Raw genomic sequence first — 57671 nt, forward strand, 5'->3', positions numbered from 1 at the left:
CACGAGATCGCCTGTGACTTCACCCCCGGCATGATCCACGCCCGCCATCGCCGGGGCGGCGAAGGCGAGGACGCCGCCCATATCGCGTTCATGGCCAGCCGCTACGGCTACGACCAGTTGGCGCTGATCGACGAGGACGCCCTGGCCGACGAACTGGGGACAAGCGTCTATCACGGCGGCACGGTCGATCACGGCGGCGGCCACCTGCATCCGCTGAACCTGGCCCTGGGCCTGGCGCGGGCGGCGATGGCCGCCGGGGCGGCGGTCCACGAGCGCAGCCGGGCCACGGCCTGGCGGCGCGAGGGCGGCTCGATCGTCGTGGAAACCGCGCCCAATGGAGGAAAAGGCGGCCGGGTGATCTGCGACCAGCTGATCCTGACCGGCGACGGCTATCTTGATGACCTGACCGGATCGGTGGCCCGCGCCCGGGTGATGCCGATCAACAACTTCATCCTCGCCACGGAGCCGCTTGCCGAGTCGTTGGGGGGCGAACGGGCCGACAGCATCATCCGCTCCAACGCCGCCGTCGCCGACACCCGCTTCGTGATCAACTATTTCCGCAAGAGCCCGGACGGCCGGCTGATCTTCGGCGGTGGGGAGAACTACAGCCCCGGCTTCCCGCGCGACCTGAAAGGCTTCGTGCGGCGGCACATGCTGAAGGTCTATCCGGACCTGGCGGATGTGAAGGTGAGCCACGCCTGGGGCGGGACCCTGGGCATCACCGTCCACCGCGCGCCGTTCGTTCGCGAGCTGGCCCCGGGGGTGCGGATCGCCGCCGGCTATTCGGGCCAGGGGGTGATGCTGGCGCCCTATTTCGGCAAGCTGCTGGCCGACGCGGCGCTGGGGGACGGCGAGGGCGTGGCGCTGCTGTCGCGCCTGCCGACCCCGCCATTCCCGGGCGGGCGTTTGCTGCGCTGGCCGCTGACGGTGGCGGGGCTGAGCTGGTACGCGCTGAGGGACCGGATCTAGGGCGGCTTGTTTATAGGTCCTCCCCCAGAGGGGGAGGATCTGCCAATTGACATCCCTTCCGGACCGCCATCCGATACCGCCCATGCAGTCCCAGACCACCGAGCCCTCCGGCAGCCTCGCCACCGCGCTCGCCCACGCCCAGCGCCTGTTGGCCGCCGATCCGCGACTGGCCGCCGAGCAGGCGCGGGCGATCCTGGAGGCCGTGCCGCGCCATGCCGGGGCGACCCTGATGCTGGCCACGGCGTTGCGGCTGTCGGACGAGCTGGAGCCGGCGCTGGCGGTGGTCGATCCGCTGGCCCGCGCCCTGGTCAACGCGCCGGAGGTCCAGCTGGAGCACGGCCTGATCCTGGCGCGCGTCGGCCGGACCCAGGCCGCCATCGCCGCCTTCAAGCGCGCCGTGGCCCTGGCGCCCGCCCTGGCCGAGGCCTGGCGCGGCCTGGCCGAGGGTCTGGACCTGGTCGGCGACGAGGCCGGCGCCCAGGCGGCCCAGGCCCGGCGCATCCAGGCCGGGGTGCACGACCCGGCCCTGATGACCGCGGCCTCGGCCCTGGTCGACGACAGGCTGGGCGTGGCCGAGCAGGTCCTGCGCGACTATCTGGCGGCCCGGCCCACCGAGCCGGCGGCGATCCGCATGCTGGCCGAGGTCGCCGCCCGGCTGGGCCGCCACGACGACGCCGAGGCCCTGCTGGTCCGCTGCCTGGAACTGGCCCCCGGCTTCACCGCCGCGCGCCACAACCTGGCCACCGTGCTCTACCGCCAGGGGCGTTCGGAGGACGCCCTGGTCCATCTGGACCAGCTGCTGGCCGGCGAGCCGCGCAACCCCGCCTACGCCAACCTCAAGGCCGCCGCCCTGGCGCGGATCGGCGAGTACGCCCAGGCCATCGGCCTCTATGAGGACGTGCTGGCCCGCTACCCGCAGCAGCCCAAGGGCTGGATGAGCTATGGCCACGCCCTGAAGACCGTCGGCCGCTCGGCCGACTGCGTGACCGCCTACCGCAAGGCCGTCGACCAGGCCCCGGCCCTGGGCGAGGCCTGGTGGAGCCTGGCCAACATGAAGACCTACCGCTTCGCCGACGCCGACCTGGCGGCGATGGAGGGGCAGCTGGCGCGGGAGGACCTGGCGGCGGACGACCGGTTCCACCTGCACTACGCCCTGGGCAAGGCCCACGAGGACGCCGCGCGCTACGCCGAGTCCTTCGCCCACTACGACCGCGGCGCGGCCCTGCGGCGGGCCCAGATCGCCTACGACCCCGAGACCATCAGCCGGCACCTGGCGCGCAGCAGGGCCGCGCTGACGGCCGAGCTGTTCGCGGCGCGGGCCGGCCAGGGCTGCCCGGCGCCCGACCCGATCTTCATCCTGGGCCTGCCGCGTTCGGGCTCCACCCTGATCGAGCAGATCCTGGCCAGCCATTCGGCGGTCGAGGGCACGATGGAACTGCCCGACATCACCTCGATGGCCCGGCGGCTGAGCGGCGCGCGGACGACCAAGGACCCTTCGGCCTATCCCGAGATCCTGGCGACCCTGAGTTCGGAGGATCTCAAGGCGCTAGGCGAAGAGTTCCTGGAGCGCACCCGGGTGCAGCGCAAGACCGGCCGGCCGTTCTTCATCGACAAGATGCCCAACAACTTCGCCCATATCGGGCTGATCGCCCTGGCCCTGCCCAACGCCAAGATCATCGACGCCCGCCGCCATCCGCTGGGCTGCTGCTTCTCGGGCTTCAAGCAGCACTTCGCCCGCGGCCAGAACTTCAGCTACGGCCTGGCCGACATCGGCCGCTACTACGCCGACTACGTGGCGCTGATGGCCCATTTCGACGCCGTGCTGCCGGGAAGGGTGCACCGGGTGATCTACGAATCGATGGTCGAGGACCCGGAGCGCGAAATCCGCGCCCTGCTGGACTATTGCGGCCTGCCGTTCGAGGAGTCCTGCCTGAACTTCCACCAGAACGACCGCGCCGTCCGCACCGCGAGTTCAGAGCAGGTCCGCCAGCCGATCTTCAAGGACGCCGTCGAGCATTGGCAGCACTACGAGCCGTGGCTGGGCCCGCTGAAGACCGCCCTCGGGCCGGTCCTGTCAGCCTATCCCGCCGCGCCCGAATTTTGATCACTTGATCCGGGCTCTGCTATTTCTGCAACACTCGACGCAATTGACACGACTTTGAGTTTTGCGCCTTGCCGGGCGCCGGGACGCAGAAGAGCATCGTTCTCCTAAACGCGACGCGGGGAGCGAATATGGCGTTGAACAAGCCCAACAATCGGCGTGGTCTGTGGACCACGGCCCTACTGGCGTCATCCATGCTCACGGGAGTGGCGGCGCAGGCCCAGCAGGCCGCGCCCAGCGGCGCGGTCGCGCTGGAAGAGGTGGTCGTCACCGCCCAGAAGCGGTCGGAAAACCTGCAGGACGTGCCCGTCAGCATCCAGGCCCTGGGCGAGGCCAAGCTGGAGCAGCTGCAGGTCAGCAACTTCACCGACTATGTGAAGTACCTGCCCAGCGTGTCGTTCCAGACCACCTCGCCGGGCTTCTCGAACGTCTATTTCCGCGGCGTGGCCAGCGGCGGCGACGGCAACCACTCTGGCTCGCTGCCCAGCGTCGGCGTCTATCTGGACGAACAGCCGGTCACCACCATCCAGGGCGCGCTGGACATCCATATCTACGACATCGCCCGGGTCGAGGCGCTGTCGGGACCGCAGGGCACGCTGTACGGCGCCAGCTCCCAGGCCGGCACCCTGCGCATCATCACCAACAAGCCCAGCACGGCGGGCTTCGCGGCCGGCTACGACCTGGAGGCCAACACCATCGCCCACGGCGACGCGGGCTATGTGGTCGAGGGCTTCGTCAACCAGCCGGTCAACGACAAGGTCGCGGTGCGCCTGGTCGGTTGGGCCGAGCACCAGGGCGGCTATATCGACAACGTCGCCGCCTCGCGCACCTACCCGACCTCGGGCGTGACCATCACCAACGCCGACCGGGTCAAGAAGGACTATAACGACGTCGACCTCTATGGCGGCCGCGCCGCCGTGCGGGTCGAGCTGGGCGACAACTGGGTCGCCACCCCCACCATCATGGGCCAGATCGAGAAGGTCGGCGGCCTCTTCGCCGAGGACCGCACCCTGGGGGCCCTGAAGGTCGGCCACTACTATCCGGAAACCTCCGACGACCGCTGGTGGCAGGCGGCGCTGACCCTGGAAGGCAAGATCAGCAACCTCGACGTCACCTATGCCGGCTCGTATCTCGACCGCGACGTCGACACCCGCCAGGACTACACCGACTACTCGTTCTTCTACGACACCCTGACCACCTACGGCGCCTATTGGACCGACGACGCCGGCAATCCGGTCAATCCGTCGCAATACATCATCGGCAACGACGCCTATACGAAGGTCAGCCACGAAGTCCGTGTCTCGACCCCGCAGGAGAACCGCTTCCGGGTGGTCGGCGGCCTGTTCTACCAGCGCCAGACCCACGGCATCACCCAGAACTACCGCATCGACGCCATCGGCGATTCGATCTCGGTGCCGGGCTATCCGGGCACGATCTGGCTGACCAAGCAGAAGCGCATCGACCGCGACAGCGCCGTGTTCGGCGAGGCGGCCTTCGACATCACCGACAAGCTGACGGTGACCGGCGGCATCCGCTTCTTCAAGTCGGACAACAGCCTGAAGGGCTTCTACGGCTACGGGCTCGGCTACAGCTCGGGCACCGGCGAGGGCGCGTGCTTCAAGCCCTCCGAGATCGAAGGCTCGCCATGCACGAACCTCGACAAGCGGGTCAAGGAGAACGGCAACACCAAGAAGATCAACCTCACCTACAAGATCGATCCCGACAAGCTGGTCTATGTCACCTATTCGGAAGGCTTCCGGCCGGGCGGCATCAACCGCCGGGGCACGCTGCCGCCCTACCAGTCCGACGTCCTGAAGAACTACGAGTTCGGCTGGAAGACCACCTGGGCCGACAACCGCTTGCGGTGGAACGGCGCGGTGTTCCTGGAGAAGTGGAACGACTTCCAGTTCTCGATCGTCGGGGCCAACGGCCTGACCGAGATCAAGAACGCCGTCTCCGCCGAGATCAAGGGGGCCGAGACCGACTTCAGCTTCGCGGTGACGCACGGCCTGACCCTGAACGGCGCGGCCACCTATGTCGACGCCAAGCTCAAGGGCGGCTACTGCGGCAAGGTCGACCCCGCCACCGGCAATCCGATCACCAACTGCCCGGTCGACCTGGACCTCTATCCCGAGCGGGCGCCGGACGGCCAGCGCCTGCCGGTGACGCCGAAGTTCAAGGCCACGCTGAACGCGCGCTACGAGTTCGACCTGGCCGGCTACGACGCCTTCGTGCAGGGCGGCATCGTCGGCCAGACCGACTCCTGGGCCGACCTGCGCACCTTCGCCCGCGAGGTCCTGGGCAAGCAGGCCGGCTACATCACCACCGACCTGTCGGCGGGTCTGAGCAAGGACAGCTGGACGGTCTCGGCCTATGTCGTGAACCTCAACGACAGCCGCGCCGCCCTGACGCGGACCACCGAATGCGTGGAGTCCGTCTGCGGAGGCGAGGTCTATTCGGTGCCGCTGCAACCCCGGACGGTGGGGGTGAAGTTCGGGCAGAAGTTCTAGGGGGACGAGCCTCTGTCGGGGACAGGCGCCTGCGCCTGTCCCCGTTTCCATGATCCGCTCATCCCGGCATTCGCCGGGATGAGTGGTGTTTAGAGGCATGGACGAACCTCTGTTCCCGTGAAAGCGTAGCCGCATGACAGAGACCCCCCAGAAGGTCCCGCTTCCCAAGATCACGGTCCCCAAAGCTTTAGGCTTCTGGATGTGCACGGCCCTGGTGGTCGGCAACATGATCGGCTCGGGGGTGTTCATGCTGCCCGCGTCCCTGGCCCCCTACGGCTGGAACGCGGTGTTCGGCTGGCTGGTGACCATCGCCGGCGGTGTGTGCCTGGCCTTCGTGTTCGCGGGCCTGGCCCGGGCCTTTCCCAAGGCCGGCGGGCCCTATGCCTATACGCAGGAGGCCTTCGGGCCGCTGGTCGGGTTCATGGTGGCGTGGAGCTACTGGATCTCGCTGTGGGTCGGCAACGCCGCCATCGCCACCGGGGCGGTCAGCTACCTGTCGGTGCTGGTCCCGGCCATCGCCAAGGTCCCGGGCCTGCACCTGGCCGTCACCCTGGGGGCGGTGTGGATCATGGTCGCCATCAACATCGCCGGCGCGCGCCTGGCCGGCGGGGTGCAGGTGGTGACCACGGTGCTCAAGCTGCTGCCGCTGATCGCGGTGGCCGGCCTGGCCTTCTGGGTGATCGGCCATGACCACGGCGCCAGCCTGACCCCGTTCCACGCCGCCGACATCCATCCGGGCGGGATCACGGCGGCCGCCACCCTGACCCTGTGGGCGCTGCTGGGCCTGGAATCGGCCACCGTGCCGGCCGGCAAGGTCGTCGACCCGGTCCGCACCATCCCCCGCGCCACCCTGGTGGGGACGATCTTCACCGGCCTGATCTACCTGCTGGTCTGCTCGGCGGTGGTGCTGCTGATGCCGACCGACAGCCTGAAGGCGTCCAACGCCCCGCTGGCCGATTTTGTCGGTCTCCACTGGGGCGGCAACGCCGGCAAGGTGCTGGCCCTGTTCGCGGCGATCAGCGCCTTCGGGGCCCTGAACGGCTGGGTGCTGCTGCAGGGCGAGATGCCCTACGCCATGGCCAAGGGCGGGGTGTTCCCGGCCTTCCTGGGCAAGGAGACCTCGCGTGGCACGCCGGCGCGGGCCCACCTGGTCTCGGCCGGCTTCCTGACCGCGATCGTGCTGATGAACTACGCCAAGTCGATGGCCGACCTCTTCACCTTCATCGCCCTGGTGGCCACCACCGCCTCGCTGTTCGCCTACCTGGCCTGCGCCCTGGCGGCGCTGAAGCTGCAGGCCACCCGGCGCATCGCCCCGACCCTGGCCCTGACCGTCATCGCCATCGCGGCGGGGCTCTACGCGGTCTGGACCCTGGTCGGGGCCGGCGGCCAGGCGGTGCTGCTGGGCGTGGGGCTGCTGGCGATCGGGGTCCCGTTCTACTGGCTGACGCGGCGGCGGGTTCCAGCGGCCAGCGAATGACTTTTAAATCCACTCATCCCGGCATTCGCCGGGATGAGTGGTTTGGAGAGAGATCGCGCATGACCCTCCGCACCGCCCTGATCGCCGCCGCCCTGATCGCCGCCGCCCTCCTGGCCACGGCCCTGACGCTCGCGCCGCTCGCCGCGCATGCCGCCCCCCTCTACGTCCGCGCCGGCAAGCTGGTCGACACCCTGGCCGGCAAGGTGCTCACCGACCAGCTCATCACCATAGACGGCGACCGCGTCGTCTCGGTCGTCCCGTGGAAGACCGCCCCCACCGACGGCAAGCTGATCGATTGGTCGCGCCGCATGGTGCTGCCCGGCCTGATCGACATGCATACCCACCTGGCCGACCAGGAGCAGACCGAGAACATCGCCGAGCCGCTGCTGACCACCGCCGCCGAGCAGGCCTATATCGGCGCCGCCCACGCCCGGATCACCCTGATGGCCGGCTTCACCAGCGTGCGCGACGTCGGAACCTGGCGGGCCTTCAGCGACGTGGCCCTGCGCGACGCCATCGACGCCGGCCTGGTGCCCGGACCGCGGATGTCGGTGGCCGGCGCCTACATCACCATCCCCGGCGGCGGCGGCGAGATCACCGGCATCGCCGGCGATGTGAAGATTCCCGATGAGATGCGGGTCGGCGTGGTCGAGGACGAGGCCGACGCCCACAGAAAGGCTCGAAGCATCCTGGCCCACCACGCCGACTTCCTCAAACTGATCGCCACCGGGGCGGTGCTGACGGTCGGCACCAAGCCGGGCCAGCAGGAGCTGACCGAGGGCGAGATGCGCGCCGCCGTCGAGGAGGCCGCCCGGCGCGGGACCTACGCCACCGCCCACGCCCACGGGGCCGAGGGCATGAAGTCGGCGATGCGGGCCGGGGTCCGCTCGATCGAGCACGGCTCGCTGATGGATGACGAGGCCATCGCCATGATGAAGGCCAAGGGCGTGTTCCTGGTCGCCGACATCTATGACGGCGACTGGATCGACGCCTACGGCAAGGCCCACGCCTGGCCCGCCGAGACCCTGCGCAAGAACTACGAGACCACGGAGGCCCAGCGCGACGGCTTCCGCAAGGCGGTCAAGGCCGGGGTCAAGATCGCCTACGGCACCGACGCCGGGGTCTATCCCCACGGGCTGAACGGCCGCCAGCTGCCCTACATGGTCCGGTACGGCATGACCCCGATGCAGGCCATCCAGTCGGCGACCACCGTGGCGGCCGAGCTGATGCGCAAGACAGACGTCGGGGCGGTGGCCCCGGGGCGCTACGCCGACATGATCGCCGTGGACGGCGACGCGATCGCCGACATCTCGCTGCTGGAGCACGTGGGATCGGTGATGAAGGGCGGGGTGGTGGTGAAGGAGTAGGGACGCGCTTCTTGAACCTTCTCCCGGAGGGGAGAAGGAGGGGCCCGCGCCGATAGGCGTGGGAGGATGAGGGGTTACGCCCTATCGGCCCATTCCCTGCCGGCGCGCCGTCAGGCGGCTAAACCCCTCACCCTCCCATTGCTACGCAATGGGTCCCTCCCTTTCCCTCTGGGAGAGGGGTTTCCAGGGTCGGGGTCGAGTCGCCCCGCCTCCACCCCTTAAAGCTGAGCTTAACCTTTGAAGCGCAGCCTCACGCCATGATCACCAGCCTCCTCACCGCAACCGGTCGCATGGTCGTGTGGTTCGGCGGGATCCTTCCCCTCGGCGATCGCCTGCTCGACTCGCGTTTCCGCGACGACGAGGGCGAGCACCTGATGTGGGGCCTGGGCTTCTATGTCAGCCTGATCCTCGGCGCGGTGTCGTTGTTCGCCTGGCGGCATTAACGGGTAAAACGACGCGGCGAAGCTTTCGCGCGCCATAAAGTTGCCCGCTGATTCACCATTGGTCCTCTTGGCCCGGCCCCTGCAGTGTGCAATGCAACATGATGTTGCCGTGCAGCATTGAAACAGCTGTCATGTCGGCCCTGTAAGAACGACGCTTAGCCAGTCCGAGGAGTTTACCCATGGCCTACGAACACAACTATTTCGTACGACCCGTCTCCGGCGTTTGGCACGTCACCTGGAACGACGCCCCCGAGCTGATCGGCTCCTACCCCTGCCAGCCGGAAGCCGCCGCCGTGGCCGAGCTGCTGGCCAGGCACATGCACACCCAGGGCAAGACCGCCAAGGTCCACATCTCCGAGCCCGAAGCCCGCCGCGCCACCTGGGGCCGCAGCATCGTCAACGCCGCCCAGGCCGCCGCCTGATCACGTCGGGCGCGGCCGGTCGCGGTCGAGCCTGAGGTAGACACTGTCGCACCACTGGTCGCCGACCGTCCAGGTCCGCGTCGCCCGTCCCGTCTCCCGGAAGCCCACGCGCTTCAGGAGCGCCAGGCAGGCGGCGTTGCCTGGATCGACGTCGGCGGTCAGGTGGTCCGCCCGTTCCCGGAAGGCGTGGGCGACGAAGGCCGATAGCGCTTCACGTCCGAGTCCCTGGCCCCAGGTGTCGCGCGACAGCAGGAAGCCGATTTCCGACGCCTGCCAGAGCCCCAGCTTGCCGATGACCCGGCCGTCCAGTTCGACGATGTAGTCGTCGCCGGTCGATGCGGGCAGGTCGATCATCGCGGCCAGCCAGCACCGGGTGGTTTCGAGGTCCGCATGCGGCGGGGTCGACCAGTATCGCATGGTCTCGGGATCGGAGAAGATCGCGTGGAGGGGCGCAAGGTCGCTTTCGCGGGCCTTGCGCAGCAGCAGCCTGTCGGTCCGGATCTGGGTCACTGTCGGCGCGCTCCTAGAGCATTTTCGAGCGAAGTGGATACCGGTTCGCGTGAAGAAAATGCGTTAAAACAAATACCTAGAGCCCCGGCCTGATGAAATCAGGTCGGGGCTCTAGGTTGGTGACGCCAGATACCCCGCCAGCAGCCGTTCGGCCACGGCCCCCGCCTCGGCGGGCGTGAACACCGTGTCGTCCAGGCACAGCTCCAGCCACAATCCATCCACCACCGCCGTCAGGCCGATGGCGGCCAATCTCGCGTCGACGCGCGGGTCGCAGGCGGTCAGCAGCTCCTCGAGCCGGGCGCGATAGCCGGCATAGGTCGCGCGGTGGATGGCGGCGATGGCCGGGTCGACCTTCACCAGGCTCCAGAAGGCCAACCAGGTGGCCAGCAATCGCGGATCCAGCACCGGCGGGGCGAAGCTGGCGACCAGATAGGCCGACAGGCGCCGGCGCGGATCGTCGCCCGCCGCCGCGACCGCCGCTTCCAGGGCCGCGTCGATCAGCGCGCCGGTCGCCGCGTAAGCCTCGGCGACCAGGGCGTCCACCCCGTCGAAATAGTGCCGCAGCAGTCCGGCGCTGACCCCCGCCTCGGCGCAGATCGTCCGCACCGAGGCCCCGGCCACGCCCTTGGCGGCCAGCACCCGGCCGGCGGCGTCGATCAGGGCGGTGCGGCGGACGTCGGCGGTCTCGCGGGTGAAGGGGGCGCGGGTCACAGTTCCCGCCCATGAGCGCCAACAGGACCTGTCATCCCGGACAAGCGAAGCGCAGATCCGGGACCGCCGGAAGCGCCGGCGCTCATGCGTCGGTCCCGGATCTTCGCGCTGCGCGCTCGTCCGGGATGACAGCACAATAAGGTCGTCATCCCCCGCTTTATGCGGGGGACCCAAGCGGCGCCTGACGCCAAAGCCGATCCCGCTTGGGTCCCCCGAACAAGTCGGGGGATGACGGATGTTTGTGAAGTGATCCTCACCACCCCTCCGGCGGCCGGTGCAACCGCGCCTGCGGGATCAGGGCCCGCAGCTTGCGGCCGAAGCTGCGCAGGGACACCTCCGTCTCCGCCAGAGGCCCCGCCGTGAAGCTGCGCGACGCCATGCCCTGCTGCACCCGGGCCACCAGCTGCGTGTCCTCGGCGTTGACCTGGCGGTTGATGCGCCAGTTCAGGTAGCGCGCCGCCCTCATCTCGCGCCGCGCGTCGGGCAGGGCGTAGGCGATCTCGCGGATCATCGTCTGGGTGGGCGAGACCGGGATGAACTGCATGAAGTCGACCTGGTCAGGATAGATGTCGAAGGCCTGGTTGGGCCAGAGCTTGAAATAGGTCCACAGCCGCTTGCGCTCGGCCGGCAGGTGTTCCACGTCGGGCAGGACGTGCTGGTACATCCGCTCGGACGGGTTGCGCGACGGCTCCTCGATCAGCTCGCCCCACATCTTGTCGACCCAGGGCGCGGCCTCGACGCCGTAGCCGCGCCCGAACAGCCGGGTCAGGCCGGGATGGGCGACGGGAATGTGCAGGCCGTCGGAATAGTTGTCGCTGATGTTCTTCCAGTTGACGTCGCGCGGCCGCAGGGTGACGCGGCCGAACGGGACCATGTCCTCGAAGCGGTAGGGCGCCAGCTCGTGGTCGTAGGGGGCCATCATCTGCGCCACCGACGGGCCCTCACCCTCGAGGCGCACGAAGACGAAGCCGCGATAGACCTCGGTCTGGACGGGGGGCAGGCCCTGCTTGTCCATCTCCAGGGCGGGATAGGTCTCGCGGTGCGGCACGCCGATCAGCCGGCCGTCCAGGTCGTAGGTCCAGGCGTGGTAGGGGCAGACCACGCGGCCACAGTGACCGCTGGGGCCGTCCAGCAGCCGCGCGGCGCGGTGCCGGCAGACATTGGCGAAGGCTTTGACCTCGCCGCTCTTGCCGCGCACGACGAAGGTGCTCTCGCCCAGGAAGTCGAAGGTGTGGAAGTCGCCGGATTTCGGGATGTCGTTGAGGTGGCAGACGATCTGCCAGGACGGGCGCAGGACCTTGTCCTGCTCCTCGCGGAAGAAGCGTTCGTTGGCGTAGAGCCAGCCGGGCAGGCCCCAGTCGGCGTCGGGATCGTGGTTGGCGGCGTCGGGGTTGTGGTTGGGGAGGATGTTCATATCCATCTTCAGCCCTCGTTGAATCCGCTCATCCCGGCGAATGCCGGGACCCAGATCCCATAGCGGTGTGGCTGATGGGAAAGGCTCAGCGTTATTGGCGTCAGCCTCAAAGCCATTCCATCTGGGTCCCGGCATTCGCCGGGATGAGCGGAGAATTTTTGCATCACCGCCCCGCCAAGCTCAGCTTCACCGCCGTCGCGAAATCCCGGTCGCGCAAGATCTCCCGCGCCGCGTTCCGTCCAGGATTCCCAGACACCCCGCCGCTCGGATGGCACCCGGCTCCGCACATGTAGAGCCCCTTGATCGGCGCCCGGTGGCTGGCGTGGCCCAGCACCGGCCGCGCCGCCCACAGCTGATCCAGCGACATGTGGCCGTGCATGATGTCGCCATTGGTCAGGCCGAACTTCCGCTCCAGGTCGAGCGGCGACAGGATCATCCGGCCCAGGACGGAAGCCTTGAAGTTCGGCGCCCAGGCATTGACCGTGTCGATGATCAGGTCGGCGGCGGCCTCGCGCTCCTCGTCCCAGGTGCGGCCTTCGCCCAGGTCCCAGGCGAACTGCTGGCAGAACAGGCTGGCCACGTGCTGGCCGGGCGGGGCCAGGGTGGAGTCCAGGGTCGAGGGGATCAGGATCTCGACGATCGGCTTGCGGCTGATCCCGAACGCCTTGGCGTCGCGATAGGCCTCGTCCATGTAGTCCAGGGTCGGCGACAGCACGATGCCGCACTGGTGGTGCTCGGCGCTCTCCTTGCCCGGCAGGCAGGTGAAGTCGGGCAGTTCCGACAGGGCCACGTTCATCCGGAAGGTGCCCGAGCCGTTCTTGTAGCCCTTGATGGCTTTCTTGAACGGGGCGGGCAGGGCCGAGGGCGCGACCAGCTTGCCGTACAGCAGCGACGGGTTGAGGTTGGACGAGACGATCGGGGCCCGGAACTGGCGGCCGTCGACCAGTTGCACGCCCACCGCCGTCTTGCCTTTCGGGCCGTCCTCGACATGCACCGCCTCGACGGGCGCCTTGAGCAGGATCTCGACGCCCTTGGCCTGGCAGGCCCGGGCCATGGCCTGGGTGATCGCCCCCATGCCGCCGATCGCGTGGCCCCAGGCGCCCTTCTTGCCGTTCACCTCGCCGAAGGTGTGGTGCAGCAGCACATAGGCCGAGCCGGGCGTATCGGGGCTGGCGAAGTTGCCGACCACGGCGTCGAAGCCGAAGCTGGCCTTGACCGCGTCGCTCTCGAACCAGCCGTCGAGGAAGTCGCGGGCGCTCTTGGTGAACAGGTCCAGCAGGTCGCGCTTGCGTTCCAGGCTCAGGCCCGCCAGCCGCGAGCCTTGGCGCAGGCCCCGCAGCAGGCCGGGCAGGCCGTCGGTCAGGTTGGGCGGGGTCTCGCCGGCCAGGTCGCGCAGCACGTCGCCGATCTCGTCGAGCATGTCGTAATAGACGGGGAGGGCGGCGGCGTCCTTTTCGGAGAACTTGCGAAACTCGGCTTGCGTGCGCTCCAGCCCGCCGCCGAGTTTCATGTAGGTCGTATCGTCGATCGGCAGGAAGTTGGAGATCGGCCGCTCGACGATCTTCAGCCCGTGGCCGTGCAGGTCCATGTCGGCGATGACCTTGGGCGACAGCAGGCTGACCGTGTAGCTGGCCACCGAGTTGCGGAAGCCGGGGTGGAACTCCTCGGTCACCGCCGCCCCGCCGACCACCTCGCGGGCCTCGCAGACCGTGACCTTGAGGCCCGCGCTGGCCAGGTAGAAGGCGCAGACCAGGCCGTTATGGCCCCCGCCGATGATGATGGCGTCGCGGTGCTGGACGGTGGGCATGGCGGTGGTCTCCCCGGGTATCCGGAGAGGTTGCTATACGAGTGTAAAATAGACAAGGGATAAGCCGCGCCAGGTCCTCCCCCTGTGGGGGAGGTGTCGGCGAAGCCGACGGTGGGGGGAGTGATCCGGTCTCGACCGCATCCCGGATCGACGACCCTAAAACGCCCCCCACCGATCACTTCGCGATCGCCTCCCCCACAGGGGGAGGACTTGCCATCAGGCCGGGTTCTTCACGCTCGGCCGGTCCTGCAACCGCGCGTTCCAGGCGATCAGCGCCGTACAGTCCTCGGGCACGGCCAACTGGGCGTAGCCGGCGAACACCAGGCCCTCCAGCACCGTGATGTCGGCCATCGAGAACGCCTCGCCGGCCACATAGGGTTGGCCCCGCAGCACCCTGTCGAAATAGCGCATGCCGGCGATCGCCTTGTCGCCCTGTTGGCGGCCCCATTCCTCGCGGCCGGCCCAGTCGGGGTTCTTATAGGCCTGCAGCACGGGACCCAGGCCCGGAGTGGCGTGGTGGAAATAGCCGCCGATCGCATCGATCAGCTCGGACTCGGCGCGCTTCTGCATCATGTGGATGACGCCCTTCTCGCGCGGTGTCCTGCCGGTCAGGATCGGATCGCCGTCGAGGTTGTCGAGATATTCGGTGATGGCCGTGCATTCGGAAATATGGAGGCCGTCGTCGAGCTCCAGCACCGGCACCGTCCCGGTCGGATTGATCGCCAGGAAGGTGTCCTGCTTGTGCTCGGCGCCGGGCAAATCAACCTTCACGAAGGTGACTTGGCCGGCCAGGCCCTTCTCGGCCAGGGCGATGCGGATGCGCAGCGGATTGGGGAAGCCGGGGATGTCATGGATTTTCATGGGTAAGGCTTTCTGAGTTGTCTACCTATCGATAGGTAGATGGCGCAATAGGGTCCTTTCACTTGGCGGAGTCAACGCCTATCTACCGATAGATAACTGGAGCGACGACGTGAGCACGACCGACACGCGGGAAACCATCATGGGCGTGGCCAAGGCCATGGTGCAGGCCCGGGGCTACAACGCCCTGAGCTTTCGCGAGATCGCCAAGGACGTCGGCATCAAGAGCGCCAGCATCCACTATTACTTCCCGACCAAGGGCGACCTGGGGGCGGCGCTGGCCAAGCGCTATACCGATGACGCGGTCGGCTATCTCGAGAGTCTGCTGGCGGTCGACCTGGATCTGGAGACCCGCTTTCAGCGCTATGTCGCCATCTTCCGCGCCGCCCTGCTGAACGATAATCGCATGTGCCTGTACGGGATCATGGCCGCCGAATACGGCGACCTGCCACCGGAGGTCCGCGCCGCGGTCGATGGTTTCAGCGAGGCCAATGTCCGCTGGCTGGTGCAGGTGCTGGCGTTGCGTAGTCCTGGCGCCGACGAGGCCCGGCGCCGTCGGGACGCCCTGGCGGTCTTCGCGGCCATAGAGGGCGCGCAACTGGTGGCGCGCGGGCGAGGCGACATCGCGGTGTTCGACCAGACCGTGGACGCCTACCGGGCGGCGGGGTTGCTGCCTTAGGGACCGCCTACCCGTTCAGTCCATGCGCCCCTCGATCACCTCGGTGCGGGAGAACACCTCTTCCTGGCCGTCCTGCAGCAACTCCTCGAAGTCGTCGCGGTCGCGCTCGGCCTGGGCCAGCACCAGGCGCAGGGCGTCGACCTCGGTGTCGGCCTCGACCACGGCGCTGCGCAGCGGCGCCTCGGGCGGGGCGTCGCCCAGTCGGACATCGATGCGCCAGCGGGTGGTCATGCGACTTCTCCGGGTTCGGGGCGTTTGGTTCGCTCCTGGGGTAACGCACCATTGCACCCCGCGGCGTTTCTGGCGAGTTTGGCGAAAGCTTGAGTTGGGGAGATTCCATGGCGGACGGTGAGCGGCAGGGTCCCCCCGGGCAGGGCGTGGGTCGGCGAGCGGTCCTGGCCGGCGCCGGGGGCCTGGCGGGTCTGGCGCTGTCGGGGAGGGCCACGGCCAGGGCGGCCTCGTCGCGGGTCGAATCCCTGATCGCCCAGATGACCATGGACGAAAAGGCCGGCCAGCTGTCGTGCTATTCCGACATGATCCGCCCGCCGATCGGCGACATCAACCCGCTGGTCAACGCCCGCAACACCCAGCAGATCCTGGCCGACACCCGGGCCGGCCGGATCGGCACGCTGATGAACGGCGTCGGCGTCGAGGGCGCGCTGCTGGCCCAGACCGCCGCCGTCGAGCATTCGCGGCTGGGTATTCCCCTGCTGTTCGCCGCCGATGTGATTCACGGCTTCAAGACCATCTTCCCGATCCCCCTGGCCGAGTCCGCCAGCTTCGATCCCGTCCTGGCCGAACGCACCGCGCGGGCCGCCGCGGTCGAGGCCTCGGCCCACGGCCTGCACTGGACCTTCGCGCCGATGGTCGACGTGGCCCGCGACCAGCGCTGGGGCCGGGGCGCCGAAGGCTCGGGCGAGGACGTGTTCCTGGGCGAGGTGATGGCTCAGGCCCGGGTGCGCGGCTTCCAGGGGCGCGACCTGACCGCCAACGACAGCCTGCTGTCGACCGCCAAGCACTTCGCCGCCTATGGCGCGGTGATGGCGGGGCTGGACTACAACACCGTCGAGCTGTCGGAAGAGACCCTGCGCGAGGTGCACCTGCCGCCGTTCAAGGCCGCTTTCGACGCCGGCTGCCTGTCGGTGATGTCGGCCTTCAACGACATCAATGGCATACCGTCCACCGGCAACCGGCGCCTGCTGACCGACATCCTGCGCGGCGAGTGGAACTTCAAGGGCGTGGTGATCTCCGACTACACCGCCGACCAGGAGCTGGTGGCGCACGGCTTCGCCGTCGACGACCGCGACGCCGCGCGCCTGGCGATCCTGGCCGGCGTCGACATCAGCATGCAGAGCGGGCTCTACAGCCGCTATCTGCCGGGCCTGGTGGCGTCGGGCCTGGTGCCGATGGCGGCGGTCGACAACGCCGTGCGCCGGGTGCTGAGCCTGAAGGAGACCCTGGGCCTGTTCGACCGGCCGTTCCGCTCGATCGACCCCAAGGCCCAGGCCGCCCAGACGGCGACCCCGGCGGCCCGGGCCCTGTCCCGCGAGGCGGGCGGCAGGTCGATCGTGCTGCTGCGCAACGACGGCGCCCTGCTGCCCCTGCCGGCCAAGGGCAAGCGCATCGCCCTGATCGGCCCCTTCGCCGAGGACCGCGACAACATCCTGGGGCCGTGGGCGTTCTTCGGCGACAAGGCCCTGGGCGTCGACCTGGCGACCGGAATCCGCGAGGCGATGGCCGACCCGTCGCAACTGATCGTCGCCAGGGGCTGCGACGTCGAGACCCTCATCCCTGGCGGCTACGACAAGGCCGTGGCCGCCGCCAGGGCCGCCGACGTCGTGCTGCTGGCGGTGGGCGAAGGCCAGAACATGTCCGGCGAGGCCCAGTCGCGCACCGAGATCGGCCTGCCGCGCGTGCAGCAGCAATTGGCCGAACTGGTCGCCGCCGCCGGCAAGCCGACGGTGGTGCTGCTGCGCCACGGCCGGGCCCTGGTGCTGGAGGGCGCGGTCAAGGCCGCTCCCGCCATCCTGGCCACCTGGTTCCTGGGCACCGAGACCGGCCACGCGGTGGCCGACGTGGTGTTCGGCAAGGTCAATCCTTCCGCCCGCCTGCCGGTCAGCTTCCCACACGAGAGCGGCCAGGAGCCCTTCGCCTACAACCATCGCACCACCGGCCGTCCCGCGCCCCAGGCCGACGACAGCCAGGAGTACAAGGCCCGCTGGCGCACGACCCGCAACGAGGCGCTCTATCCGTTCGGCCACGGCCTGGGCTACGCGCCGTTCGCGCTCAGCGACATCAAGCTGTCGACCACGCGCCTGGCCTGGACGGGCAAGCTGGTCGTCACCGCCCAGGTGGCCAACACCGGCCAGCTCGCGGGTGAACATGTGGTCCAGCTCTATGTCCGCGACCGCGTGGCCAGCCGCACCCGGCCGGTCCGCGAGCTCAAGCGCTTCGTCCGCGTGGCGCTGCGGCCCGGCGAGAAGCGCGAGGTGCGCTTCAGCCTCGAGCGCAGCGCGCTGATGTTCGTCGGCGACAACGACCGGTGGATCGCCGAGCCGGGAATGTTCGATCTGTGGGTGGCCAACAACGCGGTGGACGGGCTGGCGGCGAGCTTCGAACTGCTGGGGGCTTAGGGGAGAATCCCTCTCTCTWWGAGAGAGGGAGGGGCCCGCCGCCGAAAGGCGGTGGGAGGGTGAGAGGTTTCACCCTTGCCAGAAAATCCCCATTCGTTTTCGCCGATTGGCCCGATGAGTTGATCGACGGGCTAGACGTCTCCGCAGTGGCGACCTGTCGGTCCCCAACGCCCGTCTTGTTCTGAAAGACTGTAACCTCTCACCCTCCCACCGCTTCGCGGCGGGCCCCTCCCTCTCTCTWAGAGAGAGGGAATCCAATGGCGTTTGACATCCAGGCCGTGGCCAAGCATTTATCCTACAAATAGCATTTCCCAGAGTCGCGAGGCCCCATGACCGCCGCCACACCCATCCGCGTGGCCCTGATCGGCCTGGGCAAGATCGCTCGCGACCAGCACCTGCCGGCCATGGCCGCCGATCCGCGCTTCGACCTGGTCGCCGTGGTCAGCCGCCACGCCGAGCAGCCGGGGCTGCCGAACTTCCATAGCCTGGACGACCTGCTGGCCAGCGGCCTGGCCTTCGACGCCGTCGCCCTGTGCACCCCGCCCCAGGTGCGCCACGGCCTGGCGCGCCGGGCCCTGGAGGCCGGCAAGCACGTGATGCTGGAAAAGCCGCCCGGCGCGACCCTGAGCGAGGTCGAGGACCTGCGCCAGGTCGCCCAGGCCCACGGCGTCACCCTGCAGACCACCTGGCACTCGCGCCACGCCCCCGCCGTGGCGCCAGCCCGCGACTGGCTGGCCGGCAAGACCATCACGGCCGCCCGCATCCTCTGGAAGGAGGACGTCCGCGTCTGGCATCCGGGGCAGGACTGGATCTGGGAGCCGGGCGGCCTGGGGGTGTTCGACCCCGGAATCAACGCCCTGTCGATCGCCACGGCCGTGCTGCCGCGTCCGTTCTTCCTGACCAGCGCCACCCTGCACGTGCCGGAGAACCGGCAGTCGCCGATCGCCGCCGACCTGGCCTTCGTCGACACGGCGGGGGTGGCGATCTCCGCGACGTTCGACTTCCTGCAGACCGGTCCGCAGAGCTGGGACATCGAGGTCGACACCGACGGCGGGCTCTTGCGCCTGTCGCACGGCGGCTCCCGGTTGTGGATCGACGGCGCCTTGGTCCACGAGCAGCCCGAGGCCGAGTATCCGGGGCTTTACGCCCGGTTCGCCGAACTGATCGCGCGGGGCGAGTCGGATGTCGACGTCACGCCGCTGCGCCACGTGGCCGACGCCTTCCTGCTGGGGCGGAGGGTCGTGGCTCCGGCCTTCGTGGAATAGAGTCCCGAGGCGGACGCCTGGACGTGACGTGGTTCTTGCATAGTTGGCGGCCTCAACGTTAGGTACCGTCCGAGGGCGTGATGCGGACGTTCGGCCAATATGCCGAGGGGAGATTGCGGGCGCTCTGGGGGAGAGACGCGTGAAGTTCCTGGACGCTCCGTTGCCGCCGCCGCTGGCCGCCGCCTTGCGCGCCTGCAAGCCGCACTTCATGGCCGTCGCGGCGTTCAGCGCGATGATCAACGTGCTGCTGCTGGCCCCGACCATCTACATGATGCAGGTCTATGACCGGGTGGTGCCGACCGAAGGCCGCCTGACCCTGCTGTACCTGACCCTGATCGTGGCCTTCGCCCTGGGCACCCAGACGGCGCTGGAGTCGGTGCGCTCGCGGCTGCTGACCCTGGCGGGCCTGCGCCTCGACCGGCTGCTGGCCGGCGGCATCCTCCAGAAGCTGATGAGCGCCATGGCGCCGGGGTCGTCGTCGCAGGGCATGCGCGAGTTCGACATCATCCGCCAGGCGCTGTCCGGGCCGGTGGCCACGGCCGCTTTCGACATTCCCTGGACGCCGATCTACGTGCTGGTGGCGTTCATGATCCACCCGGCCCTGGGCGTGCTGACCGTCGCCGGCGGCGTGGTGCTGGTGACCCTGGCGATCCTCAACGAACGCGCCACGCGGTCGCGCAACCGGGAAGCCTTCATCGCCCAGGCCCAGGCCTACGCCTCGCAGGAGGCGGCCGCGGCCAACGCCGAGGTCGTGCGCGCCCTGGGCATGCGCGGCGCCCTGCGCGAGCGGCAGCTGGCCGATCGCCGCACGGGTCTGGACCTGTCGGCCAAGGCCCAGTTCACCGGCGGCGGCTATGCGGCGGCCACCCGGTTCACGCGGATGTTCCTGCAGTCGGCGGCCCTGGGCCTGGGCGCCTGGCTGGCGGTCGAGAAGCAGATCTCGGCCGGGGCGATCATCGCCGCCTCGGTGCTGCTCAGCCGCGCCCTGCAGCCGATCGAACAGGTGGTCGGCGCCTGGACGGTGGTCGGCCAGGCGCGCGGCGCGCTCAACAACCTGATCAAGCTGTTCCCGAACAAGGGCCTGGAAGTCTCCGGCACCCAGCTGCCGGTTCCCACCGGGGCCCTGGCCCTGGAGCAGGTGTCGGTGCGCGCGCCGGGCGAGGGGCCGGTATTGCTGCGCGGGGTGTCCCTGCGCCTGTCCCCGGGCGAGGTGCTCGGGGTCATCGGCCCCAGCGGCGCGGGCAAGACCACCCTGGCGCGGCTGGCGGCCGGCGCGATCACGCCCGACGCCGGCACGGTGCGCCTGGACGGCGCCAACCTGACCGACTGGGACGGCGACCGCCTGGGCCGCCACATCGGCTATGTGCCGCAGGACTCGGCGCTGATCGCCGGCTCGATCAAGGACAACATCTCGCGCTTCGCGGTCTGGGCGGGCGAGGGAGCGGGGAACGGCGTCGCGGCGATCGACGCCGCCGTCGTGGTCGCCGCCCAGGCGGCCGGCGTCCACGAACTGATCCTGCGCCTGCCCAGCGGCTACGACACCGTGCTGGGGGCGGGCGGGCGAGGCCTTTCGGCGGGGCAGGCCCAGCGCGTGGCCCTGGCCCGGGCGCTGTACGGCGCCCCGTCGCTGCTGGTCCTCGACGAGCCCAACTCGGCTCTCGACGCGGACGGCGAACTGGCCCTGAACCAGGCGATCCTGGCGGCCAAGTCCCGCAGTGCGGCGGTGATGATCGTCGCCCACCGCACGGGCATCCTCAACATCGCCGACCGCCTGCTGGTGCTGCGCGAAGGCCAGGTCGAGCGGATCGGCCCCCGCGCCGAGGTCGTCGCCCAGATGGCGGCCGCCGCGAAGAACCCGCCCCGTCCCAACGGTAACCCCAACCCCACCTCCACTTCCACCGCCGTCGCCCTGCAGGCCGCCAAGCCATGACCGCCATTCCCCCGACCTCAGCGGCCAACCCGATGGCGGTCCCGCCGCGCCTGTCCGACGACCCCGTCCGGATGATCCGCATCGGCGGCGTGGTGGCCGGCGTGTTCTTCGTCGGCTTCCTCGGCTGGGCGGCGTTCGCGCCGCTCGACGCCGGGGCCTACGCCCACGGGGTGATCGCGGTGGCGGGCAACCGCCAGGCCGTCCAGAACCGCGAAGGCGGCGTGGTCACCGGCATCCGGGTCAAGGAAGGCCAGGCCGTCGTCAAGGGCCAGGTCCTGCTGGAGCTTTCGGCCTCCGAGCTGCGGGCCAGCGAGCGCGGCATGACCGGCGAGATGCTGACCCTGTTGGCCCAGCGCGCCCGGCTGATCGCCGAGCGCGACCGGCAGGGCGGCTTCTCGGCCCCGCCGGAATTCGCCAGCCTGCTGCCCGAGGACCAGCCTCTGGCCGCCGACGCCCTGCGGCTGCAGCGCTTGCAGTTCCAGGCCCGTCGCAACGCCCTCGACACCCAGCGCGGCGTGCTCAACCAGCGCGTCCTGCAACTGGGCCAGCAGACCAGCGGGGCCGAGCGCCAGCTGGACGCCAACCGCCAGCAGCAGCGGCTGATCGAGGAGGAACTGGCCGGGGTCCAGGAACTGGCTTCCAAGGGCTATGCGCCCAAGACCCGGGTCCTGGCCCTGCAGCGCAGCGCCGCGTCCCTGACCGGCGAGGACGGCGCCTATCGCGCCCAGATAGCCCGCTCCAACGAGGCGGTCGGCGAGACCCGGCTGCAGACCCTGTCGCTGGAGCGCGAGCGCATGGAGGAGGTCGCCGGCCAGCTTCGCGACGTCCAGGTGCGCCTCGACGACCTGCAGCCCAAGGTGCTGGCCGCCCGCGAGCAACTGGCCCGCGCCACCGTCCGCGCCCCGGAGGGCGGCAAGGTGGTGGGCCTCAACGTCTTCACGGTGGGCGGCGTGGTCTCGCCGGGCCAGACCCTGATGGAGATCGTGCCGCAGGACCGCCGGCTGGTGATCCAGGCCAAGGTCTCGCCCAACGACGCCGACGACCTGCGACCCGGCCAGAAGACCCAGATCCGCTTCACCTCGCTGCACGAGCGCGACCTGCCGCTGCTGAACGGCACCCTGACCGAACTGTCGGCCGACAGCTTCACCGACGAGAAGACCGGGGCGCAGTATTTCCGCGCCGAGGTCGCCGCCCCGCCGTCGGAACTGGACAAGATCCGCCAGCTTCGAGGCGTCCAGTCGGGCCTGCAGGCCGGGTTGCCGGTCGAGGTGCTGATCCCGCTGCGCAAGCGCTCGGCCCTGGCCTACCTGCTCGAGCCTCTGACCCAGACCTTCTGGCGCACGGGTCGCGAGCACTAGGCGCTTCGGATGCGTCGTGAGCGGATGAAATCAGGACAATAAAAAAGGCGGGCCTCCCCCAAGGCCCGCCTTCAGTTTGTCCCCCCGCGGGGTTTGGGCGACGCTGGACGCGCCGCCAGTCGCTGGCTTGCGCGGCTGCGCCGTTCTCCGAGCTGATGGCGTGTGCGGCCGTCACGTCGGGGCGTGGGTTTCCCCTGGGCGTTCGCGGTCGAAGACCGGTGTTCACTCAGCAAGGCCGACACCTGTAAGGCTTTGAGCGTCATAACCGTTACATCCGGGTTCCATTTTCTTGATCGGGCGTCTCAAAGAAAAACCATCCTCTCGCGCCCTGCGACGAACGCCCGCATTGGGCGAGGCTGGTAAATGCATGATCGTGCCTTGGGGGAGGCCACATGAGTGAAACCGAGACGCCGCGAGGAGGTTCACGCCAGTCCTTGGCGCGAACGAATTTCAGCACACGGCACGTTCCGCCGGACGAGCGGCACGACCTTTATCGCCGCGAAGTCCTGACGGCGCTGGACGCGTGCGATCCCGAGCCGGGCTTTTCGGCCGACATCACGTCCCTGCGCCTGGGCCCCCACGCCTTCTACGTGACCGAAACCGGCGGCCAGGCCATGTTCCGGACGCCGGAGATGATCGCCGCCGACGGCCATGACGCCTACATCGTCCAGTTCAACATCGCCGGGTCGCACACCGGCGATTTCGACGGCGTGCCCTTCGCGGCCGGACCCGGCGAGGTCGGGATCTGCGACCTGTCGCGGCCGATGCAGCTGCGAAGCACGGCCGTGAAGGTGCTCACCACCTTTCTGCCGCGCGCCCAGGTCAGGGCGGTGGTTCCGGACATCGAACTGCACGGCATGGTGCTGGACGGCAACCGCGCCGGCCTGTTGATCGAGCACCTGACCTCGGTGACCCGCTGGTTTCCGCAACTGATCCCCGAGACCCTGCCGGGCATCACCCGCGCCACCATCGAGCTGCTGGGCGCCTGCCTGGCCATGGAGGCCGGACGGGCCGATTTCGGCGTGCGCGAGTCGCCCGTGCTGTTGCGGGCGCGCGGCTATGTCGAGCACAACCTGCTGGAGCCCAGTCTCAACCCGGCCAAGATCAGCGAGGCGCTGGGCGTGTCGCGCTCCACCCTCTACCGATTGTTCGAGCCGCTGGGCGGGGTCACCGGCTACATCTGGGAGCGCCGCCTGCACCTGGCCCGCGCCGCCCTGCTGGACCCCAAGCGGGCCCGGCGGATCAGCGAGATCGCCTTCCAATGCGGCTTCAGCAGCGAGGCCCATTTCAGCCGCAGCTTCCGCAAGGCCTTCAACATCCGGCCCAGCGACCTGCGCTCGCTGCAGCCCAGCCTCGCCGACGAGCCCGACAGCCCGTTCTCCAAATGGACCGAGGCGGCGAGGAGCGCCTGAGGCCTGCACGGGACGTCCCCTTTGCTATCGCTGTCCTAAATTCGGTTGTCATCCCGGAAGCCTCGCAGAGGCTGTCCGGGACCCAGGGGCCGGCGCGATGCGGTGGCCCTGGGTCCCGGCTCTTCGCTGCGCTACGGCCGGGATGACAACAGCGGGGTGGGCTCCAAGGCCAGGATCCCGAGCCCTGCACGAAACCTGCACATGAAACCGGCCTGACGGGCGCCGGAGCGGCGGGTTGGTCTCGACGCCCGGCGGGCATTCCAGGGTCTCCCGATCCGGAGCCCGCCATGCCCCCTTTCCGCCGTCCCCGCGACCTGTCCTTCGCGATCAAGGCGAGCGCCGCCGTGGCCCTGGTCGTGGCCGCCGACCTGCTGTTCTACGGCCACCCGTTCGGCGCGACGGTCGGGGTCTTCGCCCTGCTGCTGACCCTGGCGGCGACCCTGCTGCATCCCGCCGCCCGTCGCGATCCCAAGGCCCTTTTCGCCCTGGCCGCCGCCGCCGTCCTGGCGCTGGTCCAGGTCGAGGCGCCCAGCCTGCTGGCCTCGCTGCTGTTCTGGGCCCTGCTCAGCCTGGCGGTGCTGGCGCCGCGCGCCCAGGGTTTCGACGACGCCTGGCGGTGGTCGCAGCGCCTGCTGGCCCAGGCGGCGGTCGGCCTGGTCGGCCCGTGGCTCGACCTGCGCCGGGCCCGCCGCGCCGGCCGGACCGGACCGCGCGGACGCTGGAACCAGGTCGTGCCGCTGCTGGCCCTGCCGGTGCTGGGCGGGGCGGTGTTCCTGGCGCTGTTCGCCGCGGCCAATCCGGTGATCGCCAACGCCCTGGCGGCCCTGCGCCTGCCCGCGCTTGGTTCGGACTTCGGCTGGCGGGTGATGTTCTGGCTGACGGTGCTGGTCCTGGTCTGGGGGGTGCTGCGGCCGCGCCGCCGCCGCATTCTGCCGGTCGGCAAGGCCAGGCGCGGCGTCGTGCTCGCCGGCGTGCCCGTGGCCTCGGTGGTGCTGTCGCTGATCGTCTTCAACGCCCTGTTCGCCCTGCAGAACGGCCTGGACGCCGTCATCCTGTGGGGCGGGGCCGGGCCGCCGGCCGGCCTGACCCTGGCCGAATACGCCCATCGCGGCGCCTATCCCCTGATCGCCACGGCGCTGCTGGCCGGGCTGTTCGTGCTGGTGTTCCTGGCCCCCAGCTCGCCGACCGCCAAGGTTCCGTCGGTCCGGGTCCTGGTGGTGGCGTGGGTGGCGCAGAACCTGTTCCTGGTGGCCTCCAGCATCCTGCGCACCCTGGACTATGTGCAGGCCTATTCCCTGACCCGCCTGCGGATCGCCGCCCTGGTCTGGATGGGGCTGGTCGCCCTGGGCCTGGTGCTGGTCTGCTGGCGGATGCTGCGCGGCAAGAGCGGGGCCTGGCTGATCAATACCAACGCCGCCGCGGCCCTGATCGTGCTGGTCGGCGCTTGCGTGGTCGACCTGGGCGCGGTGGCGGCGGCCTGGAACGTCCGCCATGCCCGCGAGGTCGGCGGCCAGGGACCGAGGTTGGACGTCTGCTACCTCAACCGGCTGGGCGCGTCGGCGGCGGTTTCGCTGGTGCGGCTGGAGCGCGGTCCGTTGCCCGAGGGGCTGGACGACCGCGTCGCCGCCGTGCGCGAGGAGGCGGTTCAAGCCCTGCGGGACCGGCAGGCGGCCTGGCGCGGCTGGAGCTGGCGCGGGGCGCGGCGGCTGGCCCGGGTCGACGCGCTTCAGGCCGGGCGGCCGGCGGCCGTCAGCGCCTGGGCCCCGGACGGCCGCGAGTGCGACGGCGCGCCGCTGCACATGTCCGAAGGCGCCACCATGCCGGAACCGCCGGCGCCCGAGCCTGTCGGGCTCGCCACCTCTCCCCCGTTGACCCCATCCCCGTTGACCCCATCCCCGTTGACCCAGGGCGCGGAGCACTGAACATGGGCCGCATGCAGCGCACGATCCTGATCGTCGACGACGACCCCCACATCCGCCAGCTCCTGGTCTTCGCCCTGGCCAAGGCCGGGCTGGAGACCCGCGAGGCGGCCGACGGCGAGGCGGCCCTGGCGGCGGTGGCCGAGCGTGCGCCCGACCTGGTGGTGCTGGACATCAACATGCCGCGCCTGGACGGGCTGGAGGTCTGCCGCCGGCTGCGGGCCCAGGGCGACCTGCCGATCCTGTTCCTGTCCTCGCGCGACGACGAGATCGACCGGGTGCTGGGCATCGAGCTGGGGGCCGACGACTATGTGGTCAAGCCGTTCAGCCCGCGCGAGGTGGTGGCCCGCGTCCAGGCCATCCTGCGGCGCACAGGCGCCAAGGCGGGCGAGGTGACCGGGCTCGACGGCACGATCAGCCGGGGCCGGCTGAGCCTCGACCCCGAGGCCTGGAGCGCCCGGTGGTCGGGGGCCGAGGTGTCGCTGACGGTCACCGAGTTCACCATCCTGCGGACCCTGGCGACGACCCCGACCAAGGTGTTCAGCCGCGACGCCATCATCGACCGCCTGCGCGGTCCGGGCTTCGCGGTCACCGACCGCACCATCGACAGCCACGTGCGCAACCTGCGGGGCAAGTTCGCCGGGGTCGGCGGCCACGACGTCATCGAGACCCGGGCCGGGATCGGTTACCGCCTGGGGGCCTGCGTCGGCGCGCAGGCGTGAGCGAGCAGTTACGCGGCTGGGTGCGGACCTGGTGGCCGCCGCTGCGGCTGCGGGTCATCCTGCTGACCGTGCTGCTGTTCGCCGCCGCCATGCCGGCCATCGGGGCGGTGTTCCTGCGCACCTACGAGAACACCCTGGTGCGCCAGACCGAGGCCGAGCTGACCTCGCAGGGCGCGGCCCTGGCGGCGGCGGCCGGGGCGCTGTGGCCGGGCGCCGTGCGCGACTCCACGCCCGCCGACCCCGACGCCCGCGACGACCCCGGCTATTACCGCCCCGAGAGCACCAGCATCGACCTGCGCACCACGCCGGTGCTGCCCGAGCGTCCGGACGCCGCGCCCGCTCCGCCCGCCGACCCCCAGGCCGTGGCCGCCGCCGACCTCCTGGAGCCGATCCTCGACCAGACCAGCCGCAGCACCCTGGCCTCGATCCTGATCGTCGACCGCCACGGCGTGGTGGTGCGCGGCCTGGGCCAGGGCGGCGGGCTCTCGGCCCTGCCGGAGATCCAGGCGGCGCTGGCGGGCCATTCACGCACCGTGATGCGCCGCAACGGGGCCTATCATCCGCGCTATTCGTTCGAGTGGCTTAGCCGAGCCTCGTCCCTGCGCCTGCACCACGCTCGGCCGGTGCGGGTCAACGGCCAGGTGGTCGGGGCGCTGCTGCTGTCGCGCTCGCCGCGGGCGCTGTTCCGGGGGGTCTACCAGGACCGGGGCAAGCTGCTGGCCGGCGGGGCGGCGACGATCCTGCTGCTGGTGCTGCTGTCGGGCCTGGTGTCGCGCGGCGTGACCCGGCCGATCGAGGCGCTGAGCGCGGCGTCGCGCGGGGTGGCGACCGGGCAGGGCGAGGTGCCGGAAACCCCGGCCACCGCCGCCATCGAGATCCGCGACCTCTACCAGGACTTCCGGGTGATGGCCGACGCCATCGCCGTGCGCTCGCGCTACCTGCGCGACTTCGCCGCCGCCGTCAGCCACGAGTTCAAGACCCCGCTGGCCGGCATCACCGGGGCGGTCGAGCTGCTGGACGACCATTTCGACACCATGAGCCCGGAGGAGCGCCACAGGTTCCTGGGTAACATCTCGGCCGACAGCGCCCGGCTGTCGCAGCTGGTCGGGCGGTTGATGGACATGGCCCGGGCCGACATGGCCATGCCGCAGGCCGGGGTGGCGTGCGACGTCGGCTCGCCGGCCCGGCGGGTGGCCGACGCCCAAGGGCGCGACATCGCCGTCGTCCTCGACCTTGCCGCCGACCTGCCGCTGGTGGCCGCCCCCGAGGCGACGGTGGAGACGGTGCTGACCACGCTGGTGGAGAACAGCCGCCAGGCCGGGGCGCGGACGGTGACGATCCGGGCGGAGGCGGTGGGCGAGGCGGTGGTGCTGCGGGTCAGCGACGACGGCCCGGGGGTTCCGCCGGCCGACCGCGACCGCCTGTTCGAGCCGTTCTTCACCAGCCGCCGCGAGGCCGGCGGCACCGGGCTGGGGCTGTCGATCGCGCGGTCGCTGCTGGCGGCCAGCCAGGGGCGGATCGGGCTGGTGGAGGGCGAGGCGGGGGCGGTGTTCGAGGTGAGGTTGCCGAGGGGGTGAGGTTTGGAGGTGTGGTTTGGGAGGCTGGGCGGATGGGTGGTTTCGACCCTGAGCGGACGTTCGAACGGTCAGCTTTCGAAATCCGAAACCCTCTCGTCCCTCCCCCCTGCGGGGAGGGTGGCCCGCGTAGCGGGTCGGGTGGGGGTCCGGTGCAGGGCCGTTCGGGAGGGAAAGGCGATCCGTCCGAAACCCACCCATCGCGGCCGTTCGGACCGTCGGCTCGTTGAACACCCATCCGCCCCGGATGGGGCGTTTCCGGTGATGGCCGACGCCCCCTCCGTCACGATGCGTATTCGCATCGCGCCACCTCCCCCGCGATGCGGGTGAGGAGAAGAGACGGAGGGCCCGTGGCCAAAAATGATCGCCGGCTGTCGGATGTTGTCGACCTGGACCGTCCTTGGGTCAGGACCGCCATGAGGAGGACGCCGTGAGAGACCTGATCTTGAAGATGGCCATATCGGTCGACGGCTTCGTGAGTGACCTGGATGGCCGGAACACATGGATGTTCGGCGCCGATCAGGAGGCGAAGGCCTGGGGCGTGGAGTTTATCTGGAACGCCAGCCTGCACATCATGGGCAGCCGCAGCTTCTCCGCCATGGCCCCCTACTGGCAGACCTCCACCGACCCGTTCGCGGCGCCGATGAACCAGATCCCCAAGGCCGTCTTCTCGCGACAGGGGCCGGCGATCCTGAGCAACGTCGACACGATGGCGGCGCTGCAACCCGGCGCCGGGAGTTGGGCGGAGGCCCATGTGGCCAGCGGTGAGCTGGCGGAGGAAATCGCCAAGCTGAAAGCCCAGGAGGGCAAGCCGATCATCGCCCACGGCGGCGTCAGCTTCGCCCGCGCGCTCGTCGCCCAGGGACTGGTCGACCAGTTCGCCCTGATCGTGGCCCCCGTGGCGCTGGGCGAGGGTCTGCCGCTGTTCTCCGAACTCGCCGCGCCGCTGCGTCTCGAGCTGACGAGCTCGAAGGCCTTTCCGGGAGGCGCGGTGGCGCAGATCTATCGGGCGGCGTGAGCCCGGCGTCGAAGGCCTATCACAACCTTCCGCGCCGGCCGCCCTTGAGCTTGTCCAGCGCGCGGCGGGCGGGTTCGGCCTGGGCGGCCACGGGGGCGGCCGGGCCGAGTGAGTCCATCAGCATCGCGCTCACATTGGCCACGCCCTGGGTGGCGGCCAGGCCGGCGGCGGCGACGTCGGTCAGGGTGGGGCCGGCGGGCTTGGCGCGGTCGCGGGGCGTGATCAGGGCCACCTTGCGGGCCATGGCGGCCAGATCGCCGATGGCCTTGGCCTTGTCGCGGGCCTGGCGGAGGACGGCGGGGTCGGTGCTGGCCTCGATGGACTTCCAGGCGGCGTCGAGGGCGGCCATCAGCGCGAGCTGGAAGTTCAGGCACCAGGTGGGGATGTCGGTCTGGGTCATGCCGCTAGTGTGCGGCTGTCCTGGAGAGGGAGGACCGGAAACGTGCGTTTTTGTGTAAGGGCTTGATTGGGATGGGGTTTGTTTCGGCGGGAGCGGGGATGGAGCGGCGCCCTGTGGATAACTTTTTGGCGGAACGACCCGCACAGACGGTCGTCATCCCCCGCTTCATGCGGGGGACCCAAGCTGAGGTGCAGAACGGCAGACGGCCAGCTCGGCTTGGGTCCCCCGAACAAGTCGGGGGATGACGACGATTTATGGGCGGCCTCAGCTGCTCCACCCCCCGCCCAGCGCCTTGTAGATCGCCACGACGTTGGTGTTCACGCCCGTCTCCGCGACCGTGAGCGAGTCTTCGGCGGCGAGAAGCGTCCGTTCGGCGTCGAGCAGCACCAGGAAGTCGATGCCGCCTTCCTTGTACTGGATCCGCGCCAGCTCGGCCGCGCGGCGCGAGGCGGCGGCCTGGCTGGTCAGGCTGACCAGCTGGGCCTGTTGCTGGCGGTAGCCGACCAGGGCGTTCTCCAGGTCCTCGAGCGCCGCCAGCACGGTCTGGTCGTAGACCGCCAGGCTGGCGTCGTTGCGGGCCTGCGCCGCCTTCAGCCGCTGGTGGGCGCCGCCCAGGTCGAGGGCCGGCCAAGAGACCGAGGGGGCCACCGACCAGGCCTGGCTGGCGCTGTTGCCGAAGCCCGAGGCGCTGCCCGACAGGAAGCCGATGAAGCCCGTTACCCGGACCCGTGGGAACAGGTCGGCCGTGGCCACCCCGACCTTGGCGGTCTGGGCCGCCAGCCGGCGCTCGGCCGCCTGGACGTCGGGACGCCGGCGCAGCAGGTCGGCGGCGTCGCCGATCGGCAGGGCGGCGATCAGCGGCGTGACTTCGGCGTTCTGCACCACCAGGGTGGCGTCCAGGGTTCCCGGACGCTGGCCGACCAGCACGCACAGCCGGTAATTGGCGCGCTTCTCGGCGGTGATCAGGGCCGGGATCACGGCCTCGGTGGCGTTGAGGCGGGCCTGGGCGCTGGCGACGTCGATGGGGTTACCCGCCCCGGCGTCGTAGCGCACCTTGGTCAGGCGCAGGGTCTCGCGCTGGGTCTCCAGGTTGCGGTTGGCCACGGCCAGCCGGGCCTGGGCGCCGCGCAGCTCCAGATAGTTCCGCGCCACCTCGGCGGCGATGGTCACCTGGGCGTCGCGCAGGTCGGCCCGGGCGGCGCCGGCCTCGGCCCGCGCCGACTCCACGCCCCGGCGGACGCGGCCGAACAGGTCGATCTCCCAGCCGGCGTCGAAGCCGCCCGTATAGGTCTCGCTCTCGACGCGCTGGCCGCCGGAGCCCGGCTGCTGCTGGTCGCTCTTCTGGTAGCCGCCGCCGGCGGTCACCCGCGGCAGCTGGTCGAGGCGGGCGTCCTTGAACAGGGCGCGGGCCTCGTCCACCCGGGCGACGGCGACCTTGATGTCGAAATTGCCGGCCAGGGCCTGGGTCACCAAACCATTGAGCACCGGATCGTTGAACGCCTTCCACCAGTCCGCTTCCGGATTGGCGGTCGAGAACGACTCGGCCGGGGCGTTCTGCAGGACCACCGGCGCGGTGACCGGGGTCTTGTAGTCGGGGCCCACGGCGCAGGCCGACAGCAGGATCATGCTGGCGAACAGCGACAGTTGGGCGGCGAGTTTCATGCCGCCGCGTTTCCCTTTCGCGTCGTCCCCCGACTTGTTCGGGGGATCCAAGCGGCGCTGCAAGACGAAGCTGTGGCCGGCTCGGCTTGGGTCCCCCGCATAAAGCGGGGGATGACGACGTTGAGGAGCGGGAGAGAGAGTAAGAGCTTGAGACATCAGTGCGCCTCCACGGCGTCGGTCGTCGATTTGGAAGCCGCCTTCAGCGCCGCCTTGCGGGCGGTGGTGCGGCGGATGACGAAGTAGAAGATCGGGGTCAGGATCAGGCCGAAGACCGTCACCCCCAGCATGCCGGAGAACACCGCCACGCCCATGGCCCGGCGCATCTCCGCGCCCGCCCCGTGGGAGACGACCAGCGGCCACACGCCCATGATGAAGGCGATCGAGGTCATCAGGATCGGCCGCAGGCGCAGGCGGCAGGCTTCCAGCACCGCGTGCAGCGGCGTGTCGCCATGCTCCTCCCGCTCCTTGGCGAACTCGACGATCAGGATGGCGTTCTTACACGCCAGCCCCACCAGCACGATCAGCCCGATCTGGGTGAAGATGTTGTTGTCGCCATGGGTCAGCAGCACGCCGGCCAGGGCCGACAGCAGGGTCATCGGCACGATCAGGATGACCACCAGCGGCAGGGTCCAGCTTTCGTACTGGGCGACCAGCACCAGGAAGGCCAGCAGCACGCAGAGCGGGAAGATGTAGATCGCCGTGTTGCCCGCCAGGATCTGCTGGTAGGTCAGCTCGGTCCACTCGTAGCCCATGCCGTTGGGCAGCTCCTTCTTGGCCAGGTCCTCCAGCGCCTTCTGGGCCTGGCCCGTCGAGTAGCCGGGGGCCGGGCCGCCGTTGATCTCGGCCGTGAGCACGCCGTTATAGTGGCTCTCGCGGTCGGGGCCGGTGGCTTCCTTGAAGCTGACGAAGGCGCCCAGAGGGATCATCTGGCCGTCGCCGTTGCGGGTCTGCAGGCGCAGCATCTGTTCCGGTTGCAGGCGGAATTTCTGGTCGGCCTGGACGTTGACCTCGTAGGTGCGGCCAAAGCGGTTGAAGTCGTTGACGTACAGCGAGCCCAGATAGACCTGCAGGGTCTCGAAGAGGTCGGTCAGCGACACGCCCGAGGCGCGGGCCTTTTCGCGGTCGATGTTGGCCTCGATCTTCGGCACGCTGACCTGGTAGGTCGAGAACACCCCGACCAGGGCCGGATCCTTGCGCGCCTTGTCGATCAGGTTCTGGGTCTGCCGGTTCAGCTCGTCCGGACCCAGGCCCGCCTTGTCGACGATCTGCATGCGGAAGCCGCCGATCGTGCCCAGGCCCTGCACCGAAGGCGGCGGGAACACCGCGATCTGGGCGTCGGGGATGGCGCCGAACTTGGCGTTCAGCTGGCCGACGATGGCGTTGGCCGACAGGTCGTGGCCCTTGCGGTCCTTGAACTCGTCCAGCGAATAGAACACCGCGCCGGAGTTGGGGCTGTTGATGAAGCCGTTGGCCGACAGGCCGGGGAAGGCGATCGAGTGCTTGATGCCCGGCACCTTCATGGCGATGTCGCCCATCTGGCGGATGACGGCCTCGGTGCGGTCCAGCGAAGCGGCATCGGGCAGTTGCACGACGGCGACCACATAGGCCTTGTCCTGCTGTGGCACGAAGCCGCCCGGGGTCTTGGCGAAGGCGCCGATCGTCAGCAGCAGCAGCAGGCCGTAGACCACCAGGCCCGCCGTCGTCTTGCCCAGGGTCTTGCCGACGCCGCGCACATAGCCGTTCGAGGCCTTGGCGAAGAAGCGGTTGAACGGGTTGAACAACCAGCCCAGGGCGGCGTCGATCATCTTCTGGAAGCGGTCCTTGGGGGCGTCGTGGCTCTTGAGGAGCACGGCGGCCAGGGCCGGCGACAGGGTCAGGGAGTTGAAGGCCGAGATCACCGTCGAAATGGCGATGGTCAGGGCGAACTGGCGGTAGAACTGGCCCGACAGGCCGCTGATGAAGGCGGTGGGAATGAACACCGCGCACAGCACCAGGGCGGTGGAGATGATCGGCCCCGTGACCTCGCTCATCGCCTTGCGGGTGGCCTCCGCCGGTTCGAGCCCGTCGGTGATGTTGCGCTCGACGTTCTCGACCACGACGATGGCGTCGTCGACGACGATGCCGATGGCCAGCACCAGTCCGAACAGCGTCAGGGCGTTGAGGCCGAAGCCCAGCATCAGCAGCACCGCGAAGGTGCCGATCAGCGAGACGGGCACGGCGATCAGCGGAATGATCGAGGCGCGCCAGCCCTGCAGGAAGATCACCACCACGATGACGACCAGGATGATCGCCTCGATCAGGGTGTGGATGACCGAGTCGATGGATTCCTGAACGAAGGCGGTGGTGTCGTAGACGATTTCGTAGTCGACGCCCTCGGGGAACTCCTTCTTGAGCTCCTTCATCGTCTTCTTGATGTCGGCGGCCATGGCCAGGGCGTTGGAGCCTGGGCGCTGGAAGATCGGCAGGGCCACCGCCGACTTGTTGTCGAGCAAGGACCGCAGGGCGTAGTTGTTGGCGCCCATCTCCACGCGGGCCACGTCGCCCAGGTGGGTGATCTCGCCGTTGGCGCCCGAGCGGATGATGACGTCGCGGAACTGCTCCTCGTCGGTCAGGCGGCCGGGGGCGTTGACCGACAGCTGGAACTCGGCGCCGCCCGGGGTGGGGGGCGCGCCCAGCTGGCCGGCGGCCACCTGGACGTTCTGTTCGCGCAGGGCCTTGACCACGTCGCCGGCGGTCATGCTCAGCGCCGCCAGTTTTTCAGGGTCCAGCCAGATCCGCATGGAATAGGCGCCGGCCCCGAAGATCTGCACGTCGCCCACGCCGTCGACGCGCTTGAGGCGGTCGCGGACGTTCAGCTGCGCGTAGTTGCTGAGGTACAGCATGTCGTAGCGGTTGTTGGGCGAGATCATGTGCACGACCAGGGTCAGGTCGGGCGAGGCCTTGTCGGTGGTCACGCCGATGCGCTGCACCTCCTGGGGCAGTTTCGGCAGGGCCTGGGCGACGCGGTTCTGGACCTGCACCTGGGCCTTGTCGAGATCGGTCCCGAGGGCGAAGGTGACGGTCAGGATCATCGCCCCGTCGGAAGCCGACTGCGACGACTGGTAGATCATGCCCTCGACGCCGTTGATCGCCTGCTCCAGCGGGGCGGCGACGGTCTGGCCGATGACGGCGGGGTTGGCGCCGGGATAGGCGGCGCGCACCACCACGGTGGGGGGCACCACTTCGGGATATTCCGAGATCGGCAGGCGCGGCAGAGCCACCATCCCGGCGATGAAGATGATGATCGAGAGCACAGCCGCGAAGCGCGGCTTGTTCACGAAGAACTTTGAGAAATTCATGGGCGGCGTCCGGGGAGGAGGCAAGGAGGGGGCGTCGGCTGGCCTGCGGCCAGCTTTCGAAGGCAACTCTCGCTCCGCTCATCCCGGCGAATGCCGGGACCCAGATGGAAGGGCGGTGTGGCTGACGCCAAGAGCGCCGAGCTGTTCCAACCCACCCCGTCGCTTTGGGATCTGGGTCCCGGCATTCGCCGGGATGAGCGGATTAAAAGGTTAGTTCTGGCCGACGCTGTTGATCATCGCGACGCGCTGGGGCGCGGCCTCGAACTGGCTGAAGTCGGCCGATACATCGGTCTTGATGACCACCGGATTGACGGTGTCGCCCGGCTTGACCTTCTGCAGGCCGCCGACGATCACCCGGTCGCCGGGCTTGAGGCCGGTGCGGATGATGCGCAGGTTGCCGGCCAGCGGGCCGATCTCGACCGGACGGTATTCGGCCTTGTTGTTGGCGCCGACCACCACCACGAAGCGCTTGCCCAGGTCGGTGGCCACGGCGCGGTCGGGGGCCAGGGCCACCGTCCGCGACTGGTCGCTGACCAGGCGGATGCGGGCGAACAGGCCCGGGGTAAAGCGGCCGTCCTGGTTGTCGAAGATCGCCCGGCCATTGATGGTGCCGCTCTTGGCGTCCATGGCGTTGTCGATGAACTTCAGGTGGCCGACGTGCGGATAGCCGTCCTCGGTCATCAGGCCCAGATAGACCGGGCTCGACTTGCCGCGCTCGGCCGAGGCGTACTTCAGGAAGGTCTGCTCGTCGGCGTTGAAGGTGGCGTAGATCGGGGTGTCGGAGACCACGGTGGTCAGCAGGTCGGCCGGGGTCACCAGATTGCCGCGAGTGATCACCGCCTTGGAGACCCGGCCGTCGATCGGCGAGACCACGCGGGTCCATTCCAGGTTCAGGCGGGCGGTCTGGTAGGCGGCGTTGGCGGCGCCGAGATTGGCCTGGGCGGCCTTTTCTTCAGCGGAAAGCCGGTCGAACTCGCTCTGGGCCAGGGCGTTCTGCTCGATCAGCCGGCGGCCGCGCTCGCGGTTGACGACGGCCAGGTTCAGCTGGGCCTTGGCGCGGTCCACCTCGGCCAACGCGCGGTTGGCTTCGGCCTGGTAGGGGCGCGGGTCGATCTGGAACAGCACCTGGCCCTTGTGGACCCGGGCGCCTTCCTCGAAGCGCGCGCCGTCGATGTAACCGCCGACCCGGGGGCGGATGTCGACGGTGTCGACGGCTTCGAGGCGGCCGGTGAAGTCGTCCCACTGGCGCAGGTTCTTGAAGGCCACGTCGGTGATGGTGACCTGGGCGGGCGGCGGGGCGACCTCCTGCTTGGCCTGGGCGCTGCAGGCGGCCAGCACGGCGGCGGCGGCGAGCATGGCGAAGGATTTGACGGCGGAAGAGGCGAGGGCGGGATGCTTGCGCATGGGGGGACCTGAAATCGGGCGTTGGGGAGGGGGAGGAGCAGGGACGGTCAGAGGGTCACTCGAGGACAGGGCGCTTCATCGAGCGGGTCGAACGGCGACGACGGGGTTCGGCGGCCTGGTCGATCCAGGCTTTCGCGGTGGTCAGCCACACGACCTTGGCGGGGCTGGCGGCGGGACGGGCGGGGTCTTGGCTCGCGCTCGGGGGCATGGCTCGCGCTCCGTTCTGGGTTAAGGATGAAATGTCGCAGTTGCTGTTGCTTGACGTGGCGTCCATCTGTGACGATGTAGACGGATGATACGATACCGTTCGGTATCATCTACGCGGTGAGAGATACTGACCGGTAACTCTCACGTCAAGGTAAGGCGCTGTAAAAATGGCTGAGAGAAATTCTGGCGGGGGCAAGATGGACGAAATGGAGGCGCCCGTTTGCGCCCCGTTGTCCAAACGTCCGGCCCGCGACCGGATCTTCGAAACGGCCCGCGAGCTGTTCTATCAGCACGGCATCCGCGCGGTGGGCGTGGAGGCGATCGCCCACGAGGCCGACGCCACCAAGATGACCCTCTACCGCAACTTCCCGTCGAAGGACGAACTGGTCGCCGAGGTGCTGCGCGAGCAGGAACGCGACTATTGGATCTGGTGGGACGAGGTCACCGGCTGCACCTGCGGCGACCCGCGGGTCCAGTTGGAAGCGATCTTCGACGCCTTCGAGACCAAGGCCTGCAACGCCGACGTCCACGGCTGTCCGCTGTCCAACGCCGCGATCGAGCTGCACGAGGTGGATCACCCGGCCCAGAAGGTGTCGGTGGCCTACAAGCAGCAGCTCCACGCGCGGCTGGTCGATTTGTGCAAGCGGGCCGGCGCGGTGGACGATGACCTGGCCGACGGCTTGATGCTGCTGATGGAGGGCTCCTACACGGCCCGGGTCACCCTGGGGCCGCTGGGACCGGTGCGCGCCGTGGCGCGGGCTGGGCGGGCGCTGATCAAGGCGCATCTGAACGGGTAGACGCGCCGCGCGGATCATCCATCCCCCGATGGATCCGCACGGCGCGCGCCGGCGGCGCTAAAGGGGAGGGAAAAGCGCCGCCTTCAAAAACCTATCAAACAGATAGGAATTAAGTCGAGGCAGTTTTTCTGGCCTCGCCGCCAGATCATCCGACGTCCCGAGAAACTGAAAACGGCTTGAGGAGTTCTGGCTCGCATCAGTTGCGTTCGAGTCATACGGATGTCGTCAAGTTGTGAAAATGCGAGCCTATAAGATGTGTCGATGCTGCCGCCTCGTGGGGCGAATGCCGGCCTGACCTCGATCTCGGGGCCCGGTCCAGCCGCCCGAAGACTCGCTCGTTCACGCCCCCAGGATGAGGGGCGCCCCAAGTCGTTCTGCGTAAGGAGCTCCCCATGGCTCTGTTGATTTCCGTCGCTCCCGCCGAGCAAGGCTGGTCGGTGCGTTCCGAGGCCCTTGAGGCCGATCTCACCTTCGAACGCGGCGGCCGCGCCGAGGCCGCCGCCCGCGATCTCGCCAGCCGCCTGGCCGCCTCGGGGCGCAGCGCCGAGGTGCGGGTCTTCCTGCGCGACGGCGCCGAGGCCGGACGCTTCCTGCATCCGGCGCGGGCCTGGGCGAGCTAGCCGTTCTTAGTTCACTTCAAAAGTTGTCATCCCGGAAGCGCGTAGCGCTGTCCGGGACCCAGGGCCGGCGCAACGTGGTGACCCTGGGTCCCGGCTCTTCGCTACGCTACGGCCGGGATGACAACTTTTTGGGGATCGAGGGGGAGGGGGCTACAGCCACCCGTTCTTCTTGAACCGCACGTACAGATACCCGCAGACCGCCGCGATCGTCACGAGCACCGCGGGATAGCCCAGCGTCCACCGCAACTCCGGCATGTGCTCGAAGTTCATGCCGTAAATGCCGGCGATCGCCGTCGGCACCGCCAGGATGGCGGCCCAGGCGGCCAGCTTGCGGGTAATCGCGCTCTGGCGCTGCTGTTCGAGCAGGGAGGCGGCTTCGAACACCGAGGTGATGACCTCGCGAAGGGCGCCGACCATGGCCTCGATGCGCTGCACGTGGTCGAGCACGTCGCGGAAATAGGGGCGCACGTCGTTGTCCAGGCAGGGCGCTTCCAGATGCTCCAGCCGACCGCAGACCTCGGCCATGGGCGAAAGCACGCGCTTGAAGCGGATCAGGTCGCGGCGCAGGTGGAACAATCGCTTGACCTCGCCGTGGCTGAGGAAGGTGTTGAGCGTGCGATGCTCGATGTCGAGCACCTCGTCCTCCAGCGCCCGGATGATCGGCAGGTAGCCATCGACCACGAAGTCGAGCACGGCGTGCAGCACATAGTCCGAGCCCTTGGCCAGCAGGGCGGGCGAGGACTCCAGCTGCTCGCGAAGTTCGGTATGGGCTCGAGCCGAGCCGTGGCGGACGGTGATCACGTGGCCGGCCCCGACGAAGATCGCCGTCTCGCCATAGGCGATCTGCTCATCGACCAGCTGGGCCGTGCGGGCGACCACGAACAGTTCCTGGCCATAGACCTCGACCTTGGGGATCTGGTGCGCGTTCAGCGCGTCCTCGACCGCCAGGGGGTGCAGCTTGAAACGGATCCGAAGCTGGTCCATCTCGGCGGCGGTGGGTTCGAACAGGCCGATCCACACGAACTCGCCGGGCTCGGTGACCAGGGCGTCGGGGTCGTCCAGCGTCACCTCGCGGGCCCGGACGCCGTCTCGATAGATGTAGGCCGCGACGACGCTCATGCGCAGATGCTGTCCCTGGGGCGCCGATGCGCGGCGCCGGAGGCTTCTTAAACGCCAAGGTCTCGGCTTCTGTCGAGTTCGGATATCGCCCCGGCCGTCGCGGCGAGCCGGAACCATTGAGCGGCGCGACGGGAGCGATGCGCCCTTCGGGGCGAAGCCGGCGCCTAGATCCCGCTCAGCAGCCCGTCGATGTGCGCGTCCTGGGTCGTTTCGCGGCGAGCGTCGAGATAGGCCGTCACCCGGTCCAGCATCTGCTCGGCCTGGCTGAGGCCGCCCAGGGCCCAGTCGATCTCGCTGACCGTGCGATGGTCGCCGTGCAGGCGTTCGCGGGACGAGGTCAGGGCCTTGGCGGCGACCGCGTGCAGGGCGGTCATGTCGCGGCAAGCCTCGGCGGCCATCCAGCCGACGGCGGCCATCCGCCGGGCCCGGCGCAGCGCCGCCTCGGCGTCGCGTTGGCGATCCTCGGCCTCGCGCAGCACGGCTTGAGCGCGAGTCAGCTGCCGCGCGCCGCTCTCGGCGATCTGTCGCCGCTGGCGCCGCTCGCCGTCACAGGCCGCCTTCATGTCGCGCAAGGCCTGGGCCCATTGGTCCTCCGCCTGCGGGGTGCGCGCCGCGCCCAACAGATCGCGCTTCCCGAAGACCGCCAGCCCCTTCCAGTTTCGTCGAACCATAAAGTCCTCCATGACCCCCAATCCGGCATTATCGTTTCCTGAAAGTCCACTTCGGCGCTATGCGGCAAGTGCCAGATTGAATATCTCGGCAAAGTCTTTTGTGTATTTATGGATAATGAGTCATTAACTATATCTAAGTTCGGCCACAATTAGCTTGGCTGTTGTCCACTTTAAACATTTTTATCAATTGATGCTTTATTCTGACTTCACCTTACTTACTTTCGAAAATGGATGTGGCATCTTTTGGGGGCGAATCAGGCGCGACAATGGGCGCGATGTCAGTAGGAGACTCGGCCAGCCGGCCGGCGATGAGATGGTTTTTCACGGGAAGAGTCCCATAGGCGCCGCGGGCTTGGTGAGCGCCGAGCCGCGGTCGCGGCGTGCGGGCGACTGGGAAAAGCCGCCCGCCGACGTCGAAGGTCCGTCGGTCCGTCCAATGTTCGACGCCCTGGATGAGGCGCGCTCGTTCGGCGCGCCGGCCCCATCGGTCGCGCGGGGCCAGGTGATCCTGCGCGAGACCCAGGGGCCGCACGAGGCCTGGGCCCATGCCTCTGGACGCGATCTGGCCATCACCCAGCTGTCCCCCGGGGCCTGCCCGGGTCATCTGCTGAGGGTCAACCTGGACGACATGGGTTTCGACGCCGGCGGTTTCGACGGCGATCTGCGGGTGCGTGGGACCCTGGCGGGCAAGGCTTTCAGCATTGTCTCGGTCCTGGAGCGGGACGGCGCGCTCAATCAGTGGGGCCACAAGGTCGATGAGGGCGATATCCTGACCATTCCGCCGGGCGGCGAGCTGGACGGCCGTTTCCAGGGGCGGACCGCCTATGCCGTCGTCACCGCGCCGTGGGGGCTGGTCATGCAGAGGGCCGAGGCGTTCGAATGGCTGGCCGATCCGGGCTTCTGGACCGAGGCCGCCGTCTATTCGCCGCCGCCGCCGGCCCGCGCCGCCTGCCGACGCGTGCTGCGGGACTGCGCGACCCTCATGCGGACCATGGGCGACGGCGTGCCGGCCAGCGCCATCGACATTCTGCGCCAGGACCTTCTGGACGGCGTGCTGAGCGCCGTGGCCGAGGCCAGGGAGCCGGCCGCGCGCCGCCAAGGCGTGCTCAACGCCGCCCGCATCGTCCGCGGCGCCGAGGACTTCATCGAGGGCGGCGACACGCGCCAGGCGGTTCAGATCGAAGACGTCTGCCGGGCCCTGAACATCTCGCGCCGCACGCTCTATCGCGCCTTCCACGACCTGCTCGACGTCAGCCCCAAGGCCTATCTGCGGCTGAAGAACATGTCGGCGGCCCGGGCCCGGTTGCTGGACGCGGCCAACCGCCCGACCACCGTGACCCAGGTGGCCCTGGACCACGGCTTCTGGGAGCTGGGCCGTTTCGCCGGCGCCTATCGGACGATGTTTGGCGAGTCGCCGTCGGAGACCCTGCGCGCCCACGGCGGCCTTAGGCGTTGACAGGGACAGCCGACGCCGTCGAGTCTGGCGGTAGCGCGCGGGGGCGCTCCGAAACGAGGTTGCGTCCATGGGGTCACGGTTCACGCGCGCGGATGGCGTGACCCGGGGCGTGACCCGGCTGGACGGCGGCTAGGTCGCCGGACATGCGCCACCGACCGACAGCCCTGGTTCTGTACAATTGGCGCGGCCAATGGCCGATGCGGCGCTGGGAGCGCCAGCGGATCTTCGCCTGGAAGGCGCATTTTCCCGGCCGGATCGTGTTCTTCAACATTGGCTTTTCTTTCGATCCGGCCTGGATCACCGCCCTGGATCCCGATCTGGTGCTGATCGACGCCACCGCCCTGGCGGCCCGCTACGCGGCCAAGGGATCTGACGCGCTGGAGCGGGCGGTCGCCGCCGCGCCCGCCCGGGCCCGCCGGGTCGCTGCGCCGCTCGACGAGTTCCTCAGCCTGCGGCGCCTGCGCGATTTCCTGGTCGAGGCCCGCATAGACCTGCTGCTGACCGCGCTCGACCCGGCGCTGTGGGACAGCTTCTACCCGGTCGCGGACCGGCCCTACGCCATCCGCCGCATGCTGACGGCCTATGTCGACGAACCGCTGATCCGCGTGGCGCGGCGCGTCTCGCCCGATCTGGCGCGACGGTCGATCGCGGTCAGCTATCGGGCCTGGGAGACACCGGCCTGGCTGGGCGAGATGGGGATGCTGAAGCGCGACGTGGGCCTGAGGGCGGCGGCCTGGGCGCGCGCCGGCGGCCATCGCGCCGACGTGGCGGTGGACGGCGAGGGACGGCTGGCGGGCGACGCCTGGATCCGCCTGCTGGGCGCCAGCCGCGCGGTCGTCGGGGTCGAGGGCGGCTCATCGGTGATCGATCCGGCCGGCGACCTGGCCCTGGTCGAGGTCGCGCCCTTGAGCGGCGCGGGCTGGACGCCGCCGCCTTCGGTGATCGTCGCGACGGGATCGGCCGAGGTGCGCGCCCTGTCGCCACGCCACCTGGAGGCGGCCGTCACGCGGACCTTCCAGGTGTTGGTCGAGGGCGACTATAGCGGCGTGCTCGAGGCGGGGGCTCACTACCAGCCGGTCAAGCGCGACCTGTCCGACATCGAGGCGGCGCTGGATCGCAGCCGCGACCTGGCCTACGCCCAGGCCATGGTCGACCGGAGCTATCAGGAGATCGTCGCGTCCGGCCGCTACAGCTGGCGAACCGCGGTGCGCGAGATCGCCGCCCAGGTGCTGGCGTGAGCGGCCCACCACGGCGTCTGCTGCTGGCCCTGCGCCTGCGCGAATGGGCCGGCTGGGCGGCGGTCGTCGTCGAGGCGCATTGGCGCGCGGCGCCGTCGCCGGTGCGGGCTGTCCTGCGCGGCGCGGCGCGGCTCGGGCCGATCCGGCGGTGGATCCGGCTCGACTAGCGAATGATGCGGCGCACCAGGCCGTGCAGCCGGAGCCGCCGCAGCAGTTTGCCCGCCAACCGCCGTAGGCGGCTGGGTCGCGGCAGGGCGTGGGGATTGTCGATCAGGAGCAGCGGAAAGGCCTCGCGGAAGTCGTCGCCGACGCAGTCGTCCAGGGCGGCCGGCGATCGCCGCGCGGCCAGGTCGGTGATCAGGCCATCGAAGCGATCGATCATCGTCGCATAGCTGTAGGCGGGGTTGAGGGCGACCTCGGCATAGGCGTTGGCGATGATCTCGGCGACACGGTCGACGTCGCGCAGGGCGTCCACCACCTGCGCCATGTTGCCGTGGTCCTTGTCGAGCGGGATGTAGTGCCGCCAGGGCTGGATGACGTCCGAATAGCGACCGGGATAGGCGATCACCAGGGTGCGCAGGGCGATGGCCTCGAACACCCGGGGCGAAATCTGGGCGATGTCGATCTCGTCCTCGCGGCCGGCGAAGAACCGGTCGCGAAGGGTCTCGTAGGACGCCTCGCGGGACAGGCCGGGGATCGGGTGGCGCCGCTCGACCAGGGCGGCGAAGCTTTCGCTGCGGGCGGCGACCGCGCCGTCGAAGTCGAAGACGCTGGCCCCGCTCTCGACGGCCAGCACCGCCCGGCAGCGGCGGATGAAGTTCAGCCAGTCGCCGCCGTACAGCCGGCTGCTTTCCGACCACGCGATGTCGGTCGAGAGCCCGAAACGCTTGGCGTCGCGCTTGAACAGCTTGCCGATGCGGATCTTCTCGCGGCCCTGTTCGCCGTGCCAGGCCGGATAGGTTCGCCCGCGGTAGCCGACCATGATGGGCCGGGCCGCCAGCGGGCCCGGCGGGTAGTCCAGCAACTTGTGGGGCACGTAGCCGGTCAGCACCTGCTGCGTTCGAAGCTGGCCGCCGCGCACCCGTCCATAGACCCGGGCCGCCTCGACCGGATCCAGGCAGGTGAAGACCAGGTCCACACCGCAGGCCTCCAGGGCGTCCAGCGTGGCGTTCACGAAGCGGTATTCGTCCTGGATGAACACCGCCTTGGCGCCCTTGAAGTCGGCCAGCGCCCGGCGTGAGCGCGGAGCGACGTAGGACTCCAGGGCCAGGGCCAGGGAATAGTGGATGACCACGGCGTCGAAATTGGCCAGGTCCAGGTCGGCGAAGATCTCGCCGACCTTGGACAGCACGTGGACGTCGTGCCGGGAGTAGCGCGCGAAGGCGTTGATGTGGTCGCAGACGGTGGCGGCGTTGGCCGGGTCGTAGTTGCAGGCCAGCAGGACCCGCAACGGCCGGTCCTTCCGGCGCGGCGCCTTGGCGCGAAGCCGGCCGGGCTTGGCCACGTCGTGGGATGGGAGCGGCGGCCGCGTTTCGTGGGTGTCCTTCATGCGTTCGCTCCGGTCGCGGCGCGCGGCGTGACGACGTCGGCGGCCAGGAACCGGGCGATCGCCTGGACGATCCGCTCGGCCGCGTCACCGGTTCCGTAGTCGTCGATCTCACGCCGGGGGCGATAGTCGGCCACGGTCCAGAGACGGTTCCACCCCGCGTCCACCGTCTCGCTCCATTCGGTGTCGTCGCGCAGTGTCACACAGGGCTTGCGATGAAAATAGGCCTCCTTCTGCAGGCCGCCGGAGTCGGTGAACACCGCCGCGCAGTCGGCCAGCAGGCGCTGCATGTCGAGCGGTCCGAGGGGCTCGACCACCGTCAGCCCGGCCAGGTCGACGCCGAAGCGGGCGGCCGCGTCGCGAGTGCGCGGATGCAAGGGCAGGACGATCGGCGTCTGGTCGAGGCGGGCCCGCAGATAGCCGACGGCCGCCGCCAGGCTGGCCGGGCTCCGCGTCGTGGCCGCCCGGTGCAAGGTGGCCACGGCATAGGCGCCCGGCGTCAGGCCCAGACGCCGGAGCACGTTTTCGCCCGTGGCGGGCATGGCGGCCATGGCCAGCACGGCGTCCTGCATCACGTCGCCGACATGCGAGACGCCCTCGACCAGTCCCTCGCGCGCCAGGTTGGCGACGGCGGCCTTGGTCGGCGCGAACAGCAGCCGGCTGAGGTGGTCGACGACCACGCGGTTGGTCTCTTCGGGCATGGCGCGATCGAAGACCCGCAACCCCGCCTCGACATGGGCCACCGGCACGCCGGCCTTGGCGGCGGCCAGGGCCCCGGCCAGGGTGGAATTGGTGTCGCCGTAGACGATCACCAGGTCGGGTCGGACCCGGCCGATCACCCCGTCGAGGGCGGCCAGCATGCGGCCGGTCATCTCGCCGTGCGAGCCGCCGTGGATTCCCAGGTTCTCGGCCGGTTCCGGCAGGCCCAGGGCCTGGAAGAAGTTCTCCGACATCGCCGCGTCGTGATGCTGGCCGGTATGGACCATCACCTCGGTCAGGCCGGGCGCGACGGCGATGGCGCGGCTGACCGGCATGGCCTTGACGAACTGCGGCCGGGCGCCGACCACGGTCAGCAGGCGGGCTGTCACGCCGGCGTCCCCGGCGCGGTTTGGACCTGGGCCAGCCGGGCCCGCACCCGGGCGACGACGCGGTCCAGGCCTTCGTCCAGCGACACCCGGGGCGTAACACCCAGCAGGTCGCGCATGCGGTCCAGGCTGGGCTGCTTGGCGGCCGTCATCCGGGCCGGCAGGTCGCGCACGGTGATCAGGGCGGGCGCGGCGTCCAGCCGGGCGCGCAGTCCTTCGGCCAGGGCCTCGATCGGGGTGATGTCGGGATGGCCGATATTGACCACAGCGTGGTCCGGGACCTCGGCGGCCGCCTCGATGGCCCGCACGGCGTCGGAGATGTGCAGCCAGCCTCGGGCGCCGCCGCGATGCACCTCGATCGGCCGGCCGCGCGCCAGGTCGTGGGCGAAGCGGATCATCGCCGAGCGGTGGTCGCCGAAGTCCTCGTTCTCGTCATAGATCATGAACGGCCGCAGGGTGACGGCGCGCAGGCCGTGCTGGGCGACCTCGTAGTCGACCAACTTCTCTCCCAGTAATTTGGTCAGGCCGTAGCGGTTGTTGGGCTTGGGAACCGTCGTCGCCTCGTCCATCGGCCCGTCGGTGGGGCCATAGACCTCGGAGGTCGAGAAATAGACCAGCTTGGCGTCGGCGGCCTGGGCCAGCAGCACCACGTTGTTCAGCCCGCCCAGATTGGTGGCGACCGCCAGGCTGGAGGCCTGCTCGCAGGTCACCCGGCTGACCACGGCGGCCAGGGCGAAGATCACGTCGGGTTTCCAGCGCAGGGTCGGCATCAGGTCGGCCGGCTGGTTGATGTCGACCTGCAGGTAGTCCTTGCGCCAGCCGGGCTTGATGTCGGCGCACAGCACCTCCCAGCCGCCGGCCCGCAGATGGGCCGCCAGGGGCTTGCCGATATTGCCTTCCGATCCGATGACCAGGGCCCGTTTCATCCTACGCTCACTGACTGTTCTTCATTGGAGGGCTCGTCGTCGCCGAAGCCCGAAAGGTTGATCACCCGGCGCAGGCCTTCCGGCCGCTCGGCGTAGCGGTCGCCGGTGCGCGGGCAGACCAGGTCCTCGCCCAGCACTTCGCCGGCGTGGCTGACCCAGCCGATCCGGCGGGCCGGAACGCCAGCCATCAGCGCCAAGGCGGGGACGTCATGGGTGACCACGGCCCCGGCCGCGACCAGGCACCAGGCGCCCAGCGTGTGGCCGCAGACGATGGTGGCGTTGGCCCCGATGGTCGCTCCGCGCCGCACGCGGGTGAGCTTGAACTCGGCCTTGCGGTCGATCTCGGCGCGCGGCGTGGCGACATTGGTGAACACGCAGCTGGGGCCGCAGAACACCCCGTCCTCCAGCACCACCCCGGCATAGAGGCTGACATTGTTCTGGACCTTGCAGCGGTCGCCGATCACCACGCCGGGGCCGACGGCGACGTTCTGGCCGATCACGCAGTCGGCGCCGATCCTCGCCCCCGCCGCCACGTGGCTGAAGCGCCAGACGCGCGTGCCCGCGCCGAGCACGGCGCCGGGCTCGACCTCGGCCGAGGGGTGGGCCCAGGCCGGCTTCGGGTTCGGGTGGGGCGGGGCGCTCATCTCAGGCCTTGACGATCTTGCCGCGTAGCGCCGGGTCGACCTCGGCGGTGGCGTTGCGGGTGTCGATCACCAGCGGCGTCTCGCGCGCCAGGCGCTCGTAGTCGAGGTGGTCGTGGTCGGTGACGATGATGGCGCAATCGAAGGCGGCCAGGGCGTCGCCGGCGATGTCGACCGAGGTCATCAGGGTGTCGCCGACCGTCAGTTCGGGGGCCAGCGAGTCGTGGTAGCTGACCCTGGCGCCGTGGCTGCGCAGGATCTCGATGATGTCGCGGGCCGGGGTCTCGCGGGTGTCGTCGATGTTGCGCTTGTAGGCGACCCCGACCACCAGGATGTGCGCGCCGACCGGCGAGCGACCGCGTTCGGCCAGGGCTTGCAGGGTCTTGTCGATCACCCGCCTGGGCATGGCCTGGGAAATCTCGCCGGCCAGTTCGACCATCCGCAGGCAAGCGCCCTCGGCCTTGGCGCGCCAGGCCAGATAGAAGGGGTCCACCGGAATGCAATGGCCGCCGACCCCGGGGCCGGGGAAGAACGGCATGTAGCCGAACGGCTTGGTCTGGGCCGCCTGGATCACTTCCCAGACGTCGATCCCCAGCGCGTCGAAAGTGACCTTCAACTCGTTGACCAGGGCGATGTTGACGAACCGGAAGACGTTCTCGGTCAGCTTGACCGCCTCGGCGGTGCGGGTGTCGCCGACCGGAACGGTGGTGGTGATGGCGTCGTAGAGCGCGCAGGCCACGCGGCGCTCGGCCTCGCTGTCGGCCCCGACGATCTTGGGAATCGAGGCGGTGGTGAAGGCGCGGTTACCGGGGTCTTCGCGCTCCGGCGAATAGGCCAGGGCGAAGTCGTGGCCGGCGCGCAGGCCGCTGCGCTCCAGGATCGGCTTGAGCACGTCGGCCGTGGCGCCGGGAAAGGTGGTCGACTCCAGCACCACCAGTTGGCCGGGACGCAGCGTGCGGGCCAGGGTCTCGGCGGCCTCGACCACGTGGCCCAGATCGGGCGCGCGGTGCGAGGTGATCGGGGTCGGCACGCAGATCAGGATGGCGTCGGCGCGGGACAGGACCTCCGGATTGGCGGTGACCTTGAAGCCCCGGCTTCGCATCGCCGCCACGCGTTCGTCGGCGAAGTGGGCGAGATAGGACATGCCGTCGCCGAGGGCCGCCAGCCGGTCGGCGTCGAGGTCGAAGCCCAGCACGGGAAACCCGACCGAGGCGAAGGCCTCGGACAGCGGCAGGCCGACATAGCCCAGGCCGATGATGCCGACCACGGCTTCGCGCTGTTGGATCCTGCGGATCAATGTCTGAAAGTTCGGCGGCGTCGAAATGTCGCCGCTTGGTGGAAATGTAGGAACATGAACGTTCATCGACCGAGCCGCCCTGCGTGGTGTTGGGGGTTGACCCGCCAATCTCTAACGGGAACCTACGCTGAACAATGACTTAGGCAAAGCTGGTTTCTCTGGAATAGATCTGACTGGGCGGATCAAACATCTTGCGAGAATGGAGAACTATTGCAGATCATGGGTCGGAATGGGCAATGTTCGAACCGTGTTATGTGAGGTGAAGCAAGACTAGCGGGCCCGCTCGGTGGCCTCCAAAAGTTTGGGCGACGATGTGGTCAGTAGAGACCCCGCCCGTTCCAGCACGCGTTGCACGCGAAGCGCTTCATCGATACCCGTCAGGGGGGCGTTTCGGGACTGGCAACATTCGAGGAAGTGGCGGATTTCTCGGGTCAGTGGCGAGTCGGCGGCCAGTTCCAGGAAGCGCGGATCGCCGCCGACGGCGACGGGGCCGGCCGGCGTCATCGTCGCGGCCTGGTCGCGCCGCCACAGCTTCTCGGGCCAGGGGCGGACGTCGTCGAACACCAGGGCGCCGGTCTCGCCCACCACCACCAGCTTCTGCTCCTTGTACGGACTGAGCCAGCTGGCGGCGAGGTGGGCGTGGACGCCGGACGGGAACCAGAGATCGGCGTGCGCCTCGTCGACGACCCCCGGGGTGACGAAGGCCCGGCCCGCCGCCTCCACCCGGTCGGGCGCCTCGCCGGCTACCGCCAGGGTCATCGAGACGTCGTGGGGCGACAGGCTGAGGAAGGCGTCCTCATGGACGCGGATCCGCCCCAGGTTCAGCCGCGAGGCGGTGACGTAGCGCACCGCGCCGATATCGCCGCGCCGGACGTGGGCCAGCAGGGTCTCGAACGCCGGGTGGTAGCGCAGCAGGTGGCCGATCATGAACACCCGGTCCGAGCGGCGCACGTGGTCGGCCAGGGCCTCGGCCTCGGCGAGGTCGAAGGCCAGGGGCTTTTCGACGAAGACGTCCTTGCCGTGGTCCAGGGCCCGGCGACAGATTTCGGCGTGGGTCGGGGCCGGGGTGGCGACGATCACGGCGCCCAGGCCGGTGTCCTCCAGCGCCTGGGCCAGGGGCAGGGCGGGAACGCCCCAGGCCGTGGCCTGACGCCCGGCGGCGGCCGCGTCGGCGTCGACCACGGCGCCCAGCACGCCAAGTTCGGCGCAGGTCCGGGCGAGGTTCACGCCCCAGGCCCCGCAGCCGACGACGGCGACGCGCATCAGGCCGGCTTCGCGGAGGCCGGGAGCCAGCGCATCGACAGATGGGTTTCGTCCTCGACCATCGCCTCGAAGCCCAGGCGCAGATAGAGCCGATGGGCCGCGAGGTTGTCGCGGGCCACGTGCAGGGTCAGAGGCAGGGCGGCCTCGGCGGCCTCGGCCATCAGTTGTCGCAGGATGGCGGTTCCCAGACCCTGGCCGCGCCGGTCCGGCGTCACGGCGATGTCGACCAGATGGACCGCGCCCCGGCCGCGATCGACCGCCAGCCGCCCGGCCGGCGTGTCGTCGACCGTGATGATCTCCAGGCGGGCGTCGGGATAGTCGGCCCGGTAGCCCTGGGTCTGGGCCCGGAACTGCTGGGTCATGATCATCGCCAGCATGTCGGGCGGCAGGGCGACCTGATCCCAGCCCGGCCCGCGCGAGGCGCGGAACAGGGCGAAGCGGAAGGCCTCGTCGGTGGGAACCTCGGGGCGCAGCGCGATGACGCCGAGCGGCGAGGCGAGGACGGCGGTGTTGGCGTTCGAGCTCATCGGCGAAAACTCATCGGGACGCGTGGTTCGAGGGGCGAAGCGGGTCGGCCTTCCCGTTCCGGTGGAGAAGCCGCCATACTGACGTACCCGTGATTCGCCAGCGACGGAATTCATGACCCTCGAACTCACCGCCGACCTCTTCGACGGCCATGTCGGCCAGACCTTCCGTGTCGGGGGCGTCGACCTGACGCTGGTGCTGACGGCGGTGGAGCGCCGCGCGATGCAGGCCTGGGAGGCCGAGATCACGTCCCGTCCGCCGTTCACCCTGATGTTCCGCGGCCCGGCGGACGCCATCCTGCCGGAGGGCCTGCGGACGCTCGAGGCGGAAGGCGGACCGGCCTACGACCTCTACATCATCCCGACCCACACGCCGTCGACGGCGCACCAGAACTACCAGGCCGTCTTCAACTGACGGCCGGGGATGGTCGTTTCGAACCGAAGCGACCATCCCCAGGGCCTGGCTAGTTGCGTGAGGGGAAGGCGCCCTGCAGCGCGATGCAGACTTCCAGCACCAGGAACGGCTGGCGGTTCTCGTGCGGCTGGCTGCCGCCGGTGTTGGTCACCGAGGCGGGATGCAGCGTCGTCGCGTTGGTCGGGGCCGTGGCGTACATGTTGTAGGTGAACGGCGACCCTGAGGCCGGGGCGCCCGTCGTCTGACCAAAGCTCATGTTGGCGACCGGCGTACCGACATTGGCGGTGGCGGCCGTCGTGCCGTCGCCGCGCATCATGTGGAAGTGGCTCGGCATCTCGCTCAGGATCAGGGTGTGGCTGGCCTGTCCGCTGGCCTGGCCCAGGTCGAAGCCGGCGCCCATGTGCAACGGAATGCGGCCCTGCAGGTTGGGCAGGGCGAAGGTCGTCTGCCCGTTGCCGCCATAGGTGGTGCCAAGCAGAGAGAAGAGGGCCTGGTTCTGGTTGATCGGCAGGAACTGGCCGTTGCACAGCGCCCAGCCTTGTGGCGCGAAATTGAAGGACATGATCCTCAACTCGCCCATGAACGGCGTACCCATGGTTCGACTCCTTTTATCGTGGCGCGCGCTGTCGAGCGCGGCGGCGTGGGTTGCGCGAGGCTGGCGGCTAGTTGCGGGCCGGGAAGATGCCCTGCATCGCGATGCAGTAGTTCAGGACCAGCGACGGCATGCAGTTGTTGTGCGGCATGTTGCTGCCCGCGAGGCCCGAGGCCTGCAGGGCCATCTCGCCGGCGGGCGCGGCGCTGCTGTAGAACTTGCCCTGGGTTTCGCCCGTGACGATGTTGCCCTTGGCGCTCTTGGCCAGCTGGTTGGCGGGGCCGGCGTCGGGCAGGGTGCCCGCGGTGCTGGACACCACCGGCGTGTGGCCGTGCGATGGCATTTCCGATTGCAGCACGGTGACGTTCGTCTCGCCGCTGACCTGGCCCAGGTCATAGACCGACAGGCCCGGGCCGGGCTGGTTGCGGCCGACGTGCAACGGCACTGAGCCCTGCAGATTGGGCAGGGCGAAGGTCGTCTGCCCGTTGCCCCCATAGGTGGTGCCGAGCAGCGAGAACAGGGCGGTGTTCTGCGAGATCGGCAGGATCTGGCCGTTGCAGAAGGCCCAGCCGGTGGGCGGGAAGTTGAAGCCGAACATGCGAATTTCGGCGACGAATGGTGCGGACATATTCCGGTCTCCGGGTCGTCAGGAGGGGGCGAGCGCGATCGCGCGTCGCGCCATCACTGATGGGGAAAGATGCCAAACAGCGAGATGATGAAGTTCAGCCCCAGGTACGGCTGCATGTTGTCGTGCGGCTGGCTGCCGCCGGCTGGCATGAAGGTCGCCGGGTTGAGCGCCACCTGGGTGGTCCCGGTGTACGGTATGTAGGCGAACACCTGGGTGGTGCCCGCGGGGCCCTGGCTGGACAGGTAGCTGCCGACGGGGGTGGCGGTCGTGCCGGCCGCGCCGCTGACGAGCAGGGTGTGGTTGTGCAACGGCATCTGGTTGGTGTTCAGGGTGACGGTTTCGACCCCGGACCTCTCGCCCTGGATATAGGTGACGCCGTCGGCGCCCGTGCCCATGTGCATCGGCACGCGGCCGCGCAGGTCGGGCATGGCGAAGGTCTCCTGGCCGTCGCCGCCATAGGTGGTGCCGATCAGCTGGAACAACACTTCGTTCTCGGCGATGGACATGAGCTGGCCATCGCAGAACGCCCATCCGGCGGGAGGAAAGTTGCCCCCGAATATCCGGATTTCACCGACATAAGGCTGACTCATCTTGCGGCTCCCGCTCCCGTGTAATGGCCATGCAATCTAGGGGCATCGTCGTGACCAGGTAAACCCCAGGTCGCGCGTCCACTTCTTAACGTTGTTTAAGAGTTACCGCCCCCAGCCCGCGATTGAGTCTTCGTAGCCGACTATCCTGGGACGCACAACAGAAAGGAGAACGCGGTTCGTCGAGCGTGGATGTCTCTACTTGTGCGCGCCCGGTCTCCTCGTTAAGGTTGCGTTTACGGGAGCGCTAGAGCCAGGGGGGAGTCCGATGCGTAAACCATGCGCTTGCACGCACGATTCTTCCTCCTGGCTTGGGGCGTCGGCTGACGACGCCGGTCGTCTCGCATTTCCTCCACATCACGCCAGGGGCACGCCGCGCGGCGTCGCCGGCGTTCGTCGGTCGGGGTTTTTCCTCGCCGGGGCAAAGGACTGACCCATGTCGATCGTGCTCACCAACAACGACAATGAAACCGATGCCGGCGCCCTCGAACTGGACGGCGCGTCGGCCGTCACCTCGGCCGAAATCGGCGGTACGACGTACGTCTTCGTGGCGGGCGGGTTGGACGACGGGATCAGCGTCTTCAGCCTGGCCCTCAACGGTACTCTGACGAACGTCGCCAACATCACCGACTCCGGTTCCCTGAACCTGCTGGGCGTCAGCGGCCTGACCACGGTGGTCGTCAACGGCAACACCTACCTGGTCGTGGCCGGGGCTGCGGACGACGGCGTCAGCCTGTTACGGGTGGGAGCCAACGGCGTCCCGACCTTGGTTTCCAGTGTCGCCGACAGCGGGACCTTGCACCTGGACGGCGTGTCACGGGTGGCCTCCGCGACGGTGGGCGGCAACGCCTATCTGTTCACGGCCGGAACCAATGACGACGGCATCAGTGTCTTCCGCGTGCGCGGAGATGGCTCCCTGGCTGCGGTGACCGACCTCGACGACACCGGCACATTCGAACTCGACGGGGTGAAGGGCCTGACCACGGCGGTCATCGGCGGCAACACCTTCCTGTTCGCGGCCGGTAGTGTCGATGACGGCGTCAGCGTCTTCCAGGTCTCCGCCGCCGGCCTCCTGACCCACACCAGTTCGATCACCGACGCCGGCGCCCTCGAACTGGACGGCGCCAGCGACGTGGCGACCGCCACGGTGGGCGGTACGACCTATCTGTTCGTCGGAGGTTCCGTCGACAACGGCGTCAGCGTCTTCTCGGTCAGCAGCGGCGGCGCCCTGACCAGCGTCGACAATGTCACCGACACCGCCAGCCTGCGCCTGACCGGGGCCCAGGGCCTGTCGGTGTCGGTGCTGGGCGCGACCACCTACCTGACGGTGGGCGGCACGGAGAACGGCGTCAGCATCTTCAAGGTCGAGACCGACGGAAGCCTGACCTTCGTCGACAACAAGGACGACGCCGGTTCCCTGGAACTGGGCGGCGCGACCACGACCACCACCGCCACCGTGGGCGGGACGACCTATACGGTCGCGGCCGGGGCCACGGACGACGGCCTCAGCGTCCTGGGCACGCAACCGACGGGCCAGGTCTGGTACCTGACCCAGGGCGGCACGACCGACGCGCGCCTGGTCTATGTCAACAGCGACGGGCTCAACCACACCACGGTGTTCGACAACAACCCGACCACGGACCTGGGCACCGGCTTCCCCGAAGACGTGGTGCTCGACACCGCCGCGGGCCTTTTCTACGTGCTGTCGGGCGGCGGCGACGGGTCCAACAGCCGCATCCTGGTGGGGCATATCGGCAGCGCCACGCCGCCGACGGCCGTCGAGACCTTCAACGCGACCGACGATCTCGTCTACGCGATGCACATCGATAACATCAGCGAGAAGTTGTACGTCAGCTACATCGATGTGGGCGCGGGCTTCGGCAACGGCACCCAGGGTATCAAGGTCTACGATTACAATACAACGACCGGTGCGCTGAGCAACGAGCAGTTCCTGGTCACCCAGACGACGGCGGGGATCACGCAGAGCGGCACCGGCACGGGGATCTTCATCCCGCGCGACTTCGACATCGACGCCACGCGAGGCTTCCTCTACTTCACCAACGTCTCGCTGGGCTCCAGCGTCGAGACCAACATGGTCTGGCGGCTCGACCTCAACAACATCACCGCCGCCGCGGTCAAGCTGGCACCGCAGGCCCAGTTCCCGCTCGATGGCGATGGCACGGACTTCACCACGGCGAACGGCATCATCACCGACGTCGAGATCGACGTCAGTTCCAACCGCGCCTACTTCCTCACCCACGCCGAGGACACCTTCGACCCGGCGGCCGAGAACGCCCTCTGGATGGTGGCCAGCGCCTCGACCACCAACGGTTCGGGCAACGCCGTCCAGGTGGCCGTGGTGGGCGTCACCGCCGCCGACTTCTATCCGGGCGACATGACGCTCGATGAGGTCAACAACATCCTCTACATCGAGAGCGAGAACGTCACCGACGGCAACGCCTCCAGCGACGACGACGTCATCTGGGTGTTCCAGCTCGACGCCGCCGGCACGACCGCGACCCTGATCAACACCATCACGCCCGGCTTCGGCGCGACCGCCAACATCGGCGGCATGCAGTTCAACGTGCTGCCGACCCTGAGCGGCCTGAGCGGCACGGCCACCCAGGTGGTCGAGCAGGCCGCCGTCGGCTCCGCCCCGGCGCTGCTGACCGTCGCCCCGACCATCACCGACGTCGAGAGCGACCACCTGGCCGGCGCCACGGTGCAGATCACCGGCGGCAAGTTCTCGTCGAACGAATCCAGCACCGCCGACGATCACCTGGGCTATGGCGCGGGGGGCGCGATCTCCGGCACGATCGGCGGCACCAACATCACGCTCAGCTGGAACGCCGCGACCGAGACCCTGACCCTGACGGGCTACGACACCCTCGCCAACTACCAGACGGCGCTGGCGCAGATCCGTTACTGGACCACGGGCGACAACCCGACCAATTACGGGATCAACACCACCCGCACCATCACCTGGACGGTCAGCGACGGCTCGCCCGACGTGCCCGGCGGCGCCCAGAACAGCGGCACGACGACGGTCACCCTGTCGGCCGTCAACGACGCGCCGGTCAACGGTACGGTCAGCAGCGCCACGGGTAACGAAGACACCAACATCGCCGTCACCGGCCTGCAGATCGGCGACGTCGACGCCAATCCGGGCATCACCGACGTCGCCGTCAGCCTGGCGGTGACCAAGGGCGTGCTGACCTTGCTGACCAACGTCGCCGGCGGCCTGACCAGCGGCGACATCGTCGGCAACGGCACCGCGTCCATCACGCTGACCGCCACGCTGAACCAGATCAACGCCACCCTGGCGGCGACCAACGGCCTGCTGTTCACGGGCACGACCAATGTCAACGGCACGGCCACCCTGACCGTGGTCGTCAACGACGGCGGCAACACCGGTTCGGGCGGGGCGCTGTCGGACACCGACAACTACACCGTCACCATCACCGCGGTGAACGACGCGCCGGTGGTCAGCGGCGACGGCACGGAAACCCTGGCCGCGACCAACGAAGATGTCGCCAACGCCGGCCTGACCAACACGGTCTCGGCCCTGTTCAGCGGCCAGTACGACGACAGCGCCGACCAGGTGACGGGCGGTTCGTCGGCCAACGCCTTCGCCGGCGTGGCCGTGGTCGCCAACGGCTCGTCGGCCGGAACCGGGCAGTGGCAGTATTATAACGGCTCCAGCTGGGTGAACGTCGGCGCGGCCTCGACGGCGGCGGCGGTGACCCTCGCCGCCAGCGCCCCGCTGCGCTTCCTGCCGGCCACCGACTTCAACGGCCCGGCTCCGACCCTGACCGTCAAGCTGGTGGACGCTTCCGGCGGCGCCCTGACCAACGGCGCGGTGGTCAACGTCACCACCAGCGGCGGCTCCACGCCTTACAGCGCCGGCACGGTGGTGCTCGACCATTCGGTCACCGCGATCAACGACGCCCCGGTCACCACTGGCGGCGCGGCGGTTACCCTGACCACGATCGGCGAGGATTCCGCGCCGGGCGCCGGCCAGACGGTCTCGTCGCTGTTCACCAGCCACTTCTCCGACGCCAAGGACCAGGTCTCGGGCGGCAGCACCGCCGACGCCCTGACCGGGATCGCCGTGACGGCCAACACCGCGACCGCCGCCCAGGGCGTGTACGAGTATTCCGACGACGGCGGTGGTTCGTGGCAGGCGCTGCCGGCCGTCTCGACCGCCGCCGCCTTCGTCCTCGACGCCAGCACCCTGGTGCGGTTCGTGCCGGCCGCCGACTATTCCGGCACGCCGCCGGCCCTGACCGTCTACATGATCGAGGACTCGTCGGGCGCGGTGACCACCGGCGCGATCGCCGACCTGACCACCACCGGCGGCTCGACCCCGTACGGCACGGCCATGACGCTGAGCATCACGGTCACTCCGACCAACGACGCGCCCGTGGTCAGCGGCTCGGCCACCCTGACGGCCGTCGCCGAAGACACCGCCGCCCCGGCCGGCCAGACCGTTTCGACCCTGTTCGGCTCGCACTTCAGCGATCCCGATGTCGGCGACACCCTGGCCGGCGTGGCCATCACCGACAACGCCGTCACGACCCAAGGCATCTGGCAGTACTTCAACGGCGCCTGGATCACGATCGGCTCGCCGAGCGAGTCCGCGGCCCTGGTGCTGGCGGCCGGCACGCTGGTCCGCTTCCTGCCGACGGCCAACTTCAACGGCGCCGTGCCGGCCCTGACCGCCTACCTGATCGACAGTTCGGGTGGCGCGGTGACCACCGGCGCGCTCCTGGACGTCAGCGTCAACGGCGGCCAGACCCGGTTCAGCGACGCCAGCATCGACCTGACCACCAGCATCACGGCGGTCAACGACACGCCCGTGGTCCCGGCCTCGGCCACCACGGTCGGCGCCACCGAACAGACGGCGGCGACCTTGCTGGGTTCGCTGACGGTCTCCGACATCGACCTTGGCGCCCTGAACGGCGGCCTGGGCGATTTCGACGGCGCGGTCTTCACGGTCCAGCGCGCCTCGGCCAACGCCGTCGACACCTTCTTCTTCGCCTCGGGCGGACTGTTCACGGTCAGCGGCGCCAACCTGCAGGTCGGGGGGCTGACCTTCGCCACCTTCAGCAGCGTCGCCGGCGTGCTGACCATCGCCTTCGACAGCTCGGCCGCCACGGCGACCACGGCGCTGGTCAACGACCTCATCAACCACATCACCTACACCAACCTCAGCGACGCGCCGCCCGCCAGCGTGACGCTGAACTACAGCCTGAACGACGGCGCGCCCGCCTCGGGCCAGGGCGCGGGCGGAGCCGCCTCGGCCGGTGGTTCGGTGCTGGTCAACATCACCGGCGTCAACGACGCCCACACGGGCGGCGCGGCCGTCACCGGCACGGCGGCCGAGGACCAGGTCCTGACCGCGGTCTCGACCCTGGCCGACGTCGACGGCATCGGCACGCTGCACTACCAGTGGCAGCACGACGTCGGCGGCGGCTACGTCAATGTCGGCGCCGACCAGTCGACCTACACCCTGGGCGACGGCGACATCGGCGGCGTGGTTCACGTGGTGATCTACTACACCGACGCCGGCGGCACGGTGGAATCGGCGACCAGCGCGCCGACCGTGGCGATCGCCGCCACCAACGACGCCCCGACGGGTGGGGTGTCGGTCACCGGCACGGCGACCGAGAACCAGATCCTGACCGCCGACACCGCGACCCTGGCCGACTCCGATGGCCTGGGCACGCTGCACTATGACTGGCAGCGCAACGTGGGCTCGGGCTTCGCCAGCATCGGCGCGGCCGACCAGGCGACCTACACCCTGGGCGACGACGACGTCGGCGGCACGGTGCGGGTGGTGGTCAGCTACACCGACGGCCAGGGCTTCGCCAATTCGGTGACCAGCGCCGCCAGCGCCGCCATCGCCGGGGTCAACGACCCGCACACCGGCGGGGTGTCGATCACCGGCACGCCGACCGAGGATCAGGTGCTGACCGCCGTCTCGACCCTGGCCGACGTCGATGGCATCGGCACGCTGCACTACCAGTGGCAGCACAACGTCGGCTCGGGTTACGTCAACATCGTCGGGGCCGCCGACCAGGCGACCTACACCCTGGGCGACGGCGACGTCGGCGGCGTGGTCCGGGTGGTGGTCAGCTACACCGACGACCAGGG

47 protein-coding genes and 1 pseudogene (2 of these 48 running past the window's edge) are annotated in these 57671 nt (G+C 69.4%); 24 read left to right on the plus strand and 24 right to left on the minus strand.

All coding sequences use genetic code 11. From position 1 onward, the window contains the following. From ASD79_RS04200 to ASD79_RS04230, 7 genes are all read left to right on the plus strand, one after another. Window positions 1–969, plus strand: the 3' portion of a protein-coding gene (locus ASD79_RS04200; RefSeq protein ID WP_056719751.1) for an FAD-binding oxidoreductase. 345 nt of this gene lie to the left of the window's left edge; 969 of the gene's 1314 nt are visible here — the last part of the coding sequence; the start codon falls outside the window, past its left edge; its stop codon occupies window positions 967–969. Window positions 970–1051: 82 nt separating this feature from the next. After that, window positions 1052–3073: a tetratricopeptide repeat-containing sulfotransferase family protein gene (locus tag ASD79_RS04205; RefSeq protein WP_056719752.1), complete on the plus strand. Its 2022-nt coding sequence runs from the start codon at window positions 1052–1054 to the stop codon at window positions 3071–3073. 128 nt (window positions 3074–3201) lie between these two features. Continuing rightward, window positions 3202–5580: a TonB-dependent receptor gene (locus ASD79_RS04210; RefSeq protein ID WP_056719753.1), complete on the plus strand. Its 2379-nt coding sequence runs from the start codon at window positions 3202–3204 to the stop codon at window positions 5578–5580. 133 nt (window positions 5581–5713) lie between these two features. Beyond that, complete coding sequence (locus ASD79_RS04215) at window positions 5714–7057, plus strand: amino acid permease (RefSeq protein ID WP_056719754.1); 1344 nt, start codon at window positions 5714–5716, stop codon at window positions 7055–7057. Window positions 7058–7116: 59 nt separating this feature from the next. Then, window positions 7117–8424: an amidohydrolase family protein gene (locus ASD79_RS04220; protein WP_056719755.1), complete on the plus strand. Its 1308-nt coding sequence runs from the start codon at window positions 7117–7119 to the stop codon at window positions 8422–8424. 257 nt (window positions 8425–8681) lie between these two features. Next, a complete protein-coding gene (locus ASD79_RS04225) occupies window positions 8682–8867 on the plus strand; it encodes a hypothetical protein (protein WP_056719756.1) in 186 nt (61 codons plus the stop codon). Between the two features lie 179 nt (window positions 8868–9046). Next, window positions 9047–9289: a hypothetical protein gene (locus tag ASD79_RS04230; protein WP_056719757.1), complete on the plus strand. Its 243-nt coding sequence runs from the start codon at window positions 9047–9049 to the stop codon at window positions 9287–9289. On the opposite strand, the gene ASD79_RS04235 is transcribed toward ASD79_RS04230, so the two are convergent. From ASD79_RS04235 to ASD79_RS04255, 5 genes are all read right to left on the minus strand, one after another. Further along, window positions 9290–9799, minus strand: a complete 510-nt coding sequence (locus ASD79_RS04235; protein ID WP_056719758.1) for a GNAT family N-acetyltransferase — start codon at window positions 9797–9799, stop codon at window positions 9290–9292. A gap of 111 nt (window positions 9800–9910) precedes the next feature. Further along, entirely contained in the window at window positions 9911–10510 is a 600-nt protein-coding gene (locus ASD79_RS04240) for a TetR family transcriptional regulator C-terminal domain-containing protein (protein ID WP_056719759.1), read from the minus strand. A 253-nt stretch (window positions 10511–10763) separates the two neighbouring features. Further along, on the minus strand, window positions 10764–11930 hold the full coding sequence (locus ASD79_RS04245) for an aromatic ring-hydroxylating dioxygenase subunit alpha (RefSeq protein WP_156400352.1): 1167 nt from the start codon (window positions 11928–11930) through the stop codon (window positions 10764–10766). Window positions 11931–12087: 157 nt separating this feature from the next. Further along, complete coding sequence (locus tag ASD79_RS04250) at window positions 12088–13731, minus strand: NAD(P)/FAD-dependent oxidoreductase (protein ID WP_056719760.1); 1644 nt, start codon at window positions 13729–13731, stop codon at window positions 12088–12090. A gap of 216 nt (window positions 13732–13947) precedes the next feature. Next, window positions 13948–14592, minus strand: coding sequence for a glutathione S-transferase (locus ASD79_RS04255; RefSeq protein WP_056719761.1), 645 nt, complete (start codon window positions 14590–14592; stop codon window positions 13948–13950). 109 nt (window positions 14593–14701) lie between these two features. Between ASD79_RS04255 and ASD79_RS04260 the strand changes: the two genes are divergently transcribed. After that, entirely contained in the window at window positions 14702–15268 is a 567-nt protein-coding gene (locus ASD79_RS04260) for a TetR/AcrR family transcriptional regulator (protein WP_082584790.1), read from the plus strand. A 15-nt stretch (window positions 15269–15283) separates the two neighbouring features. Here ASD79_RS04260 and ASD79_RS04265 read toward each other — a convergent pair whose 3' ends face one another. Then, entirely contained in the window at window positions 15284–15499 is a 216-nt protein-coding gene (locus ASD79_RS04265) for a hypothetical protein (protein ID WP_056719762.1), read from the minus strand. 107 nt (window positions 15500–15606) lie between these two features. Here ASD79_RS04265 and ASD79_RS04270 point away from each other — a divergent pair, with 107 nt between their 5' ends. The 5 genes from ASD79_RS04270 to ASD79_RS04290 all read left to right on the plus strand — a co-directional run bounded on the left by ASD79_RS04270 (window position 15607) and on the right by ASD79_RS04290 (window position 23866). Further along, window positions 15607–17901 (plus strand): glycoside hydrolase family 3 N-terminal domain-containing protein, encoded by a 2295-nt coding sequence (locus tag ASD79_RS04270; protein ID WP_056719763.1) that lies wholly within the window; start codon window positions 15607–15609, stop codon window positions 17899–17901. 329 nt (window positions 17902–18230) lie between these two features. Further along, the gene (locus ASD79_RS04275; protein ID WP_056719764.1) at window positions 18231–19166 is read left to right on the plus strand and encodes a Gfo/Idh/MocA family protein; all 936 of its coding nucleotides are present in this window, start codon (window positions 18231–18233) and stop codon (window positions 19164–19166) included. Window positions 19167–19305: 139 nt separating this feature from the next. Continuing rightward, entirely contained in the window at window positions 19306–21096 is a 1791-nt protein-coding gene (locus ASD79_RS04280) for a type I secretion system permease/ATPase (RefSeq protein ID WP_056719765.1), read from the plus strand. Then, the gene (locus ASD79_RS04285) at window positions 21093–22454 is read left to right on the plus strand and encodes an HlyD family type I secretion periplasmic adaptor subunit (RefSeq protein WP_056719766.1); all 1362 of its coding nucleotides are present in this window, start codon (window positions 21093–21095) and stop codon (window positions 22452–22454) included. The genes ASD79_RS04280 and ASD79_RS04285 overlap by 4 nt, the downstream gene beginning before the upstream one ends. Before the next feature lie 434 nt (window positions 22455–22888). Next, window positions 22889–23866: a helix-turn-helix domain-containing protein gene (locus ASD79_RS04290; protein WP_235524315.1), complete on the plus strand. Its 978-nt coding sequence runs from the start codon at window positions 22889–22891 to the stop codon at window positions 23864–23866. Window positions 23867–23901: 35 nt separating this feature from the next. Here ASD79_RS04290 and ASD79_RS24880 read toward each other — a convergent pair. Continuing rightward, a pseudogene (locus ASD79_RS24880) lies at window positions 23902–24014 on the minus strand (hypothetical protein); the annotation flags it as partial. A gap of 139 nt (window positions 24015–24153) precedes the next feature. Here ASD79_RS24880 and ASD79_RS04295 point away from each other — a divergent pair. From ASD79_RS04295 to ASD79_RS04310, 4 genes are all read left to right on the plus strand, one after another. After that, a complete protein-coding gene (locus tag ASD79_RS04295; RefSeq protein WP_082584791.1) occupies window positions 24154–25788 on the plus strand; it encodes a DUF4173 domain-containing protein in 1635 nt (544 codons plus the stop codon). A 2-nt stretch (window positions 25789–25790) separates the two neighbouring features. Further along, on the plus strand, window positions 25791–26507 hold the full coding sequence (locus ASD79_RS04300; protein WP_082584792.1) for a response regulator transcription factor: 717 nt from the start codon (window positions 25791–25793) through the stop codon (window positions 26505–26507). Further along, window positions 26504–28084 (plus strand): HAMP domain-containing sensor histidine kinase, encoded by a 1581-nt coding sequence (locus ASD79_RS04305; protein WP_056719768.1) that lies wholly within the window; start codon window positions 26504–26506, stop codon window positions 28082–28084. Before ASD79_RS04300 ends, ASD79_RS04305 begins: the two co-directional genes overlap by 4 nt. A gap of 427 nt (window positions 28085–28511) precedes the next feature. Continuing rightward, the gene (locus tag ASD79_RS04310) at window positions 28512–29099 is read left to right on the plus strand and encodes a dihydrofolate reductase family protein (protein WP_056719899.1); all 588 of its coding nucleotides are present in this window, start codon (window positions 28512–28514) and stop codon (window positions 29097–29099) included. Window positions 29100–29118: 19 nt separating this feature from the next. Here the strand turns inward: ASD79_RS04310 and ASD79_RS04315 are convergent, their stop codons facing one another. The 5 genes from ASD79_RS04315 to ASD79_RS23695 form a co-directional block, all read right to left on the minus strand. Continuing rightward, complete coding sequence (locus ASD79_RS04315) at window positions 29119–29499, minus strand: hypothetical protein (RefSeq protein WP_056719769.1); 381 nt, start codon at window positions 29497–29499, stop codon at window positions 29119–29121. A 264-nt stretch (window positions 29500–29763) separates the two neighbouring features. Continuing rightward, on the minus strand, window positions 29764–31161 hold the full coding sequence (locus ASD79_RS04320) for an efflux transporter outer membrane subunit (RefSeq protein ID WP_056719770.1): 1398 nt from the start codon (window positions 31159–31161) through the stop codon (window positions 29764–29766). A gap of 155 nt (window positions 31162–31316) precedes the next feature. After that, entirely contained in the window at window positions 31317–34499 is a 3183-nt protein-coding gene (locus tag ASD79_RS04325; protein ID WP_056719771.1) for an efflux RND transporter permease subunit, read from the minus strand. Between the two features lie 210 nt (window positions 34500–34709). Beyond that, window positions 34710–35903: an efflux RND transporter periplasmic adaptor subunit gene (locus ASD79_RS04330; RefSeq protein WP_056719772.1), complete on the minus strand. Its 1194-nt coding sequence runs from the start codon at window positions 35901–35903 to the stop codon at window positions 34710–34712. A 55-nt stretch (window positions 35904–35958) separates the two neighbouring features. Next, window positions 35959–36111, minus strand: coding sequence for a hypothetical protein (locus tag ASD79_RS23695; RefSeq protein WP_156400353.1), 153 nt, complete (start codon window positions 36109–36111; stop codon window positions 35959–35961). A 166-nt stretch (window positions 36112–36277) separates the two neighbouring features. Here ASD79_RS23695 and ASD79_RS04335 point away from each other — a divergent pair, with 166 nt between their 5' ends. Next, on the plus strand, window positions 36278–36907 hold the full coding sequence (locus ASD79_RS04335; protein WP_056719773.1) for a TetR/AcrR family transcriptional regulator: 630 nt from the start codon (window positions 36278–36280) through the stop codon (window positions 36905–36907). Between the two features lie 392 nt (window positions 36908–37299). Next, entirely contained in the window at window positions 37300–37527 is a 228-nt protein-coding gene (locus ASD79_RS04340) for a hypothetical protein (protein ID WP_007668062.1), read from the plus strand. A 150-nt stretch (window positions 37528–37677) separates the two neighbouring features. Here the strand turns inward: ASD79_RS04340 and ASD79_RS04345 are convergent, their stop codons facing one another. Then, window positions 37678–38646 carry a magnesium and cobalt transport protein CorA gene (locus tag ASD79_RS04345; protein WP_056719774.1) on the minus strand — a complete coding sequence of 323 codons (969 nt, stop codon included), beginning with the start codon at window positions 38644–38646 and terminating at the stop codon, window positions 37678–37680. 164 nt (window positions 38647–38810) lie between these two features. Next, window positions 38811–39317: a hypothetical protein gene (locus tag ASD79_RS04350; RefSeq protein WP_056719775.1), complete on the minus strand. Its 507-nt coding sequence runs from the start codon at window positions 39315–39317 to the stop codon at window positions 38811–38813. Window positions 39318–39672: 355 nt separating this feature from the next. Between ASD79_RS04350 and ASD79_RS04355 the strand changes: the two genes are divergently transcribed. The 3 genes from ASD79_RS04355 (at window position 39673) to ASD79_RS23700 (ending at window position 42178) form a co-directional block, all read left to right on the plus strand. Then, window positions 39673–40773, plus strand: a complete 1101-nt coding sequence (locus tag ASD79_RS04355; protein ID WP_235524316.1) for a helix-turn-helix domain-containing protein — start codon at window positions 39673–39675, stop codon at window positions 40771–40773. A gap of 143 nt (window positions 40774–40916) precedes the next feature. Then, window positions 40917–42011, plus strand: a complete 1095-nt coding sequence (locus ASD79_RS04360) for a hypothetical protein (RefSeq protein WP_056719777.1) — start codon at window positions 40917–40919, stop codon at window positions 42009–42011. Next, the gene (locus ASD79_RS23700; protein ID WP_156400354.1) at window positions 42008–42178 is read left to right on the plus strand and encodes a hypothetical protein; all 171 of its coding nucleotides are present in this window, start codon (window positions 42008–42010) and stop codon (window positions 42176–42178) included. Before ASD79_RS04360 ends, ASD79_RS23700 begins: the two co-directional genes overlap by 4 nt. On the opposite strand, the gene ASD79_RS04365 is transcribed toward ASD79_RS23700, so the two are convergent. The 7 genes from ASD79_RS04365 to ASD79_RS04395 all read right to left on the minus strand — a co-directional run bounded on the left by ASD79_RS04365 (window position 42175) and on the right by ASD79_RS04395 (window position 49296). Beyond that, window positions 42175–43560, minus strand: coding sequence for a hypothetical protein (locus ASD79_RS04365; RefSeq protein WP_056719778.1), 1386 nt, complete (start codon window positions 43558–43560; stop codon window positions 42175–42177). The genes ASD79_RS23700 and ASD79_RS04365 overlap by 4 nt on opposite strands. After that, entirely contained in the window at window positions 43557–44645 is a 1089-nt protein-coding gene (gene wecB / locus ASD79_RS04370) for a non-hydrolyzing UDP-N-acetylglucosamine 2-epimerase (protein ID WP_056719779.1), read from the minus strand. Before wecB ends, ASD79_RS04365 begins: the two co-directional genes overlap by 4 nt. Next, a complete protein-coding gene (locus ASD79_RS04375; protein WP_056719780.1) occupies window positions 44642–45568 on the minus strand; it encodes an NAD(P)-dependent oxidoreductase in 927 nt (308 codons plus the stop codon). Before ASD79_RS04375 ends, wecB begins: the two co-directional genes overlap by 4 nt. Continuing rightward, window positions 45565–46212 carry an N-acetyltransferase gene (locus ASD79_RS04380; protein WP_056719781.1) on the minus strand — a complete coding sequence of 216 codons (648 nt, stop codon included), beginning with the start codon at window positions 46210–46212 and terminating at the stop codon, window positions 45565–45567. The genes ASD79_RS04375 and ASD79_RS04380 overlap by 4 nt, the downstream gene beginning before the upstream one ends. A gap of 1 nt (window position 46213) precedes the next feature. Further along, on the minus strand, window positions 46214–47506 hold the full coding sequence (locus ASD79_RS04385; protein ID WP_200952272.1) for a nucleotide sugar dehydrogenase: 1293 nt from the start codon (window positions 47504–47506) through the stop codon (window positions 46214–46216). Between the two features lie 270 nt (window positions 47507–47776). Beyond that, on the minus strand, window positions 47777–48769 hold the full coding sequence (locus ASD79_RS04390) for a Gfo/Idh/MocA family protein (protein ID WP_056719783.1): 993 nt from the start codon (window positions 48767–48769) through the stop codon (window positions 47777–47779). Beyond that, window positions 48769–49296 carry a GNAT family N-acetyltransferase gene (locus ASD79_RS04395; protein WP_056719784.1) on the minus strand — a complete coding sequence of 176 codons (528 nt, stop codon included), beginning with the start codon at window positions 49294–49296 and terminating at the stop codon, window positions 48769–48771. The genes ASD79_RS04390 and ASD79_RS04395 overlap by 1 nt, the downstream gene beginning before the upstream one ends. A gap of 112 nt (window positions 49297–49408) precedes the next feature. On the opposite strand from ASD79_RS04395, the gene ASD79_RS04400 reads away from it, so the two are divergent. Continuing rightward, on the plus strand, window positions 49409–49708 hold the full coding sequence (locus ASD79_RS04400; protein ID WP_056719785.1) for a hypothetical protein: 300 nt from the start codon (window positions 49409–49411) through the stop codon (window positions 49706–49708). 49 nt (window positions 49709–49757) lie between these two features. Here the strand turns inward: ASD79_RS04400 and ASD79_RS04405 are convergent, their stop codons facing one another. From ASD79_RS04405 to ASD79_RS04415, 3 genes are all read right to left on the minus strand, one after another. Next, the gene (locus ASD79_RS04405) at window positions 49758–50303 is read right to left on the minus strand and encodes a phage tail protein (RefSeq protein ID WP_056719786.1); all 546 of its coding nucleotides are present in this window, start codon (window positions 50301–50303) and stop codon (window positions 49758–49760) included. 67 nt (window positions 50304–50370) lie between these two features. Further along, window positions 50371–50928 carry a phage tail protein gene (locus tag ASD79_RS04410; RefSeq protein ID WP_056719787.1) on the minus strand — a complete coding sequence of 186 codons (558 nt, stop codon included), beginning with the start codon at window positions 50926–50928 and terminating at the stop codon, window positions 50371–50373. Between the two features lie 53 nt (window positions 50929–50981). Continuing rightward, entirely contained in the window at window positions 50982–51518 is a 537-nt protein-coding gene (locus ASD79_RS04415) for a phage tail protein (RefSeq protein WP_056719788.1), read from the minus strand. 433 nt (window positions 51519–51951) lie between these two features. On the opposite strand from ASD79_RS04415, the gene ASD79_RS04420 reads away from it, so the two are divergent. Then, window positions 51952–57671, plus strand: partial view of a M10 family metallopeptidase C-terminal domain-containing protein gene (locus ASD79_RS04420; RefSeq protein ID WP_056719789.1) — the 5' portion only. The gene runs 4018 nt beyond the window's last position; 5720 of the gene's 9738 nt are visible here — the first part of the coding sequence; its start codon is at window positions 51952–51954; its stop codon lies off the right edge, out of view.

Origin of the sequence: Caulobacter sp. Root655 (assembly GCF_001427665.1) — a bacterium.
In the GTDB taxonomy this organism is placed as follows: Bacteria; Pseudomonadota; Alphaproteobacteria; order Caulobacterales; family Caulobacteraceae; genus Caulobacter.

Excerpts from the sequence above, each read along its gene's own strand:
- ASD79_RS04345 (WP_056719774.1), bottom strand. The coding sequence starts at position 38,646 with ATGAGCGTCGTCGCGGCCTACATCTATCGAGACGGCGTCCGGGCCCGC.
- ASD79_RS04380 (WP_056719781.1), bottom strand. The coding sequence starts at position 46,212 with ATGAGCGCCCCGCCCCACCCGAACCCGAAGCCGGCCTGGGCCCACCCC.
- ASD79_RS04220 (WP_056719755.1), top strand. The coding sequence starts at position 7,117 with ATGACCCTCCGCACCGCCCTGATCGCCGCCGCCCTGATCGCCGCCGCC.
- ASD79_RS04315 (WP_056719769.1), bottom strand. The coding sequence starts at position 29,499 with ATGACCCAGACCGACATCCCCACCTGGTGCCTGAACTTCCAGCTCGCG.
- ASD79_RS04210 (WP_056719753.1), top strand. The coding sequence starts at position 3,202 with ATGGCGTTGAACAAGCCCAACAATCGGCGTGGTCTGTGGACCACGGCC.
- ASD79_RS04335 (WP_056719773.1), top strand. The coding sequence starts at position 36,278 with ATGGCTGAGAGAAATTCTGGCGGGGGCAAGATGGACGAAATGGAGGCG.
- ASD79_RS04390 (WP_056719783.1), bottom strand. The coding sequence starts at position 48,769 with ATGCGCGTCGCCGTCGTCGGCTGCGGGGCCTGGGGCGTGAACCTCGCC.
- ASD79_RS04350 (WP_056719775.1), bottom strand. The coding sequence starts at position 39,317 with ATGGTTCGACGAAACTGGAAGGGGCTGGCGGTCTTCGGGAAGCGCGAT.
- ASD79_RS23695 (WP_156400353.1), bottom strand. The coding sequence starts at position 36,111 with ATGCCCCCGAGCGCGAGCCAAGACCCCGCCCGTCCCGCCGCCAGCCCC.
- ASD79_RS04255 (WP_056719761.1), bottom strand. The coding sequence starts at position 14,592 with ATGAAAATCCATGACATCCCCGGCTTCCCCAATCCGCTGCGCATCCGC.
- ASD79_RS04405 (WP_056719786.1), bottom strand. The coding sequence starts at position 50,303 with ATGGGTACGCCGTTCATGGGCGAGTTGAGGATCATGTCCTTCAATTTC.
- ASD79_RS04295 (WP_082584791.1), top strand. The coding sequence starts at position 24,154 with ATGCCCCCTTTCCGCCGTCCCCGCGACCTGTCCTTCGCGATCAAGGCG.
- ASD79_RS04360 (WP_056719777.1), top strand. The coding sequence starts at position 40,917 with ATGCGCCACCGACCGACAGCCCTGGTTCTGTACAATTGGCGCGGCCAA.
- ASD79_RS04395 (WP_056719784.1), bottom strand. The coding sequence starts at position 49,296 with ATGAGCTCGAACGCCAACACCGCCGTCCTCGCCTCGCCGCTCGGCGTC.
- ASD79_RS04250 (WP_056719760.1), bottom strand. The coding sequence starts at position 13,731 with ATGCCCACCGTCCAGCACCGCGACGCCATCATCATCGGCGGGGGCCAT.
- ASD79_RS04400 (WP_056719785.1), top strand. The coding sequence starts at position 49,409 with ATGACCCTCGAACTCACCGCCGACCTCTTCGACGGCCATGTCGGCCAG.
- ASD79_RS04205 (WP_056719752.1), top strand. The coding sequence starts at position 1,052 with ATGCAGTCCCAGACCACCGAGCCCTCCGGCAGCCTCGCCACCGCGCTC.
- ASD79_RS04275 (WP_056719764.1), top strand. The coding sequence starts at position 18,231 with ATGACCGCCGCCACACCCATCCGCGTGGCCCTGATCGGCCTGGGCAAG.
- ASD79_RS04375 (WP_056719780.1), bottom strand. The coding sequence starts at position 45,568 with ATGAAACGGGCCCTGGTCATCGGATCGGAAGGCAATATCGGCAAGCCC.
- ASD79_RS04365 (WP_056719778.1), bottom strand. The coding sequence starts at position 43,560 with ATGAAGGACACCCACGAAACGCGGCCGCCGCTCCCATCCCACGACGTG.
- ASD79_RS04300 (WP_082584792.1), top strand. The coding sequence starts at position 25,791 with ATGGGCCGCATGCAGCGCACGATCCTGATCGTCGACGACGACCCCCAC.
- ASD79_RS04215 (WP_056719754.1), top strand. The coding sequence starts at position 5,714 with ATGACAGAGACCCCCCAGAAGGTCCCGCTTCCCAAGATCACGGTCCCC.
- ASD79_RS04330 (WP_056719772.1), bottom strand. The coding sequence starts at position 35,903 with ATGCGCAAGCATCCCGCCCTCGCCTCTTCCGCCGTCAAATCCTTCGCC.
- ASD79_RS04320 (WP_056719770.1), bottom strand. The coding sequence starts at position 31,161 with ATGAAACTCGCCGCCCAACTGTCGCTGTTCGCCAGCATGATCCTGCTG.
- ASD79_RS04410 (WP_056719787.1), bottom strand. The coding sequence starts at position 50,928 with ATGTCCGCACCATTCGTCGCCGAAATTCGCATGTTCGGCTTCAACTTC.
- ASD79_RS04325 (WP_056719771.1), bottom strand. The coding sequence starts at position 34,499 with ATGAATTTCTCAAAGTTCTTCGTGAACAAGCCGCGCTTCGCGGCTGTG.
- ASD79_RS04225 (WP_056719756.1), top strand. The coding sequence starts at position 8,682 with ATGATCACCAGCCTCCTCACCGCAACCGGTCGCATGGTCGTGTGGTTC.
- ASD79_RS04415 (WP_056719788.1), bottom strand. The coding sequence starts at position 51,518 with ATGAGTCAGCCTTATGTCGGTGAAATCCGGATATTCGGGGGCAACTTT.
- ASD79_RS04265 (WP_056719762.1), bottom strand. The coding sequence starts at position 15,499 with ATGACCACCCGCTGGCGCATCGATGTCCGACTGGGCGACGCCCCGCCC.
- ASD79_RS04270 (WP_056719763.1), top strand. The coding sequence starts at position 15,607 with ATGGCGGACGGTGAGCGGCAGGGTCCCCCCGGGCAGGGCGTGGGTCGG.
- ASD79_RS04340 (WP_007668062.1), top strand. The coding sequence starts at position 37,300 with ATGGCTCTGTTGATTTCCGTCGCTCCCGCCGAGCAAGGCTGGTCGGTG.
- ASD79_RS04245 (WP_156400352.1), bottom strand. The coding sequence starts at position 11,930 with ATGGATATGAACATCCTCCCCAACCACAACCCCGACGCCGCCAACCAC.
- ASD79_RS04285 (WP_056719766.1), top strand. The coding sequence starts at position 21,093 with ATGACCGCCATTCCCCCGACCTCAGCGGCCAACCCGATGGCGGTCCCG.
- ASD79_RS04230 (WP_056719757.1), top strand. The coding sequence starts at position 9,047 with ATGGCCTACGAACACAACTATTTCGTACGACCCGTCTCCGGCGTTTGG.